Genomic DNA, 50,197 nt, shown 5'->3' with positions numbered 1-50,197 from the left:
GATCTGCTGCGGTTACCGCACCGGCGAACTCACGAGCCTCAGGCATGCAGACAGCGTTGCACCACCCAACGTGATCACGTACAGGAATCGTTCGATCGCTTACCGAGATCTAGCTATGTAGTACTAGGACGCCTAATGTCCGACTTGTTCTGTTCGTCCTCATTTGCTGGTCAGCGGGCCGTGCCCTGGTTCACCGTCGTCGCGGTGACCGTGCCGTCCTCGCCCTTCGTCCCGCGGACGGTTACGGTCGCGCCCGTGTCGAGGTCCCGCAGTTCGCCGTCCTTGGTGATGCGGACCTTGGTCGTCCTGCCGGTCCGGACCCTCACGGTCTGGCCGGACGAGGTTCGGAGGTAGAGGGTGTTGCCGACGATCTTGGTTATGGTTCCGGCGGTCATTCCGCCGCCCGGCGGGCCGTTGCCCTGTCCCGGGGCTCGGGCTTCTGGGGCGCCGCCGCCTTCGGCTCCGCCGGTCGGCGAAGGGGAGCCGGACGACGACCATTTCTGGGCCTGCACTCCGCCCAAGAAGCCCGCGACCAGGATGATCCCGGCGGCAAGGTAGAGCGTCGGCCGCGACCGCCCGGTCGGACGCGCCGCCAGTGAGGCGTCGAGGTCGTCGTCGAACGGTGAATTGGCCAGCAGTTCCGCGTCCGGCATGGCGGGTGGTCCGTCTCCGCGAGAGTGGCTCACGGTTCTCCTTTGCTGGTCAGTCATGGCGGAGTGCCTCGATCGGACGGAGCCTGGCCGCGCGCCCGGCGGGGTAGCCGCCGAAGAACAGGCCGATCGCCACGGAGACGCCCAGGGCGAGGACGATCGACGACGGCACCAGGACGGGTTCGACGCCGGCGATCGGGAAGAGGCTGCCGACGACGCCCACGAGGACGCCGAGGAGCCCGCCGATGAGGCTGAGGACGGTGGCCTCCGCGACGAACTGGCCGAGGATCGCGCCGCGCGGCGCGCCGATGGCCTTGCGGATGCCGATCTCGCGGGTCCGCTCGGTGACGGTGACCAGCATGATGTTGGTGATGCCGATACCGCCGACGAGCAGGCTGATCGCCGCGACCGCGCCGAGCAGGACGGTGAACGTGCGGCTCGACTCGCTCACCGCCGACTGGACGCTGGCCTGGCTCGACACGGTGAAGTCGGTGGTGCCGTGGCGCTGTCCCAGGATCCCGGTGATCTCGGCTTGGGCGGTGTCGACGGCGTCGCTGTCCTGTGCCTGGACGATGATCTGGTCGAGGCCGCCGTATCCGGTGAGGGTCTCCTGGACGGCCGGGAGGGGTGCGACGGCGATGCTGTCCGGGTCGGAGAACGACGACGAGGACGACCCCGTCGCCTTCAGGACGCCGGCGATCGTGAACCGGATCCCGCCGACGTCGATCTTCTTGCCGAGCGGGTCGGCCCGTCCGAACAGGTCGGACGCGACGGTGCTGCCGATCACCACGGTCTTGCGCGCGGCCGTCACGTCCCCCTGAGTGAACAGGGCACCGGACGCGATGGTCTTGTTCGCCGCGCCGAAGTAGGACGGGGACGTGCCGACGAACTGGCTGATGGTCGCGCTCGTCCCCTCGTACCCGGCGGTAACCGACTGGCTCGTCACGACCGGCGAGGCGCTCTTGACCGAGGACGCCTGGAGGAGGGCCTGAGCATCGTCCGTGGTGAGGTCGTGGGCCTGGGTTCGGGGGCCGGTGCTCTGGTCGGCGCCGGCCGGCCCGCGGAACCCGCCGCCACCGCCGGTCGTGGACGGGGAGACGGTCAGCGAGTCGGCGCCGAGCCGCTGGATGCTCTTCTTGATCTGCTCGGACGAGCCGTTCCCGACCGCGACCAGCAGGATCACCGCGGCGACGCCGATCAGGATGCCCAGCGTGGTGAGGAAGCTGCGCAGCTTGTTGGCGGAGAGTCCGCGCAACGCGAACCGCAGGATGTCGAAGACGCTCAACGCGCGCCCTCCGTCGTCCACGAGACGTTGGGCGGCGGGCCGGTGACGGGGGCGCGGCGGACGTCCTCGACGATCCGGCCGTCCACCAGCCGGACGACGCGTTTGGCGTGCGCGGCGACGTCGTCCTCGTGCGTGATCACGATGATGGTGCGGCCGGCGAGGGCGAGCCGGTCGAAGACGCCGAGGACGTCGGCGGTGGATCCGCTGTCGAGCGCGCCGGTCGGCTCGTCGGCGAGCAGCAGCGCCGGCGCGGTGACGAGGGCGCGGGCCACGGCGACGCGCTGCTGCTGGCCGCCGGACAGTTCGTTCGGCTCGTGCCGGGTCCGGTCGGCGAGCCCGACCTCGCGGAGCGCGGCGAGGGCGCGGCGCCGCCGGTCGGCGCCCTTGATCCCGCCGTACGCGAGGGGCAGTTCGACGTTGGCCTGCGCGCTCATCCTCGGGATGAGGTTGAAGGACTGGAAGACGAACCCGATCCGCCGGTTGCGCAGGATCGCGAGGCTCCGCTCGTCCAGGCCGGCGACGTCGATGCCGTCGAGGAGGTAGCGGCCGGCGTTCGGCGCGTCCAGGCAGCCGATGATGTTCATCAGGGTCGATTTGCCGGAGCCGGACGCACCCATGATCGCCACGAAGTCGCCGCGTTCCACGGTCAACGTGACGCCCTGCAGAGCGTGGACGGCCGTTTCGCCCGTCCCATACACCTTGGTGACGTCGCGGAGGTCGAGCACCGGGGCCGGGCGGCGGGCCCGCGCCTGGACGGTCATCGGCGGCCTCCCCCGCCCGGCGCCCCACCGCCGCCGGGCGGACCACCGCCTGCGCCGCCGCCGGGGAAGCCTTGACGGCCGCTGGTACCGGACGTCCCAGGAGTGCTCGTGGACGTGACGACGACCTGGTCACCCTCCTCCAGACCCGATGTGATCTCGGTGCCCTGGTCGCCCTTGACTCCGACCTCGACCGTGACGGTGCTCTGCTTGCCGTTCCGGACGACCGTGACGGTGCTCTGCCCGCCGGCCGTCCTGACCGCCGCGCTCGGCACATAAAGGACGTCCTCCGCCTTCGCGACGGTGATCTCGACCGTGGCGGTCTGGCCGAGCCGGACCCCGGACGGGACGTCGCCGAGCGAGATCGTAGCGGGGAATTTCACGACATTGTCGGTGGTCGTCGGCGCCATCCCGATCGCGGTGATCTTGCCGGTGGCGGTCTTGCCGGTGAGCGCGTCGAACGAGACGGCCGCCGACTGGCCGACCTTCAGCTTGGTCGTGTCCGCCTCGGTGAAGTTCCCCTGGATCTGGAGGTTCGCAGTGTCGGCGATCTCCATGAAGCCGGAGCTCGACGAGGACGAAGACGAGGACGACGAGCCAGCCGGCGAAGACCCGCCCGAGCCGGAATCCGATCCCGAACTGGAACTCGAACCGCCGGAGCCGCCGGAGCTGCCGCCCACCGTCCCGTTGACGGCGGTGATCGTCCCGGCGAACGGGGCCTTCAGGACGGTCCCCTGGTAGGTGCGCAAAGCGGAGTTATAGGAGTTCTTCGCCTGCAGATAGCCGGCGTAGCCCTTCTCGGACGACGTGTCGCCCTTGGCGGCCACGGCCAGGTTCGCCTTGGCGAGGTTGACGCTCGCCAGCGCGTCGGTCTGGTCGAGCCGGGCGAGGACGTCGCCCTTCGAGACCTTCTCCCCCGCCTTGGCGTAGATCTTCGTGACCGTGCCGGAGGCGCCGAACGACAGGGAGCGGCTCTTGGCGCTCTCGACCGAGCCGGACGCCGACACCGACGACTCCACGGTCCCGCGCGCCACGCGGGTGACCCGGGTGGACGCGGCGGCGTCGTCACCTCCGTCGCCGAGGGTGAGGTACGCGGTGCCGGCACCCGCGACAAGCAGCACGCCGAGCGCGCCGTTGATGAGGAGCGTCCGGCGTTGAAACGGCCGATTCATGCGGATGAGGTTCTTGCTCGCGCATGTGGCTCGGGTGAGGCGAGAGTGAGAATCAAATGAGAGCGACGCAGGGGCGGCGGGTCGCGACGGGACGTACCGCAGAGCGCATGGCACGAGACGCGCAGCGGCGCTGGGATCTTGCGGGCGGGACGAGATTTCGCTGCCTGGCGACAACCTGCGGCGCCGTTCTTGTCACTGAACTCTACACCGCCAGATGGAACATCATGCGATGGTGTGATGCCTGTCGCTTTAGCGCCGTATGCCTTGAACATCCCCCGATTCCTACGCGACCGTAGGTTACGCAAGCGTAAGTTAACGCCATCGGGGAGGCAACGTGATCACCGCGACGCGGCGTCCGAGCGCGGGCCGGCGGATCGTGCAGGCGGCCCGGCTCCTCACGACACCGCTCCTGCCGGAGGACTACCTCGGCCTGGTCAACCCGCTGTGGTCGGCCACCGACCTGCGCGGACGCGTCGAGGCCGTCCGCCATGAGGCACCGGCCACGGCGACCCTCGTGATCAAGCCGGGCCGGACGTGGCCGGGGCACCGTCCGGGCCAATGGATCAGGGTCGGCGTGGACGTCGGCGGCGTCCGGCACTGGCGGACGTTCTCCCTGTCGTCCCCGCCCCGGCGGGACGGACGGATCACCATCACCGTCAAGGCGGCCCGCGACGGCTTCGTCTCCGCGCACCTCGTCAACGAGATCCGTCCCGGAACGATCGTCCGCCTGGCCCCGGCCGAGGGCGACTTCACGCTCCCGTCGCCCGTCCCCGGGAAACTCCTGTTCATCACGGCCGGCAGCGGGATCACGCCGGTGATGGCCATGCTCCGCCACCTCACCAACCCGGCGAACACGGCCGACGTCCACACTGGTGGCGGTTCGCCGGGCACCGCATCGCCGAGCTGGGGGACGATCTCGACGTCCGGATGCGCCGCGGAGTACGCGGCCGACGACCGCACGACCTGCAACGCGATTCCTGGCGGCATGCCCGACATCGTGGTCGTGCACTCGGACCGGACGGCCGGGGATGTGATCTTCGGGGCGGAACTGCGCAAGCTGGCCGGGGTGCGGCTGCACGAGCGGCACACGTCCACCGGTGGCCGATGCAAGCCGTCCGACCTGCCGGACATATGCCCCGACTGGGCGGAACGCGACGCATGGGCCTGCGGCCCCGGCGAGATGCTGGACGACCTCACCGCGTTCTGGCGCGCCGAAGGAGCCGAGGAGAAGCTGCGCGTCGAGCGTTTCCGGACCGTCCTGCAAGGCGGCGGCGAGGGCGGGCGCGTCACGTTCACCAGGAGCGGCGTCGAGGTGGACGCCGACGGGAGCACGCCGCTCCTGGTGGCCGGGGAGAACGCCGGCGCGCTGCTGCCGAGCGGCTGCCGGATGGGCATCTGCTACGGCTGCGTCGGCCGGTTGTGCTCCGGGCAGGTCCGTGACCTGCGCACCGGCAGGGTGCACGGCGAGGAGGGCGAGATCGTCCAGACGTGCGTCTCGGCCGCCGCCGGCCCCGTGGAAATCGAACTCTGAGGGGGACCCCCATGACCGACCATCTGACGACCGCGGACTACGACACGATCGCCGCCGAGCTGGACGCGCTGCGCGAGGAGATCATGTCCGGTCTCGGCGAGCGCGACGCTTCCTACATCCACCGGGTGATCCGCTGGCAGCGCGGCCTGGAGATCGCCGGCCGGGCGCTGCTGATGGCGTCCTCGCTGCCGCCCGCCTGGGTCGCCGGGACCGCGACGCTCACCGTCGCGAAGATCCTGGAGAACATGGAGATCGGGCACAACGTCATGCACGGCCAGTGGGACTGGATGCGCGACCCGAAGATCCACTCGACGAGCTGGGAGTGGGACAACGTGTCCCCCGCCGAGCAGTGGAAGCACTCGCACAACTTCGTCCATCACACGTTCACGAACGTCCTCGGCAAGGACAACGACGTCGGCTACGGCATCCTGCGCGTCGCGCCCGAGCAGCCGTGGAGCCCCGCCCACCTCCCGCAGCCGCTCTACAACCTCCTCCTCGCGATGTTCTTCGAGTACGGGGTGGCGCTGCACGACCTGGAGATCGACAAGATCCGGGCGGGGACGGCCGACATGGTGGTCACCAAGGACAAGCTGCGCCAGATCGGCCGCAAGATCCGCCGCCAGTGGGGCAAGGACTACCTCGCGTTCCCGCTGCTCAGCGGCCCGCAGTTCGCCTCCACGCTGGCCGCGAACTTCACCGCCAACGTCGCCCGCAACGTCTGGGCCCACATGATCATCTTCTGCGGGCACTTCCCCGGCGACGTCGAGGTGTTCGAAGAGGAGCGCCTCGACGGCGAGACGAAGGGCGAGTGGTACGTCCGGCAGCTGTGCGGCTCGGCGAACATCTCAGGCGGAGCGCTGTTCCACCTGATGACCGGCAACCTCAGCCACCAGATCGAGCACCACCTGTTCCCGGACATGCCGAGCAACCGGTACGCGGAGATCGCCCCGCGCATCCGGGAACTGTGCGACAAGTACGACCTCCCGTACCACACGGGCTCCCTCTCCAAGCAGGTCACGAGCACCTGGAAAAAGATCGTCCGCTACGCCCTCCCAACCCGCCAGCCCAAGGGCCGGCAGGCACCGTCCGGTACGCGGTAACCCGCAACCAGGCGGGGATCTCCCGGCACGCCGCCCGTCAGCCGAGGGCTTGAGCGACCGGGAGGTAGAGGCGGGACGGGTCGTTCGCGATGGGGGCGCCGTACTCCATGATCGTGGTGGTGAACGCGGGACGCAGGCCGCGTTCCTCCGCCCAGGCGATCAACTCCGGGTGCCGGTGGTCGATGTCGACCCGTACCGGCCCTTCGGGGACGACCTCGTCCACCAATGCAAGCGCGGTCTCGGCGTCCTGCGCGATGACGGGACCAACGATGACCCGGTCGTCGTTCCTCCACGCCCCGCCGTAGCCCACAACACCACGCTCATCCCGGACGACCCGTAGCGTCTCGCAGAAGAACGGCAGGCCCTCGACCACCTGCGACCGGTCGGCACCGAACACCTCGGTATCGAGCGCGTGGACGGCAGGCATGTCCACCGCCTCTATTGGCACGGACACACCCCGCCTGGACGGCCCGTCCGACACACCCTTATAGGTCGTGCACAGCCCCACGGCCTTGAACCCAAGACGCTCGTACAGCGGACGCCCATACTCCGTAGCGGTCAGACACAGACTAGCCGTGGCCGCGTTCTCCATGACGTGGCGCATCAACCGTCCGCCAAGACCACGCCGCTCATACCGCTTGGCGACCAGCACCATGCTGATGGCCGCGACGTCCTCGCCGTATGGGGTCGACACCACCGTCCCGGCGAGTTCCCCGTTTTCGTCGTCGACGCCGTAGACGTCCCCCACCGAGAACAGGAACCGCCACTTGCGGTCTTCCCGCCCCCACTCACGATCCCCGGCGAGCCGCTGACAAGCAGCAAGGTCATCAATCCCCAGCAACCGGACAACCCCGTCCACCACTCCCATGTCCGGGACGCTAGATCGCCCCCACCGACCCCCACAACCGAATTACGCGCGCCAGGTCACCACGTCGCCCGGTGTCTGCCCCGGTAGACCGGCCGCCGGGCGCCGCGTGCACCGCAGCGAACACGGTCACAGCGCCACCCCGGCTCCCGCTCAACTGCTGTTCCAGTTCACCGAACGAGCACGCTGTCACGCGCAACTGCACGGTCGAGGCGTCAGCCGTTCACCTGACGACTCGTCTTGGCGACCTCGGCGGGGACGTGGCCGACGGCCGCATCGAAAAGGAGGCGGCCCGCCGTGCCGACCGGCTTGCTTCCAGGGCTGTCCTTCTGCTGGAGGACGCCCACGTAGGGCCCGGCGTGCTGTTTCCACAGGACGACGGCCTTCACGTCCGTCCACGGAACGGAGAACGTCGTGGCGAGGAGGACCAGGCCCCCGACACCGAGCATCCGCGCGTCAGGACCGCGGCCCCGAGCAGCAACGCCACGTTCTTCAGCGTTGGGCCGTAGCGGACCTCGTACACCTCGCCGGGCTCCATCCCGATCACCTCCGCACGCCGAGCGTGGGGTGATCACAGTCCCGGGCCAAGGGGCGGCCGTCCGGTCAGTACACGTTGACGCCGAAGGCGGCCAGGACCTTCGTGACCGGCTGGAAGAAGGATGAGCCACCGGTGCTGCAGTTGCCGATGCCGCCGCCGATCCCCAGGCCGATCGCGATGCCGCCCGAGAAGTACGGGGCTCCCGGGGTGTCGCCGGGTTCCACGCAGATGTTCGTCCTGGCCAGGCCGGTGATCGTCCCCTCCGGGAAGCGGACGGTCTGGTTGATCGCCGTCACCGTGCCGCAGCGCACGCCGGTGGCAGGGCCGCTGCGGCAGACGCTCTGCCCGACGACGGGGCTGCCGGCGCCCGTGATGTCCTGGGAACCGGGGTAGCGGCGCACGCTACCGGGCCGCTCCACGTGCGGGTCGACATATCGGACGAGTCCGACGAGGTTCGTGACCGCGACGACCGTGCCGAGTTCCACGGTCAGGGCCGGGTCGGCGTACAGGGTCAGGCCCGCTTTCGCGCAGCCGCCCGCGGTGAGGAAGTAATAGGTGCCGTGCCGCTGCACGTTGAAGCCGAGCGTGCAGCGGACGCCACCGGGAGCGTAGATCGGCTGCCCGCCCTCGCCGCCGGGTGGGGCGGTGCCCGCGGAAGCAGCGGGTGCGAGAGCGGCCAGAACCACGGCGACCATGGCCATCGTGAGAATGCGGCGTAACACGGAACCTCCTGTGGGAGCCCAGGACGGCGACTCCCCGGAATGGTGCGTAAGAACGGACGTCCGGGCAAGGGGACGACAGTGCCAAGGTTGGCGGCGGTCTTATATCCACAATCACGATGACGCCAGGTCGTAAGGCGGGACGGCACGCCGTTGGCGGGCCACGGTGACCAGATGACCCGGCCTTGGAATGGCCGCGACCTGACGGATGTTCTCCAAGCCGCCGCATGGGACGGACGAGAACCGGGACCGGTGAGAATTCGGTAATGAGCGATGCTCGGGGAGAAGCGGGACCGCTCGCCGGACGGACGGCGTGGGCGCGGCGGCTGCGGACACCGCTGCGGGAGTTCATGCGCACCGAGACCGGCGGCGCCGTGTTCCTGCTGGCCGCGACGCTCGCCGCGCTCGCCTGGGCGAACGTGGACGCGTCCTCGTACGAGGGGTTCTGGGGGACGCAGGGGTCGGTCCGGGTCGGCGACGCGGGCATCACGCGGGATCTGCGCGACTGGGTCAACGGCGGCCTGATGACGCTGTTCTTCTTCGTCGTCGGGCTGGAGGCGCGCCGCGAGTTCGACATGGGCGAGTTGCGCGACCGGCGGCGGGTCGCGCTGCCGCTGGCCGCCGGGCTCGGCGGGATGCTCGTGCCGGTCGCCATCTACCTGGCGGTGAACGCGGGGCGTCCGACCGCGCACGGCTGGGGCATCGCGATGTCGACGGACACGGCGTTCGCGCTCGGCGTCCTCGCGCTGGTCGGCCGCAGCTTCCCGGCCCGGCTCCGCGCGTACCTGCTCACCGCCACCGTCGTGGACGACGTCATAGCGCTCGCGGTGATCGGGATCTACTACAGCGAGGACGTCTCGACCCCGGCGCTGCTGACGGCCCTCGGGATCTTCGCGGTGATCGTCCTGATCCGCGCCGCCGGCATCCGGCAGTTCGCCGTCTACCTGCTGCTGGGCGTGGCCACGTGGGCGGCGCTGGAGTCGTCCGGCGTGGAGCCGGTGGTCGTCGGCCTGGCCATGGGCCTGCTCACCTACGCGCACCCCGCCGCCCGCACCGACCTGGAACGCGCGACGGAGGGCTTCCGCCTCTTCCGCGAACAGCCCACACCCGAATACGCGCGCTCGGCCCAGACCCGGGTGGCCTCGGCGATCTCGCCGAACGAGCGGCTGCAACTGCTGTTCCACCCGTGGACGAGCTACGTGATCGTCCCGCTGTTCGCACTCGCCAACGCCGGGATCAGCATCAGCGGCGACTTTCTGGGCCGCGCGTTCACCTCGCCGGTCACGCTGGGCATCCTGATCGGCTACGTCGTCGGCAAGCCGATCGGGCTCCTCGGCTCATCGTGGCTGGTCACGTGGCTCAGCCGGGGTCGGCTGAGGCCGCCCGTCGGCTGGGCCGCGGTCGGGGCCGGCGGCACGATCGCGGGCATCGGCTTCACCGTGGCGCTGCTGATCGCGACGCTGACGTTCACCGGCTCGCGGCTCGAAGAGGCGAAGATCGGCATCCTGTCCGCCGCGCTGTGCGCCACGATCGTCACCTGGACGGTCGTCCGCGTGACCAAGCTCCTGCCGCCGCTGCGGCGGCTACGCGCCCTGCTGGGGACGGCGGAGACCATCATCGACCTGGCCGCACCGGTCGATCCCGAACGCGACCACGTCCGCGGCCCGGCCCGCGCGCCCGTCACCGTGGTCGAGTACGGCGACTTCGAATGCCCGTACTGCGGGCAGGCCGAGAACGTCATCCGGCAACTGCTCGCCGGGTTCGGGGACGTCCGGTATGTGTGGCGACACCTCCCGCTCACCGACGTCCACCCGCAGGCGCAGCTGGCGGCGTACGCGGCGGAGGCCGCGGCCGAGCAGGGCGCCTTCTGGGAGATGCACGACCTGCTCCTGGAACACCAGGACGAGCTGCAGCCCAAGGACCTCGTCCGCTATGCCGCCGAGATCGGCCTCGACGTCGACCGCTTCCGCACCGACCTGCGCGCGAACCTGGGCGCCGACCGGATCGCCGAGGACCTCGACTCCGCCGACCTGAGCGGCGTCTCCGGCACCCCGACGTTCTTCGTCAACGGCCGCCGCCACCTCGGCGCCTACGACATCACCGACCTCACCGCCGCCGTCAAGAGCGCCCGCAAGACCGCCGCCCTACGCCCCTGACCTCACTCCTCGTCCGGGTTGTACATCGCGTCGTGCTGCTGGCGCGGGGAGCAGACCGAGGCGGACGGACAGGAGCAGCGGCGGGAACCCACCTTCACCGTCACGCGGTCGCCCGGAACGTTGTAGCCGATCACCTGGCCCTCGCCCTCGGGGGTGGAGACGCGCGAGCCCAGCCGCGGCGCCTTCTCCTTGAACTCCATGTAGAGCGGGTGCTCGTACTTGAGGCAGCACATCAGGCGGCCGCAGGCGCCGGCGATGCGGAGGGGGTTGACGGGGAGGTCCTGCTCCTTCGCCATGCGGACGGAGACGGGTTCGAAGTCCTTGAGGAAGGTGGCGCAGCACAGGTCGCGGCCGCAGGGGCCGATGCCGCCCTGGAGGCGGGCCTCGTCGCGGGGGCCGACCTGGCGGAGCTCGACGCGGGCCTTGATGCCGCGGGCCAGGTCGCGGACGAGGGCGCGGAAGTCGACGCGGTGCGGGGCGGTGAAGTAGATCTTGAAGACGTTGTCGGTGTCGAGGAAGTCGACGCCGATGACCTTCATGGGCAGGCCGTGCTTGCGGATGAGGCGCTTGGCGATCGAGCGGCCCTCGGCGCGGCGGCGGCGGTTGGCCTCGTCTCGGGCGAGGTGCTCGTCGGTGGCGGGGCCCGCGCATTCGGGGAGGCCGTCGATGTCGTCCGACACCCACTGCGGGGCCCACACGCACTCGGCGACCTCGGGGCCCGAGTCGGTCGGGACGAGGACCTTGTCACCGACCTTCGGGGTGTGCGGTCCCGGGTCGAGGTAGTAGAGCCGGCCGTAACGGGTGAAGCTGACGGCCATCACCATGCCCACGGTTTCGCTCCGTTCGCCCGGTTTCGTGCGACCCACGTTAGTCGTCCGGGCGCGTGCGTCACCAGGTGGCGTCGGCGAGGTCCTTTCCGGGGACGGGCGGCAGGCCGTTCGTGTAGAGGTCGCCGGCCGTTGCCAGGACGGTTCCGCCGGTGTGGGCCGTGTCCAGGTCGGTCAGTGGGCCCGTCACCTTCTGCTGCCACAGGACCTTCCCGGGCTTGCCGGTGAGGGTGAAGGTCTGGAGGGTCAGCTGGGACTTGGCGACCGTACCGACGACCGCCTGCTTGCCGTCGTGCGTTAGGACGGCGTTAGAGCTGCCCTTGGGCAGCGTCATGACGGCCTTGCTCAGCTTGAGGTCACCGGCGGCGCCGTTGGTCTCGACGGTGCGGAGTTGGTGCTTGGCGGAGCCGACCGGGCTCCAGACGAAGGAGAGCTTCGCGCCGGACCAGGAGAGGCTGTCGACGCGGCCGGGGGCCTTGGTCGTCCACGTCTTGTGGGCGCCGGTGCTGAGGGTCAGGACGTCCAGGCGTCCGCGCTTGCCCTTGTAGGTGACGTAGGCGAGGTGGTCGCCGGAGACGGCGATGTCCGACCAGGAGTTGGAGACGCCGGGGACGGTCGCCTTCGGGATGTCCTTCAGGTCCTGCGGGCGTCCGTCGTCGCCCAGGTGGAGGCGCTGGAAGGTGACCTTGCGGTCGCCGTAGGACGCGACGATGTACGAGCCGTCCTTCGCGGCGGCGACGCGGTGGAAGCGGCGACCCTGCGGCGGAGCGACCGGCAGCCCCACGTCCGCGCCGGTGTGCACGTCGCGGACGACCAGCGCCGCGCCCTCGGCGGTGATCCCGACGACGAACCGCGGGTCGGTCTGCTCCGCCTTCGCGGCCGGCTTGGCCTCGTGCTCCTCCTTCGCGGCGCGCTGGTGGCGGTGCACCACGTCCACGCTGCCGGCGACGAACAGCGCCGCGGCCGCGGCCACGGTGAGCGGGATCAGGCTCTTCCATGAGCCCAGCCGTGTCCCCCGGTCCTCGCGCCTGCCCTCGTCCATGGGTCCGCCCCGCACCTGCCTCTCCGCTCCTGGGTTACCGCGTCGTTTCTATCTCATCTACATGCCTACAAAAACCCATGAAGCGGGAGTTACCACATCGACGCCTAGTCGCAAGCGTCACAGCGTGGCGGTGCGGGGCGGCGGGAGCGGGAGTCACAGTGCGACGGCGCAGGCGCGGCGCACCTCCTCGACGGTAGCGGGCGCGTCCAGCCGGAACAGGCCGTCCAGCCTCCGTTCCAGCCGGGACGCGCGGACGGCCGCCTTCACCGCCAGGAACACGCTGGTGGCGAGGACGAGCGGCGGCTCCCCGACCTCCTTGGCGGACATCAGGTCGTGCGGGTTCTCCGGCACGGACGCCGCCCGGTCGCGCGGGAACAGGTACGTGTTCAGCTCCAGCGGGATCGTGGTGACGGCGGGCGGCTTGTACCGCCAGGTGTTGACGGTGTTGAGGCGGCCGGCCTCGTCCCCGGCCGGCTCCCGCACGAGCCGCTCGGTCAGCACGTAGCCGATGCCCTGCACGAAGGCGCCCTCGACCTGGCCGACGTCGAGCGCCGGGTTGATGCTCCAGCCGATGTCGTACACCAGGTCGGAGCTGAGGATCTCCGTCTCGCCGGTGAGGACGTCGATCTCCACGACCGAGCAGGCGGCGGAGTAGGTGAAGCCGGTGAAGGAGTCGACGCCGCCGCCGGGGGCCGCGTGCGGGTCCACCTTGATGCCGGGCAGTCCGGGCTGGCCGCCCTTCTTGAACGTCAGCGCGGGGATCGGGTCCTCGCCGCCGTGGATCGGCGCGGTGAACGAGACGACGAGGCTGACCCGCTGCTGGTAGGCGAGCTGGACGAGGTTCTGCCAGATGAGCCGTCCGTTGACCTTCGCGGCCCAGCCGTCCTTGCCGTGGTTCCAGTAGTCGATGCCCTGCTTGCGGCACCAGTCCTCGCCGTTGTCCTTCAGCATCCGCTGCCCGAAGTCGGCGAGGCGGCTCCGCATCTGCTCGCAGACCTGCTTGACGGCCTCGCCGTTGTAGGCGGTGCCGGTGGACGCGCCCGAACTCGTCGGGTTCGGGATCACGCTCGTCCGTGGCCGCTCGATGTGGATCAGGTCGAACGGCACGTTCAGGACGTACGACGCGATCTGTTCGATCTTCGTCATCATTCCCTGGCCCATGTCGACGCCGCCCTGGTGGACGACGATGCTGCCGTCCCCGGAGTGGATCGCCAGGTGCGCGACGGCCTGTTCGAGCTGCGTGAAGTTGTATCCGGAGCCGTACTTGACGGGCACCATGGCGATGCCGCGCTTCCGCCACGTGTTGGCCTTGTTGTAGTCCTCCACAACTTTTCGCTTGTCGGCGTACTTCGAGACGTCCTTCAGGTAGTCCCAGACCTCGCGCATGTAGCAGTAGGTGAGTGCCTGGCCGAACGGCGTGACGTCTCCGCGCTCGTACATGTTCTTCTCGCGCACGTCCTCGGCGGTCATGCCGACCGCGTACGCGGCGTCGTCGATCGCGTTCTCCACGATGACCTTGCCCTGGACGTCGCCGAACGCGCGGAACGCCGTGTTCGGCGCGGTGTTGGTGCGGCACACGTCGATCTGGTTCTCGAAGTTGCGCACCCGGTAGGCGTTGTCGGCGCGGAGCTGGATGCAGTTCGACACGATGAACGAGCAATCGTAGAACGCCCCGCCGTCGCCCCACATGCGGGTCTGGGAACCGCGGATGAGGCCCTTGTCGCCGGACCGCTTCGTGCCGGTGTCGATCGCGATCTGGTACTGGCCGTAGTACGGGTGCCGCTTGCCGATGAGGGCGGTGTCCTCGTCGCGCGGCAGGACAAGCCTGATCGGACGGCCGGTCGCGTACGCGGCGACGACCGCCGGCCCGGTGACGAAGCGGGCGGGTTCGGTCTTGCCGCCGTACCCGCCGCCGAGCTGCCGCACGTCCACCTCGATGCGGTTGTGCTCGACGCCGATCGCCATCGCGGACGTCTGGTGCATCTCCATCGGGCTCTGCGAGGACGGACGGACCGTCCAGCGGTCGCCGTCGGCCGGTTCGACGACGCACGCGTGCGTCTCCATGTAGAAGTGGGCCTGGCCGCCGGTGAGCTGGCCGCTCTCGACGATGACGCAGGGCGCGCCGTCTACCTCGCCGTCCCGCTTGACGATGTTCGCGTCGAACGGCCGCTTGTCTTTGGCGGTCCAGGTGAACTCGCTGCCGGGACGGGTCACCTTCCAGATGTGCGACACGTACGGCGCGGCGGACGGACAGTCGGGAAACACGCTGCCGATGGACACGGCGTCCTGAAGCGACAGCACGGCCTTGTTCCAGGGCGGCTTGTTCCACTCCGCCGGCCACGTCACTTCGCTGTAGGTGACGCAGTTGCGGGTCACGTACTCGGCGATCTCGATGGCGGCCTGCTCATTGTCGGCGAGGACGAGCGCGATGGCCTGGCCCGCGTACTCGACCCGGCCGTCGGCGAACAGCGGCTGGTCGCCGCCCATGCCTTGCAGGTTGATGCCCTTCGCCGGGACGTCCTTGCAGGTGATGAGCCGTTCGAAGGAGGCGAACCGGTCGCTCAGATGCTCGCTGACCGCGTCCACGCCCGTTCCGCCGGGCTCGCCGGGGACGGTGAGGGTGAAGTCGGCGAGCGCGCGGCGGCTCTGCACGAACGCCGCCTGGAGCGTCGTCGGCGGCACCGGGATCTCGTGCGTGTAGTGGACCTGCCCGGCCGCCTGGAACAGCGCCATCAGCTTGATGTAGGGCTGCGAGACCGGCTTCTTCCAGTCCTGGATCTTGTAGTGCTGGCGGCCGTCGCTGACGCCGCGGTGCCCCCAGGTGATCTCGGCGGCGCTGCGGTCCTTCGCCGGCACCTTGCCCGGCGAGCGCTGCTCCAGGGCCTGCACGATCGCCTTGTAGAGGAAGGACTCCGCGAGTTCGATCCGGTACTCGTCCGTGATGCCCTCGTACGGGACGCCCTTCATGCGGTCGTGCCAGGAGGTGAGCTCGGCGCGCGTCTCCTTCCGGAGGGTGCCGGCGAGCGCCTGGAAGGCTTCGAGGGACAGCGGACGGCCGGTCATGGCGTCCTCCGTCTTCTTGGGACGCCACGGGTAGGGCGCGATCCCGCCGAAGACGAGCGCGGCCTTGCCGACCTTCAGATCGGCGCCCAGGGTCAGGCTCGTGGTGGCGTTCACGAGCGAGTGCGCGTTGACCTCCCTGAAGGCGACCTTCTGTGCGAGCACGATCTCGTCGTCTGCGCCGAAGGGCAGGCGGTACGCCAGGATGACCAGGTCGCGTGAGCGTTTCGGGTCTTCCTTGACCCATTTCGTCAGGTCTGCCGGGGTCATCCACTCCGACTTGCCGGTGGACGCGCGCCACACCTCGATGGTCGCTCCCGTCGCGGTGAGCGCGGTGAAGAGGTCGGACGGGAACGGGTCGCCCGTCCGGATGTGGTCGAGCACCAGCATCGTGTTGCCGCCGAGGGACGCCGCGTTCCGGACGATCGTCCCGGCGGTGCGGCGCGCCATGAACTCCAGCGCGCCGAGCCGGGTCGTCTCGCCGGCGTGGCGGCGGTCGCGCTGCTCCCTGAGGATGCCGATGAGGTCGCGGTAGGAGCGGCCGGCGCCGACGTCCACCCCGTCCTGGGTGACCTTGACGTCGTTCAGGCCGGGGATGTGGCGGATGTCGACGAGCAGTTCGGCCGCTTTGACCTCGTCCGGGTACACACCGAACGAGGTGTTCCCGTGGACGAGCCGCAGTTTCCGGCCCTGCCCGCCCGTCATGATCGACTGGAGTTCGGCGAGCGTGGCGGGGGTGATCCAGGCTTTGTCGCCGCCGGTCGTCGTGACGTCGGACGGGGTCACGGTGCGGGCCGCGTCCGGGAACGGGACCACCGCCTTGCCGGCCGGGGCCTCCACCCGCCCGTCGACGATGCACGGCATGCGGGCGGCCTCGTCCTCGTCGGTCCAGTCGGACGCGAACGTCTTCATGCCGGTGAGGATCGCCCGGTAGCCGGTACAGCGGCACAGATTCCCGTCGAACACCTCCTCGACGCGGGCCTTGGTGGGGTTCGGCTCGTCCTGAAGGAGCGCGGTCATGTTCATGACGAAGCCGGGGGTGCAGTAGCCGCACTGGGTTCCGTTGTTCGCCGCGAGCCGGTACGCGACCGGGTTGATCCGCTCGGCCTCGGTATCGGGGTCCGCGGCCGGCGCGTTCCCGGCCTCGTACGCCGCCACCTGCGCCGTGGACTCCTCGTGCGCCGCCGCGGCGGCCTCCGCGGCCGCGGCGACGGCGGCCGGTTCGGTGAGCCCCGGGGTGACCCCGCGGGAGAAGGACGGCTGGTGCGCCAGGTGCGGCGGCGCCTTCCGGCCCGCCCCGCCGGTGCCCTCGATCGTCGTGACCGCCAGGCCGTCGAGGGCGCAGACCGGACGCAGGCACGAGTTGATCGCGCGATGCTCGGCTGCCTCCGCCTTCTCGTCCCAGCGCGACAGGATGACCGTGCAGGCGCCGCAGCCTCCCTGGCCGCAGCCCTTCTTGGCGCCGGTCAGCGCGACGTCCGGCGAGCGCAGGTAGTCGATCAGCAGCAGGTCGGGGGACGGGTCGTCCAGGACCACGCGCTCGCCGTTGAGATAGAACGTCACGCTGCCGGTCACGAACCGCCCCCTGTGCCTTCGGTTGAGATGTCCTCAACACGAAGCGTAACTCTTTGCCGCCGGATAGTTACAGAGAGTGTTTTCTTACTCAGCCGAGAGCGGCGCGTGCGGCGTCGATGAGGGACGCCCGGTAGGAGCCGCCGAACAGGGCCACGTGGACGAGCAGCGGGTGCAACTGGTGCAGCGGGACGCGGGAGCGCCAGCCGTCCGCCAGGGGCGCCGCATTGTCGTAGGCGGCCAGTACGGTTTCCAAGTGCGGGGTCCCGAAGAGGGCCATCATCGCCAGGTCGGTCTCGCGGTGCCCGCCGTGTGCGGCCGGATCGATGAGGAGGGCACGGCCGTCCGTCCACTGGACGTTGCCCGACCACAGATCACCGTGGATGCGGGACGGCGGCTCGGGTGGCCCGGCCAGGTCCTCGATGTCCGCCATGACGCGCTCGACGAGACCGACGTCGTCGGACGACAGGTGTCGCGCGCCGAGGCGGAGGAACGGTTCGAGGCGGCGCTCGGCGTACCAGCGCGGCCAGTCGCGGTCGTCCGGCGTGTTGTCGAGCGGGAGGTCGGCGATGAAGCCGTCCCAGGGCGCGCCGTAGGCGTCCGGGCGGTTGCCGGTGTGCAGGGCGGCCAGCTCGCGTCCGAAGCGCTCGGCGGCCTCCCGCGTCGGGGAGGAGGACGGCAGCCACGGCAGGACGAGCATGTGATCGTCAGCGGCGACCACGTCCGGGACGGGCGTCCCAGGCCCCGCCTCGCCCAGCCAGCGCAGGCCCGCTGCCTCGGCGGCGAACACTCCCGCCTGGTCGGCGGCCGCCTTCACGAACACCTCGCGGCCATCGGCCAGGGACGCCCGGTGCAGCGTCCAGGAGTGGCTGGAACCGAGGTCGCTCACGTTGGCGACCCCGGTCCCGAGCAGCCGCTCCAGCCGGTCGCGCACTCAGCGCTCCTTGAGCGCGGCGCGGATCTCCTCCAGGAGGCCGGGCACCGCCGCCTCCACCTGCTCAAGGACGAGGTCGAAGTCGGCGCGCCCGCCGTAGTACGGGTCGGGGACGTCGAGGTCGCCGCCCGCGTCCGGGTCGAACTCGCGCAGCAGCCTGATCTTGCCGCGCGCCGCCTCGTCCGGCGCCATCGAGCGCAGCGCCCGCAGGTGCCCCTCGTCCAGCGCCAGGATCAGGTCGTACCGGTCGAACCAGGAGTCATCGAACTGCCGCGCGATATGCCCCGACCGGTAACCGGCCCGTTGCAGCGTCGCGATCGTCCGCTCGTCCGCCTCGTCGCCCACATGCCAGCCGCCGGTGCCCGAGCTGTCGACCTCGACGTCCAGGCCCTCTTCTTCGACGTGGTGGCGCAGGACCCATTCGGCCATCGGAGAGCGGCAGATGTTGCCGGTGCAGACGAACGTGACGCGGTACGACATGACCCCATCATGCCCGAGGTCAGCGTCCTTCAACGATGACCTTGTCCACCCCGGGCGTCCCCGTCATCGCCTTCGTCACCGGCCCCGTGTCCGCGCCGGGAGCCAGGCTGCCCCTGAAGGACTCCGGAATGTCGCCGGCCTCGACCGACCGGCGGAACTGGTCGTCGTCCTCGAAGCGGCTCTTGAAGCGCTCATACGCCTGCTGCTTGTTCTCGAACTCGACCTGGCGGACCGACCTGAGCCCCTCCAGGTGCTGCTTGATCGCCCGCTTCTGCGCATCGGTCGCGTCCTTGTGGTCGCAGACCTCGTTCGCGGACGTCTCCACGCACAGGAACACCGAGATCGTCGGCACCGAAGCGCCGGACGACGGCTGGGCCAGCGGGCCGGTCGCGCCGTCGGACCGGAACGCGCCGCCCACCACCGCTCCCCCCACGACCACGGCGGCGGACGCCGCGACGGCGGCCATCGCCATCGCGGGACGCGGAACCCTCCGGCGCCGTCCGGCGAACCCCGGTTCCGGCATGGTCTCGGGGCGGATGGTGTCGCCCACGGTCTGCAGCGCGTCCCTGAGACGCTCTTCGGTCGTGTTCACTGCTCACTCCCCAGCATCCGGCCCAGCGCGGCGAGCGCCCGGGACGTGGTCGACTTGACGGTTCCGATGCCGATCCCCATGGCGTCGGCGATCTCCTCGACGGAGAGGTCGCAGAAGAAGCGCAGCACCAGCGCCTCCCGCTGCCGGGCCGGGAGCCGGTGCAGCGCCTGGCCTGAACAATGAGTGACCATTGTCAAGGTGTCGCGCGGGCACACCCACCGGGATAGACCGCTGTGGCGGCGGGCACGGTTCATCTCCAGCGGAATCGCGTCTTTCCCTGCGACACCGCGATGCGGTCCAGTAACCTCTCGGTGTCCGTCCGTGAGCTCGGAAGGCACGAACCGGTTTGCCGGGGACACGGTTTAGAGAGCGTCGATCGAACGGATGCCGCTGGGCTCAGTCCAGCGTGGGGCTCAGTCAACGGTCCCGCACCACGCAGGTGGTGGATGCGACTTCTGCGCGGCGGCCAGCCGCGATTGAAGAGCGCAGGTCGGTGGAGACGATCGAGCTACAGTACTGAGTTCGCCCGTTAACGGCCGATAAGTTGACCATCCATGTCCCAGGGGTATTGGTTGCTTCGGGGGCGAAACTCCCGGGAACAGAAACACGGCCTCGGCACGCCGATCGGCGTGCCGAGGCCGGACGCGCTGATCAGACGCGGCCGAGGGGGTGAATCATGATGGTGTCCACGCCGGGTGCGCTCTCCAGTTCCGTCTTCAGGGCCTGGGCGGTTCCGATGTCCGCGACCCGCACGCGCAGCGAGTCGGGGATGTCGCCTGGATGCGCTCCTTCGAGCATGTCCTTGCGGTCCGCGAAGAGCTTCTTGAAGCGCTCGTAGGCCTGTTCCTTCGATTCATACCTGATGCGGCGCACCCCGGCCATTTCCTCCAGGCGGCGCCTGACCTCGTCCTTCTCCCCGGCCGCCGCGTCCGAGGCGCGGCACTTGGGCATGCTCGACGAGCGGACGCAGAAGAACACCGACACGTCGCGTTCCTTGCCGGTGGACGCAGCGGGCTTGGCGGCCTCGTCCCACATCATGACGAAGCCGCCGGCAACCGTCCCCACCATCAGCAGGACCGCCGCCGCGGCGGCGATGACCACGACCGGACGTGCGCGCCGCCGTTGCCTCGATGCCGGAGCGTTATCCGGACGGGGTCCCTCGGGCTCGCTCACCGTTCTTCCTCCTGCCTCGTCGATCATCTACGCGACAACAGAACACGACCCCCGGCTTGATGCCGGGGGTCGCGTCCTGGGGTGGGTCGAGCGGAGCGGATCAGCGGTGGCTGACGGCGTTCAGCGCGTCCACGATGCCGTTCCCGAAGAAGCCGTTCTGCTCCTTCGAGCCCTCACAGGTCTGCGTCGAGGTGTGCTTGCCCGTCGAGGTGTACCAGACGTACTCCATGGTCCGCGGGCTCGGGCATTCCTTCTCGGTCGCCGTGCCGCGCAGCACGCGCTCCACGAAGTTCGGGCTGAGGGTGATGCCGCCGTGCCGGCGGTCCCGGTGCCCGTACTTGCTGATGATGAGCGCGGCGACGCCCACCGCGTGCGGCGACGCCATCGAGGTGCCCTGGATCGACTGGTAGTAGGCGCAGTCGTCGCCCTTGCAGCTGCGGATGATGTACGGCACGTTCGGCGTGCCGTCCGCGTTCAGCTCCCCGCGCGCCTTCGCGAGCCGCTCGGGGTAGGCGGCCCAGATGCCGGCCTTGTCGTCCGGACGCTGGTCGGCCGTGTCGACCTTGTCGCCGCCGGGCGCCGCCACCGCGACGTACCCGTTGCCGAAGCTGCTGTAGTACGACTTGCGGGTGGACGGCCCGGTCGCCGAGATCGGGATGACGTGCTCGCCCTCGGACGGCATCGACACGCAGCTCGCCGGGATCGTCCGGTCGTGCGGGGCCTCACCCGGCATGGACGGGAAGTCGGGGCTGCTGGTGTCCTCGTTCGTCTTCGTGTAGTCGACGAAGTCGTTGCCGGCCGCGGAGATCAGCGTGACGCCGCGCCGGTGCGCGAAGTCGAGGGCGCGCTGCGTCGCCTTGATGATCGTCCGCTGTTCGAGCTGGTCCTCGGGGCTGTCGGCCGGGTTGTTGCCGCAGTTCCACAGCCACGGGTCCACGTAGTAAGACATGTTGACCACGTCGATGCCGTGCTTGGCCGCGTAGGTGAGGCCGTCCACGGTCGGCTGCAGGAAGAAGTAGCCGGAGTCCTGGCCGACGCGCAGGTTCACGATCGACACGTTCGGCGCGACGCCCGCCATGCCGAGCCCGTTGCGGGGCGAGGCGATCGTGGACGCGACGTGCGTGCCGTGGTCGTTGTCGTCCCAGTCGACGGGGTCGACGCACGACTTGAACTCGCAGGGGCCGTCGACCTCGTTGCCGTTGGCGTCCGTCGGGATGTCGTGGGTGAAGTTGCGGCTGAGCTTGCGGTTGAAGTTCGGCTTGATGTCCGGGTGGCTGCCGTCCACGCCGGTGTCGAGGATGCCGACCAGCACGCGCTTGTCGCCCGGCTCCTTCTTGTACGAGCCGTCCGCCGTCGCGTGGATCTGCTTCATGTCCCACTGCAGGTCGGCGAGCGGCTCCTCGTTCTTGGACGGGGCGCCCTTGAGCGACACCGTGCTCTTGGTGCCGGTCATCCGCTCGACCTTCGCCGCGGCCTTCTTCTTCGTCTTCGGCGCCTCGCCGATGACGCGGTTGTGCGCGACGCCCTCCAGCGCCCGCTCCTTCATCACCGCGTGGATGAACTCGGGGTTGTCCGAACGGACGGTCGCCACGCCCACATCGCGGTTCTCGTGGACGATCTTGCCGCCGGCCGCGCGGACCGCGTGGTGCGCCCAGCCGAGAGGCACGCGCTCCTTGTAGAGGACGACGTACTCCGAAACCTCACCCTTGTCCGGTTTCGGTTCCGCTGACGCTGGCACCGCGAGTGCCGCCATGGTGGCGACGGCACACGCGGCGGAAATCAAGGCTCGCCGCAAAGCTGACCTCCTGGCCGTGGGGGAGCTAGCTAGCCCGGGATCGGGGGTAAACCAGGCGAAGGTACGCGTGCGGCTGTTGAGAGTTGCGAACGTTAAAGTAACAAAAAGGTAGATCTCTTGTAAGCGCCCCATCAACCGGTGCGAAGCGCCAGCGTGAGCGCCTCGACGGCCAGCAGCGGATTGACGTTCGCCTCCAGCCGCTCCCGGCACGCCATGATCGCGTCGAGCCGCTTGAGGGTGTCCTCGGGCCGCCCGTTCTGCGCCGCCGTCCGCAACTCCGGGCCCAGGTCGACGTTCACCAACTCGCTGCCCGCCCCCAACTGGAGCGTCAGCACGTCCCGGTAGTAGGACGCGAGGTCGAGCAGCGTCCGGTCGAGCGCGTCCCGCTTCACACGGGTCGCACGTGACTTCTGGCGATCCGCCAGGTCCTTGATGGCGCCCGCCGTCCCGCGCGGCATACGGCCCTTCTCACTCTCGCCCAGCGCCTTGCGCAGAGCCGACGTCTCCTCCTCGTCCAGCTTCTCGGTCTGCGTCTTCGCCTCGGCGTCCGCAGCCTTCACGATGGCCTCCGCCGCCGCGACGGCCGGGCCCACGGACGTCAGCCGGCGAGGCACCGCCATGACCGAGGCACGCCTGTTGCGCGCCTCGGGCTCCGTCGCGAGCCGCCGCGCCTGCCCGACGTGCCCCTGCGCCATCCGGGCGGCTATCTCGGCCATCTCACGGTCGACACCGTCCCGCTGGACGAGAACGTCCGCGACCGCCGCGACCGGCGGCGTGCGGAGGGTCACCACCCGGCAGCGCGACTTGATCGTCACCAGCAGATCCTCCGGCGACGGCGTGCACAGCAGCCAGAGCGTCCTTGGCGGCGGTTCCTCGATCGCCTTCAGCAGCACGTTCGCCGCCGGCTCCGTCGCTCGATGGGCGTCCTCGAACAACGTGATCTGCCAGCGTCCGCCGCTCGGCCTCGCCGACGCGCGCAGGACCAGCCGCCGGGCGTCGGCCGCGCTGAACGACAGGCCCGCGGGCCGGATGAGCGCCAGGTCGGCATGCGTTCCCTGGAAGATCTGGTGGCAGGACGGGCAGTGCCCGCACCCGCGCGGCGTCTCCGTGCACTGCAGCGCCGCCGCGAACGCCCGCGCCGCAGCGGACCGTCCGGCCCCGGGAGGCCCGGTGAACAGCCACGCGTGCGCCAGACCGCTCGTCCCCTCCGCAGCGGACGACAGCTGCTCGACAACGGGCTCCTGCCCGACCAGGTCGTCCCACACGCTCATGCCGAAAGGCTAACCGGATCCGCGCACACCGCGAGACGCACTCCGGCCACCGCACGCTCTACCAGCTGACCACCCGCCTGCCGGAGGAACCGCCGGGACATCCGCGCCGCATCCCATCCGCAACACCTCCGGCACGGCCGGGGCGTCCACACGGCGCCCCGCCCACTGCACGGTCGACACAGCCGGGGGCATCCGTGCGGCATCGCATTCGCTGTACGTCCGGGACGATCAGGACATCCCGTGCGGCCTTGCGTTCGCTGCACGGCTGGCGCGGCCGGGCATACGGCTTGCCGTCGCGGACGGTCAGAAGTCGCGGATGGCGGGGAAGGTGCTGGTGGCGTCCTCCGTGCCGGCTGGGACGGGGTCGGGGAGGATCTCGTGGATGCGGTACTGGATCTCGCGGCTCAGTTCGGTCTGCGGACGGCTGGCGTCCAGGATCAGGTAGCGGTCCGGGTCTGCCTCGGCGAGGGCGCGGAAGCCGGCGCGGACGCGTTCGTGGAAGTCCTGCGGCTCGGACTCGATGCGGTCGGCGGGGGCGGGCAGCCGGCGCAGTCCGGCCTCCGGCGGGATCTCCAGCAGGACGGTCAGGTCCGGGACGAGGCCGCCGGTGGCCCAGGCGTTGACGCGGGCGATGTCCTCGACCGCCTGCTCCCGGCCGAAGCCCTGGTAGGCGAGGGACGAGTCGACGTACCGGTCGGTGACGACGATCGCGCCGCGCTCCATCGCGGGCCTGATCACGTTGGCGATGTGGTCGGCGCGGTCGGCCGCGTACAGCAGGGTCTCGGCGCGGTCGGACAGCCCCGTCGTGTCGCGGTCGAGCAGCATCGCCCGCAGCCGCATGCCGATCTTGGTGGCGCCGGGCTCGTGCGTGGTGACGACGTCGTAGCCGTGGTCGCGGAGCCAGATCGCGGCGAGCCGCGCCTGCGTGGTCTTGCCCGCGCCCTCGCCGCCCTCGAACGCGATGAACACGCCGCGTTCCCGGTGGACGGGCTGCTGGGGCGCGGCGGCGACCTGCTCCGGCGGCGTGTAGATCTCGCCGTGCAGCGCGGCCCGTAGGTCGGGGACGAGCGGGATGCCGCGCCGGTCGTCCAGCCGCCGGTAGGCCAGCAGCCCGGCGATCAGCGTGACGACGGCCGCGATGAGCAGGCCCGCGCTGGAGCCGGTGAAGTCGTAGACGCTGTCGCCGAGGTCGAGCCGGTTCGAGCCGAGCGCCCCGGCGATCAGCGGGACGGCGATGAACGCGACCAGCGCGGCGACGAGCGCGACGGCGCGCAGGTAGGCGGCCGGGCGGGCGTCGTCCTGCGCGTCGGGGTCGGTCACGGCGGCCTTGGCCGTCGACCAGGCGGCCCCGGCGAACACGCCGAGGAACGCCGTCATGAACACGACGACGACCAGGTTCTGGACGAGGGCGAGCACGACCAGCGCGAGCGCGGCGGCGATCACGGCGAGGCCGAGGAGCCGGCGGCGGCTGAACGGGACGAGGGCGCGAGGCCCGAGGAACACCCCGAAGCCGAGCCCGAACGCCAGCCCGGCGAGGACCGTCCCGTAGCCCGCGTCGCCGCCGCCCAGGTCGCCGGTGTGGACGCGGGCGACGGAGATGACCGCGCCCGCCGTGAGGGACGCCCCGGCGATCGCGAGGCCGACACCGCGCGCGGCGGCCGTCCCCGGGCCCTGGAAGAGCAGCTTCAGCGGGGCGGGGGCCGCCGGCATCCCCACGGCCGGGATCTCCCGGCTGATGGCGATCGCGGCGGTCGAGACCAGGAAGACCCCGGCCGTCACGTAGAGGGCGAGGTCGGCGCGGGAGTCGCGGCCGAGCGTCCCGTCCGCGATGAGGGCGAGGATCGCGAACAGCACGGCGGCGACCGGGGCCGGGCCGTAGATCACGCGGGTCGCGGTGCGGGCGGCGCGCGGCGACTCCTCCTCCGGGAGCAGCGCGGCCAGGGACGCGCGCGCCGCCGCCACCCAGAGCAGGCTCAGGCAGGAGACGAGGAACGCGGCGGCGAGCGTCCAGGCGAGCACGCCGACGAGCGGCACCGTCACGACGATCACCAGCCGCAGCACGTCCGCGACCATCAGCATGAGGCGGCGGTCGACGCGGGCGGCGAGCAGGCCGGCGAGCGGCGCGAGCAGCACCACCGGCAACAGCATCAGCACCAGCGTGCCGCCGACCGCCTGCGCGCGCGCGGACACGTCGTCTTCGCGTGTCAGCATCGCGACCATCGCGGTCAGTGCGGGGACACTGAGCCACTGCGCGAGGCCCGCGAACGACAGCGCGGTCCGGAGCCGCCGGAACGGCCCGCTCCGTGAATGCGACGAAGGTGACGAAACGCCCGGCGGCTGTGACGCTGCGGGGTGCGGCCGAGGTGCGCCCGTTCTGGTCATGTCGGTCAGGGTATCGGCGTGGATGTCCCTAGGAGCCGGACTTCGCGGAGGTTCGGCGGCGGGTCGTCGTCTTCTTCTTCCCGCCACCCGCGGCCACCTTCTCGCGACGCTCCGCGAGCAGCTCCGCGGCCCGCTGGATCGTGATCGACTCGACCTCGTCGCCCTTGCGGAGGCTCGCGTTCGTCTCGCCGTCGGTGACGTACGGGCCGAACCGCCCCTCCTTCACCACCACGGGCTTCTCGCTCGCCGGGTCCTTGCCCAGCTCGCGCAGCGGCGCGGCGGCCGCGGCCCGGCGGCCGCGCTGCTTGGGCTGCGCGAACAGCTCCTTCGCCTGCTCCAGCGTGACGGTGAACAGCTCGTCCTCGGAGCCGAGCGAGCGGCTGTCGGTGCCCCGCTTGATGTACGGGCCGAACCGGCCGTTCTGCGCGGTCACCGGCTCGCCGTCCAGCTCGCCGAGGGTGCGCGGCAGCGACAGCAGCTTCAGCGCGTCGTCCAGCGTGATCGTGTCGAGCGACATCGACTTGAACAGCGACCCGGTGCGCGGCTTGGGGGCGTCCGCCTTCTTCGTCCGCTTCTTCCCCTCGGCGGGCGGGGCCGCCTCCGGCAGGATCTCGGTGACGTACGGGCCGAACCGCCCCGACTTCGCGACGATCGTGTGCCCGGTCGCCGGGTCGGTGCCGAGCTCCCGGTCGCCGGACGGCTGCGCGAACAGCTCCTCCGCCTTCTCGCCGGTCAGCTCGTCCGGCGCGATGTCGTCGGGGATGTTGACCTTGTCGCCGTCCCGGTCGAGGTAGGAGCCGTAGCGCCCGACGCGGACCAGGATGTCGGTGCCCTTGATCGGGAACGAGCTGATCCCCTTGGCGTCGATGTCGCTGATGTCGCCGACCAGCTCCCGCAGGCCCTCCTCCCCGGTGTCGCCGTAGTAGAACCGGTTCAGCCACGGGACGCGCTCGGCGTCGCCGCGCGCGATCTCGTCGAGACCGTCCTCCATGTGCGCGGTGAAGTCGTAGTCGACCAGGTTGCCGAAGTGCTGCTCCAGCAGGTTGGTCACGGCGAACGCCAGGAACGACGGGACCAGCGCCGTGCCCTTCTTGAACACGTACTCGCGCGCCAGGATCGTCCCGATGATCGAGGCGTACGTCGACGGCCGCCCGATCTCCCGCTCCTCCAGCTCCTTGACCAGGCTGGCCTCGGTGTAGCGGGCCGGCGGGCGGGTGGAGTGGCCCTCGGCGTCCACCGAGTTCGCGGTCAGCGGATCGCCCTCGGCCAGGTTCGGCAGGCGCCGCTCCTGGTCGTCGCGGTCGGTGGACGGGTCGTCCGCGCTCTCCACGTACGCCTTGAGGAAGCCGTAGAACGTGATCGTCTTACCGGTCGCACCGAACTCGGCCCGCTCGTTCTGCGTCGACAGGCCGGTCACGCGGATCGACACCGACTGGCCGGCGGCGTCCTTCATCTGGGACGCGATCGTCCGCTTCCAGATCAGCTCGTACAGCCGGAACTGGTCACCGCTCAGCCCGGTCTCGGCCGGCGTCCGGAAGGTGTCGCCCGCCGGGCGGATCGCCTCGTGCGCCTCCTGCGCGTTCTTGACCTTGGACGCGTAGACGCGCGGCTTGTCCGGGACGTACTGGCCGCCGAACAGCGCCGCCGCCTGCCTGCGCGCCGCCGTGATCGCCGTCTCCGACAGCGTGATCGAGTCGGTTCGCATGTAGGTGATGAAGCCGTTCTCGTACAGCTTCTGCGCGACCGACATCGTGTACTTCGCGGAGAAGTTCAGCTTGCGGCTGGCCTCCTGCTGGAGGGTCGTCGTCCGAAAGGGAGGGTACGGGCGCCGCGTGTACGGCTTCTGCTCAACGGACTTGACCTCGTATGGCCGGTCCCTCAGCCGCTCGGCCAGCGCGCGGGCCGCGGGCTCGTCCAGGTGCAGCGCGTCCCGGGTCTTCAGGGTGCCGTCGGACGCGAAGTCGCGGCCCTGCGCGACGCGCTTGCCGTCCACGCTGACGAGCCCGGCCTTGAAGACCTTCGGCTCCTCGTTCTTACCGGTGTCGAACTGTCCCGCGATGTCCCAGTAGTGGGCGGGGACGAACGCGATCCGCTCCCGCTCCCGCTCGACCACCAGGCGCGTCGCCACCGACTGCACCCGGCCCGCCGACAGCTTCGGCATGACCTTCTTCCACAGGACGGGGCTGACCTCGTACCCGTAGAGGCGGTCCAGGACGCGGCGCGTCTCCTGCGCGTTCACCAGCGGCATGTTCAGCTCGCGCGGATTCGCGGCGGCGCGCTGGATCGCGTCCTTGGTGATCTCGTTGAACACCATCCGGTGCACGGGGACCTTCGGCTTCAGCACCTCCCGGAGGTGCCAGGCGATCGCCTCGCCCTCCCGGTCCTCGTCCGTCGCGAGATACAGCTCGTCCGCCTCGGCGAGCAGCTTCTTCAGCTTCTGGACCTGCTGCCGCTTGTCGGTGTTCACCACGTAGAGCGGCTCGAACTCGCGCTCCACGTTCACGCCGAGCTTCGCCCACGGCTCGCCCTTGTACTTGGCCGGCACCTCCGAGGCGCTCCCCGGGAGATCCCGGATATGGCCGATACTGGACTCCACGATGTAGCCACGGCCCAGGTACCCCGCGATCGTCTTCGCCTTCGCGGGCGATTCGACGATCACCAGGCGCGTACCCGCGCCATTGCCGTTCGCGGTGCCGTTCTTGGCTGGCACAGTCGCTCCAACCTCGCTGTCTCGATCCTCTTACACAGGCTCTTTCTTACCGGCTTCGTACAACGTCGCAGGACGGCGCGTTCATGCCCGCGCACCCCTCGACCATCGTCCCGCCCCCGCAGGGGACGGGATTCTCACCGCCCCGCGCCCCAGACAGGATGACATGCCGCCGCACGCCCCGCGGACCGGGACGCCACGGTACGGTGCCGGACGCACGGTAGACCAAGTAATAATGGTCACGATGGCGGAGTACACCTACCTCGTCCTGTCACTGCCCCGCGGCACCACGCGTGATACCGCCCGGCAGATCATGACCGAGCACGCGGAGCGAGGCGGCTGGGAAATCGATCGGTTGCGCCTCTACCCGGACGGCCGCCGCCGTATTCAGCTTCGCCGCAAGGTCATCCGCGCCGTCCGCACGTTCTGACCGTTCCCGGGCCGGAGCGTAGCCCCCCGCTGACCCACCGTCGCCCGGCTTCGCCCGCCCCGGACCGCGCCTCCCGGGACGGGCGAAGGTCTTGTGCGGCCGCTAGCGGCGCCCGCCCATCCGGACCCGCCGCGCCAGCGCCAGCGCCCCGGCCACGACCCCGAGCACCCCGCTCGCGGCCAGCGCCCACAGCGACCCGCCGTCCGACACGACCTCCTCGGCCGCGACGTTCCGCACGGGCCCGATCTCGCCCGTCACCGGGACGACCTCGTGACCCGCGACCGGCGTGGCGGGCACCGCCACACCGCGCAGCGAGTCGACCGCCTGCCGACCGATCGCCTTGCGCACCACGGACCCGTCCGGCAGCGCCCGCGTGTCGAGCACCGAAACCGCCACCGGCGCCCCGTCGTCACCGCGCCGCACCAGCCCGAACGCGGCCTTCCGCTCCCTCACACCACGCGCCTTGGCCAGGTCCCCCAACACCACCGGGCCGCCCACCTTGGGCAGCGCGCCGTTCGTCGAGAGGACGTTGACCATCGGCAGGCTGCCCATGCCGGGCAGTACACCCTGGGCGCGGCGACCATTCGCCACCGGCAAACCCGCCACCTCGGGCCCCGCCTGCGGCAGCGCGTTGTTCCCGAGCACGCCGTCCGCAGCCGGAACACCGCCCCGCACACGCCGACCGTCCAGCGCGGGCAGCACACCCACCGTCTGGACCCCGTCCAGGACATCGCCCGGGACGCTCGAGACGGGGAGATCGCCCTGCCCGCGGCGACCATTGGCCACCGGCATCTCGGGCACGCCACCCGCCTGCGGCAGACCGCCCACCTCGGGCAGCGCGTTGTCCGCGAGCACGCCGTCCGCGGTGGGCACGCCCTGAGCGTGCCGGGCATTCGACGCCGGCACGGTCCTGGGGAGCGGTGCGGCGGTGGTGCCGGGGAGGCCGTTCCCCAGCAGGGCTGGGGTTCCCGCGAGGACGCCGTTCGTGGTGGGAACGTCGGGTGTCCGTGGGACGGACGTGGGGGAGGTGGTGCGGGAGTAGGGGTGGTAGCCGCCGTAGCCGGGGCCGTCCTCGCACAGGGCGGAGGCGATGCCGATGACGGCGGCGGCGTTGCCGCAGGCGTCGGCGGGGGTTTGGACCGGGGCGTTCGCCTGGTTGCCGCTGCCTGCGCCGTGGTCGCCGGACGTCTGCGCGCCGGAGCCGTGGGAGCCCTCGACGAGCGTCTGGCCGTTGCAGCTCGCCGCCGACACGCCCACGACGGCCGCGGCGTCGCCGCAGACCTCGACGGGGATGGAGATCGGCGCGTTCCCCTGGTTGCCGGCGATGATCCCGCCGATCCCGGACGTGTGCTGGTCGCCGCCGGAGCTGCTGCGCGCGTGGGCGCCGCCCTCGCAGAACGACCACGCCTGGCCGGCGAGAGCCGCGGCGTCGCCGCAGGCGGTCACCGGGGCGCTGATCGGGGCATTCGCCTGGTTACCGGCGATGATCCCGAAGGCGCCGTCGGTGAGCTGCCCTCCGGTGCGGTGGCCGCCGTTGCGGACGGACGCGCCGCCCTCGCAGGACGCCGTGCCGTTGACCGCGTTGCCGCAGAGGTCCACGGGGACGCTGATCGGGACGTTGCCCTGGTTTCCGGAGCCGACGCCGAAGATGCCGGACGTTTCCTGCCCGGAACCGGTGATCCCGCCGTTCTTGACGAGGGAGCCGCCCTCGCAGCCGGCCACCGCGTCACCGGCGAGCGCGACGGCGTTGCCGCACACGTTGACCGGGGCGGAGATCGGCGCGTTGACCTGGTTGCCGGCGATGACGCCGCCCGTCCCGTCGGTCAGCTGGCCGCCCTTGCCGGCGTCGTTGACCTTGGCGCCGCCTTCGCAGCCGGCGTCCGCCTGCCCGAGGACGCCGACCGCGTTGCCGCAGACGTGCACCGGCAGGGAGATGGGGGCGTTGACCTGGTTTCCGGACGCGATGCCGTGCGCGCCGGACGTTTCCTGCCCGCTCCCGCCGCGCTTGTGGATCTTGACGCCGCCGTGGGACGTGGCGTGGCCGGTGCCGAGCAGGGCCGCGCCGTTGCCGCTCACGTCGACCGGCGCGGAGATCGGCGCGTCGATCTGGTTGCCGCTCAGGACGCCGGCGTCGCCGTTCGTGACGTCGGCGAAGGCGTTGGACGGGATGGCGGTGACACCGAGAGCGACAAAGCCCGCGGCGAGCACCGCGGCACGAGATGTGCCTTTTGCCCGCGTTCGCATGATGCTCCGTTCGGGGAGGTGGTGGAGACGCACGTGTCCCGTGGGTCTCATGGGGGATGACATGCCGCGCCGGGGGGCACGGCGAGTGACCGGACCGGCGCGCCCGAGCCGCACGGGCACGCGTCCGGAGCCTGTGATCGGGAGCTAGTCCGGCGCGAACGACGGCTCGTCCGCGGCGGTGCGGACGAGCGGAGGAACCGCGCCGAGGACGCGCGCGAGCGACGCGTGCGGCGGGGCCGGAGCCCAGGTGGCGGTGGTCGGGAAGCCTGCCGTCACGCCGTTGGCGGCGAGGCCGCCGCCGTCCGAATGGTCGCCATGCCGCTGAGGTGCGGGCGGCGAGGGATGCCGGACAACGTCGCGCGTCTCATGCCGGACGGTGGCCGACCGCGTCCCGGAAACTTTGGAAAACCGTGCCGGAAAGGCCTTGGAAACGCGCGGGGGGCTGGAGTGGCGGGCCCGCGGAGACTCAGGTGTCGGCGCCGTTTCCTCCGGGCCGGCCGACTTCTCCCGAGACGGCGGCGGCGCCACGTTCTGAGGCACCTTCTCCACCGCGCGCGGCGCTTTGGCCGCCACTGCCTGCACAACACGGTGCACCGGCTGTCGCTGGTGGATGGTCGCGACCGCCTCGCCCAGCACGGGCGTCTGCGCGACGGCCTGTGCGGGAGAAGGCAGCTCATCGGCATGTGCCGACTGCGCCGCGCAGCCGAGGAGCCAGCCCGCGATCAGCAGCCCGGCGAGGACGAGCAGCCGCTGGACGGCCCGCTCGGCGGCAACGCGGCGCAGGACGGAGACCGTCCCGACCCGCACCGCGTCACATGCCACCGAACAACCTCCGTTGCGACCAGAGCGTCCTCAACGAAAGGTAACGGTACCACCACGGAGCGCATTGGGGAGCGCAAATTCAGGAGCGATCGAGGAATTTGTCGAGGACCCTGGCGCCGAAACGCAGCCCGTCCACCGGAACACGCTCGTCCACCCCGTGGAACATTCCGGAAAAGTCCAACTCTGGGGGCAATTTGAGCGGCGCGAAGCCGAAGCAGCGCATTCCCAGCCGGGCGAACGACTTGGCGTCCGTCCCGCCGCTCAGGCAGTACGGCACCGGCAGCGCGCCCGGGTCCTCCGAGGTCAGCGCCGCCTCCATCGCCGCGACGAGAGCCCCCTCGTAGTCCGTCTCCACCGCGTGGTCGTGGTGGACGAAATCGCGCTGGACATCCGGGCCGAGAAGTTCGTCCACAACCGCGAAGAACTCCTCCTCATATCCGGGCAAAAACCGTCCATCCACCTGAGCCGTGGCGCTCTGCGGAATCACATTCGTCTTGTACCCGGCGTCCAGCCGCGTCGGATTGAGCGTGTTGCGGAGCGTCGCCCCGATCATCCGCGCCAGCGGCCCGATCTCCGCAAGGCACTTTTCCGGATGTTCCGGATCAAATTCCACCCCGTACGCCATGCACGCCCGCTCCAGGAAGGCCCGCACCGACTTCGTCAGCCGCACCGGAAACTCGTGCGACCCCAGCCTCTCAACGGCCCCCGCCAGCGCGGTGACCGCATTGTCCGGATGCACCATCGACCCGTGCCCGGCCGTCCCCTTGGCGGTCAGGTTCATCCACGCGATGCCCTTCTCCGCCGTCTCGATCAGGTACATGCGCCGGTCCCCGGGCACCGTCAGGCTGAACCCGCCGACCTCCCCCACGGCCTCGGTGCACCCCTCGAACAGCTCCGGATGCTCCTGCACCAGCCACTGCGCACCCCACTTGCCCCCGGCCTCCTCATCGGCCAGGAACGCGAGCACGACATCTCTCGGCGGCTTGCGCCCCTCCCGCAGCCGCTGCCGCACCACCGCGAGGATCATCGCGTCCATGTCCTTCATGTCCACGGCGCCGCGTCCCCAGACGCACCCGTCCGCGATCTCGCCGCCGAACGGGTCCCGCGTCCAGTCCTCCTTGCGCGCCGGCACGACATCGAGATGGCCGTGCAGCAGCAGCGCGTCCCGTCCCGGATCCTCGCCCTCGATCCGCGCCACGAGACTGGCCCGTCCCGGATGCGACTCGAAGATCCGCGACTCCAGCCCGACCTCGTCGAGCTTCTCCGCGACGTACTCCGCCGCCGCCCGCTCCCCCGGCCCCGAATGGTCGCCGGGGTTGCTGGTGTCGATCCGGATGAGCTCCTGGCAGAGCCGGACGACCTCGTCCTCAGCGGTCGGCTGCCGAACCACAGTGATCACCTCACGTCTCGCGTCCCGTCCCATGGTGCCCCGGCGATCGACTTCGCCGCGACTCGTCTCCTTTGGTACAGTGAAGCCCGCCGCAGCCGCGCTGCGGCCTGCGACCAGGTCCGGGTGGCGGAATAGGCAGACGCGCTAGCTTGAGGTGCTAGTGCCCTTTACGGGGCATGGGGGTTCAAGTCCCCCCTCGGACACGTACCGTTTCCCCAAATTCGGGGCGTTGGACGTTACGACGCGATCCGGGTCGAGGTTAGCCTCGACCCGGATTTCTTGTTTGTCCGGGTGGTAGACGAGCCTGACGCCGAGTGCCTGGTAGACGGCCTGGCGGGCCTCCGGACTCGCGTCCTTGAGCATTCGGACGAGATCACCCAGTGCGGCGATCAGTGCGTCGATCTGCTGAGCAGTCAAGATTTGGTGTCTCTGGGCACCGGCCGTGCGGAGTTCGGCCTGTGCGGCGACGAGCTGGGCCTCGGTCTCGGCCATCCACTGGGTGATCGTCACCGGGTTGGCTCCGGCCTCAAGCGCGGCGCGGTGGCGCGCGAGTTTGGTCTCGCAGTCGGCGATCTGGGCCTTGGCTCGTATTGCGGCGGTGTTGGTCGGCGGCTCCTGAGCGCCTTGGATATCGGCGATCGTCTGCCTGATGCGGTGCGGTGCCAGGACCTTGGCGAGCCAGGGGTCGACGAGCGCGGTGACCTGGTGTTCGCGGACGAAGACGTTGCGCGGGTGCTTGACCCTGTTGGCCAGCGCGTACTCCTCGGGGTAGCGGCACCGGAAGTAGACGTACTCCTTGTAGGTGTGGGCCTGCATCTTGCGGTCGCACAGCCCGCAGTACATGACGCCGCGGAGCGAGTAGGCGCGCTTGGTACGAGCGCGGGCCTTGGTGCCGCCGGTCTGGCAGCGGCGGGCGGCGAGCTTGCCTTCGATGCGGTCGAAGATGTTCTTGTCGATGATGACCGGGTGGACGACCTTGGCGGAGTAGACCCACTGGTCGCGGTCGTTCCAGCGGAGTTTGGTGATGTGGCCGAGGGAGACGTCGTTGACGTCGATGAGAACCTCGTCTTTGCGCTGCCGGTTCCAGACTTGATGGCCCGTGTAGCGCGGGTTCGTCAGGATGGTCTTCACCGCGCTCTTGGCCCAGGCCAGTCCCTCCCGGTGCTGGTTGCGCGCCCGGTCGTGAGCCGACGGGCAGGGGATGCCGTCGCGCGTCAATCCTTCGGCGATGGCGAACAGTCCCTTCTCGGGTGAGCCATCGAGGCCGAGGTACTCGCAGTAGATGCGCTGGACGACCGGTGCCGCATCGGGGTCGATGTCCAGCTTGAACAGGCGCTTACCGTCGGCCGCCTTCCCTGGGTGTGGGTGCGGCCCACCGTCCACGAGTCTGTAGCCGTAAGGAGGACGGCCGCCGAGGTAGCGGCCTTCGGTGGCGGCGATGGCGGCCATGCTGCTGCGGACTCGAGTCCGGACGCGGTTGCGCTCCCCCTTGGACAGGCCTCCGAACATGGACATGATCATGTCGTGGGCTTCGTTGGCGGGGTCGATAGCCCCGCCGATCTCCGGAACCCACAACGGGACGCCGTAGTGGTCGAACAAGGGGAAGGTCAGACCGTACTGCCCTCCGTAGAAGGCGCGGTGTGGCTCCCCGATGACGACCGCGTCAAAGCCCCGGTTCGGGTTCTTCAGCGCATCCAGCAGCCGACTGGCCTCCGGACGGCGTACCCAGGGGATCGAGCGAGAGCGATCGACGTCGAAGTACTCGACGACGATGCGCCCGCCGTTGCTCTCGATCAACGTCTCCGCGCGCCGGAGCTGCCATGCCTTGGATGCGGTCGGGTCCTGCTTGTCCTCGGTGGACACCCGCCCGTAGAAGGCGAACCGCAGGGGCATCGGCGCCCCGGAACGTTGCTGGATCATCGGCCGGTCTCCTCGTCGCTGTGATCGGCGGTGCGGCGAGCACTGACTTCGAGCATGAGACTCAGAAGCGCGCGAGCCGCGTAGGGCGTGAGGCGTGGCGGCTCGGCCGGTGCGACGAGTCGCAACCGGCCAGGCTCCGCGCTTGCCGCTTCCCCGTTGTCCGGCTGGGTGCCGGATGACGGACGGTCCGCCCCGGTGGCGGGCCGGGGGTCATCAACGCTCGACTCGGCGGCCGAGTTCAAGTCCGAACTTGGCGGACGGCGATGGACGCGACGGGACGAGTGACGAGGCGATCTCCTTCGTGTTGCCGGCGAGCGATCACCTGTACGTGAAGGCGTGCGCGGGTGACTGGTCGTGGAATCGGGCTGGTTCGTGGTCATGCGCCGGGCCGCCTGGATCGGCAGGCGCCCGTTCCCCCTCTCACCTATAAAGCACCGCCGAGACCCCTGTTTTTGGCCGCCTCGACCCGTCAAGAATTGATCAAGGTTCGCGGACTTCACACGAAAGAACCACAGGCCTTCCAACCTCCTCCTTTACGGACATAGAACTCATAGTCCGACAGAAGAAAACTCCCCCTTAAAAACATCGCGAAGACGACTGTTGGCCGCGTCCAATCTGCGCCCCAGAGCGGTCCAGTTACTTAGCGAAGGGCCGATAGGCGGCCGACGACCTGCACGCGGCTTCATCCGGGAAGGCAAGCTAACGCGCGCACACCAGCAAGGACAACAAAGGCGCACGCACATCAAGGCCAAGGAGGGTCAAAACCAACGCACGGTAGCCATAATTCAGCCAGCGTGACCTTGGACATTTTATTCGATCAAGTCTCAGTAATTTCTCTCGACCTCGGGGCGAATTTCGCGCTCCACACCGGTGCTTTATGGGTGCGAGAATCCACGACTCCCTCGCGGCACTGTCCACATCGGCTGCATTTCTGGAGGAGATCCATCTGAACGTGCCCGACGCACCCGAACAGCACCAGCCCGCCAACTCGCTCGTCCAGTGGCTGGAAGACCACGTCCACCTGCTCCCCGAGTTGCCCACGCTGCTGCTCGGCCTGCTCGCCCGGCACGGCCCGGAGATCATCGGCGTAGTCCTCGCCGTCTGGGTCACCGTCACCAGCGCCCGCGTTGCGGTCACCCGGTGGCGCAACCGGTACCACTCGCGCACCACACGGCTGGTCGAGATCGCGGTGCCCCCGAACGTTGAGGCCGACAGCGCCGCGGCATGGTGGAAGCATCAGGCCGGGCAACTCGGCCCCAAATGGAAGCGCTGGGTCTTCGGGCAACCGCATCTGGTGTTCGAGTACGTGGCCGACGAGCACGGCATCCGCTTCCAGGTGTGGGTGCCGGGCACCATCGCGGCGGACGTGATCGAGAAGTCCGTTCAGGCGGCCTGGCCGGGTGCCACCATCACCACCCGGCCCACCACACCACCAATCCCGATTGAGGCCCAGGCTGCCGGAGGGCGACTGACGCTGGGCAACAAGGAAGACCTTCCGCTCGCCATCGACCACAAGGCCGACCCGCTACGGCCGCTGCTCGGCGCGATGGCGGGACTCCCGAAAGGTGACTACGCGGCCGTGCAGATCCTGGCCCGCCCCTGCACCGGCCGCCGCGCCGGGCGGGCCATCCGGACCGTCGCCCAACTTCGAGGTGGCCGTTCCAGAAGCGTGCAGGGCGCGTTCTTCGACTTCATCACGCCCGGCGCCGACCTCAACCACGGCCATCTCACCTCCAGCGAGATCGCTCAGTTGTATCCCGAGCGTGCCCAGCAGGTGAAGGCAATCCTGGCCAAGGCGAGCAAGCCGCGGTTCGAGGTGGAGATCAGGTACGCCAAAGGCACCACCCGGAACGGGGTCCGGCTCGACAAGGCAGGCACCACCGCAGGGCTCCTCGCCGAGCTGAACGCTCAGCGCAAGGTGCGCGGCATGCTCCACAACGGCGCAAACGAGATCTACAGGTCCTTCGCTCTGTTCGCCTCCGGGTACCAGCACCTGGAGACCCGGCGCCTGCTGGCAACGGGCCGGCGGATGGCGAGTCGCCATCTCGGGCGGGGCTACCTGCTGAACGTGGACGAGTTGGCCGCGCTCGCCCATCTCCCGTACGACCTGGACGCGCCGGGGGTCATCCGTGCCGGAGCCCGTTCGTCATTCCCTTCTCCGGCCGTGCCCTCCGCCCGCATGCCCGGCCAAGCAGTGCGGATCCTTGGAGACAGCGACGCAGGGACGCCGCGCCCGGTCGCTGTCACCGTCGCGGACGCCCGCCAACACATGCACGTCCTTGGCCAAACCGGCACCGGCAAGTCGACCTTCCTGGCCGGTCAGATTCTCGCCGACGCCCATGCCGGACGCGGCGCGCTCGTCATCGACCCGAAAGGAGACCTGATCGCCGACCTGCTGGAACGGCTGCCCGAGCGTGCCATCGGCAAGACGGTGGTTTTCGACCCCGACCAGCCTGGGCGGCCCCCTTGTGTCAACGTTCTCGCAGGGCATGATCGAGACTTCGCGGTCGAGGCCATCGTGACGACCTTCCGGCGCTGCTTCGCCGCCCACTGGGGACCGCGCATGGACGATCTGCTCCGCTCGGCCTGCCTGACCTTGGCCAAGGTGTACGGGCCGCACGCCAGTCTCGCCGATGTTCCGACCCTGCTCACCGATCCGGCCTACCGCGCCCGCACCGTCGCCAGACTCGGTCACGATGCCCTCCTACAGGGATTCTGGAGCGACTACAACGAACTCTCACCCGGCGGACGCGCCGCTCTGATCGGTCCGATCATGAACAAGCTCCGGGCCGTCCTCATGCGTCCCTTCGTCCGTGACGCACTGTCGGGCTCGGCCTCCACCGTCGACCTGGGCGAGATCCTCAACAGCGGAGGGCTAATCCTCGCTCGCGCCGCCAAGGGAATGCTCGGCGAGGACGCCTCGCGCCTACTGGGGTCGCTGCTGCTGGCGCACACCTGGCAGGCCATCACACCCCGCGCCCACCTGCCCGAACACGCTCGCCGCGACGCCGTCGCCTATATCGACGAGGCGCACAACTTCCTCAACCTGCCGGGCTCCGTCTCGGACATCCTCGCCGAGGCCCGCGCCTACCGGCTCTCGTTGGTGATCGCACACCAGCACCTGTCGCAGCTTCCCCGCGACCTGCGCGACGCCGTGTCCGCCGACGCACGCAACAAGATGTACTTCGCGATCTCACCCGAAGACGCCCGCGCCCTGGTCGAACACACCGGGCCCACGGTCGCCCAACACGACCTGTGCCACCTGGGCAAGTACCAGGCCGCCGCCCGCACCATGCACAACGACGCACCGATGGCAGCGTTCACACTGCGGACCCGTCCCTTGCCCCCGCCCATTCCGGGCCGTGCCGAGGCCGTCAGGCAAGCCTCGCGGGAGGCGTACACACCCGCCGACAACGGCGCCATGGCGCCCACGGCCCGACCACGGGCACTCGTCGAACCGTCCCTTGACGCCTTCGATGCTCCCGACGACGTGAGCCTGAACGCGCCCGAGGCGAACCATGACCGGGAGGTCGAGGAGTGACCAAGCCGACAAAGCCCGCCCATCGGCTCCGCGAGCGCGAGCCTCACCCGCCGCGCGTGACGGCCGCACTGATCGCCGACCTGGCGCACCGGCTCACTACCCGGGACCGTGCTCTCCTCGGGCTGCTCTGGGAACACCGCGTCCTGACCAGCGACCAGATCACCGCCCTGTTCTTCCGGACGTCCGAACGCACCCACCAGCGGCTTCGCCAACTCCACGAGTTGCACACGCTGTCGTCGTTCCGGCCGTGGATCCCGAACGGGACGGCCGCCAAACACTGGGTTCTCGGTCCCGCAGGCGCCCACGTGCTGGCCGTAGAGCAGGGCGTCAGTCTGCGGGAGCTGGGCTACCGGCATGAGACCGTCATGGGCATCGCCGTCTCACCACGGCTCGGCCACCAAGTCGGCGTCAACGACTTCTTCGTTCGCCTCCGCGCCTACGCCCGCAACCGAGACGCCGGTACGCGCCTGGTCCAGTGGCTCCCGGAACGCCGATGCATCTCACAATGGGGCGACCACGCCCGCCCGGACGCCTTCGGCCGATGGAGCGAACCTCGAAGGCACTGCTCGCCGGCCGAGGTCGCCTTCTTCCTCGAACACGACACGGGTACCGAACGCCTCGCCCGCGTCGCCGCCAAACTCAACGGCTACACCGCGCTCGCCCGCGAGACGGGATCGACCACGCCCGTCCTGTTCTGGCTGCCCAGCGCCGCCCGTGAGGCGAACCTGCGCAGGCTCCTCGGCGTCCCGGGAGTCCCGGTCGCCACCGCCGTCCACACGCCCACCACCTCGGGTGAAGGCCCCGCCGGGGCCGTCTGGCTACCTGCCGGGATCACCGGTCCCCGTCAACGCCTGGCCACGCTGGCCGACGCGTGGGAATTCACCATGTGACCGCCACCGCCCGTCCGTAGCGGCCCGGACGTGGGGCGGCCACCACCGCCCCATGGTCGCCCCTACGCGCCGCATCACGGCCGCCCGGTCCCATGTGCCACCACGCCGCCGTCCGGCCCGCCAACGGTCACCACGGCGGCGCGCGCCGCCGTGGTGGGCACCGCACCACCGGACGACGAGACACCCATAGGAGCAAGACAACGGTGGCGTTCACCCGTGACCGGGGGAACGCCACCGTCGCCTACCCCCCGCCAGGCGCAACCGCCCGGCGGGCACGTCAGGCGGTCACGTCACCGGACTCGCCCCCGCCGTCGGCCACGGGGGCGGCGGACCGGTAGCGGACCGGCTTCTCCGACGTCATGACCGCCTCACCGCGCTCGGCCATAGTGGCCAGGGCGTTGGCGACCGCCCCGGACGACCGCTCCAGTACCCGTCCGATCTCACCGGGCGTGAAGTCGGTGTCCGGGTGGGCGGACAGGTGGGCGATCACCTCGGGGCGCAGGGGGCGCGGCGTCGCCCGGTGCCCTCCGTTCCGGTTGCCGTTGCCGCTACCGGCGGGCATCCCCGTGCTGCGGACGGTGGTCTTGGTGGCGCGGCGAACCTCGGCGGTGGCCGCGTACACCCGGTCCAGTCCGGCGGTCATGGCGTCGTCGTCCTCAGCGGCCACCGCCGCGTAGGCGGTCGTGGCCGCCGTGATCAGGTCCGACAGGGCCCGCCGGGTGGCCTCGGCCGTCTGACGCCGCGCCAGTTCGGCCACCGCTTGCGCCCGCCGGGCCTCCTCGTCGGCGATCGCCTTCTGCAGGTCGGCCTCAGCGACCGCCCGTCGGTCGGCCTCGTCCTGCATGATCTTCATCGCCGCTGCGATCGTGTCAGCCGACACACCCGCCGTGGCCTCGGCGGCGGTGCCGTCCGACGAGGCGACGGGGACCGGCGCCCAAGTGTCGGTGTTGGCGCCCTTCGCGCCGGGCGTCCGCGTGACGTGACCCGCCGCCACGAGTGCCGTGAGGGCGTCCTTCACCACCGCCCGCGTCAGACCGGTCGCGGTGGCCAGGACGGGGACGGTCACACCGGGGGTAGCGGCCACCGCGCCGAACACGGCCGCACCGTCCCCGCTGACGTCCGTAGGGACGGCAGGGGTAGTCGGGGCGGTCGGGGCGGTGACAGGGGCCGTAGCGGGAACCTGGGCGTCGGTCGCGGTGGCGTTGACGGTGATGGTGTTCGCTGCCATTTCATGGCTCCTTTTCGATGACGCCCGGCAACATTCCCGCTACCGGGTTTCCGTGGCGTGCTTTTCTGTTGCAACACCACCGTCACTCGATATAGCGCCGACCTCAAGACGACCGGCCAACAAATTACGTCACCAAAACGGCTGGAGAGGCTTGCCTAACATTCACAACCGGCGAAATATTTACCGATCGGGCACGACGAATGACTTGACTGAAACCCCTCGGCGACGCCGTTCGGCTGCCTAAAAGGGGGTCACCTTCAGCGTCCGGGCCGTGTTCGACGGGTGAGTCTGGACGGGTCATTCCGGGCAGACTCACGTAGCGCAACCTCAGTGGTAGCCATCGCGCCGCGCTCGGTGCACGAGAGGGGTCGGCCTTCAACTGGCCGGCACGTGGAGACTCCGGCACGCGAAATAGGTAGGCCAAGGGTCAGCCTCAAACCGCAGCCACCCACCACCACACGCGCGCAACTACTACTGGTCGTCTGTAGGGACGAGTCGGGAGCGCTTCACACTGCACGGAAGCGACCCAACCTGCACTTACGCCTAAGCTCGGGGCTTCTCTTCATAACGTGAAGGTCCAGGAGAAGGGGCAAATGAAGGTCCAGCAGAAGGGGCCAGAAGCTCTCTGCCGTTGACGATCTTGCCACCCAGATAGAACGGCGGCCCGTCTCTGCCCGAAGCCGGGCAGAGACGGAGCCGCCTCACGCGAGCTGACTATCCTTGGCGCGAGGGTCCAGCCTGATAGCTGCAGGCTGGACCCTCCCTATGACACCAGGTGGACCGATGCCTGCGGGTCGGCCTCCAGCTTGCGGTTGAGGTCGATGTCGACCCAGACGGTGTGTCCGAGGGTGCTGCTGCCGTGCATGCCGAACATGAGCGCGAGCTCGTACAGCATCCGAAGTCCCCGGCCTCCCTCGCTGTAGGAGCCGCCGTACCCCTCCGGCAGAACGGTCGGGATTCCGTGGCCTCCCATGTCGGTGACGGCGACGTAGACCGGGTTCTCGCAGACGATCTCGAGCCCGAACCAGCCGTCACCGCCCTCCCCGGAGCGCGTGTGCCGGACCGCGTTCGCGGCCAGTTCGCCGACGGCCAGCGCGACGATGTCCACGCAGGGCATGCCCACGAACAGAGCCTCGGCGAACGCCCTTGCCGCCCGGACCTGATCGGCACGTCCCGCGTACACCCGACGCCAGCGCATCCTTCCCGACGACCACAGCCATTCGTCGGCCGTCGAGCCGACCAGTTTCGTGTTTTCCATCTCGTTTTCCTCCTTTGTTCGCCGTCCGCCGCCGAGGATCGGCGCGCATGTCACGGACGGCCGGACAGCAATTGACGCTCGCCTCGGCAGCCAAGGTCAAGTCCGGATTCTTCTTCCAAAAACTACGCCGGTTCGGTGTCGCAAAAATCCCCATGGGTTTCGTCCGGCCTGCACAAAACTCCCCGCGAGGACGCCGGCGCCATTAGGCTCCTTCGCACGCACTCGTCACGACCGGGGGGACTGTGGAAGCTCAGGAGATCGAGGTCAAGTACCGCGTGATCGAGCAGGACGCGCTGCTTCACGCCTTGACCGATCAGGGAGTCTCGCTGTGCACGCCAATCCTCCAAGAGGATCAGGCGTACGCACCGACGTGGTGGGACTACGGCAAGCCCAAGACCGGTGTCCCGTTCGGACGTCTCCGGACCGTGCAGGGCCAGCACCTGTTCACTGTGAAGACCCCGCAGGACAACGAGATGGCTTGCCTGGAGGCCGAGACGATCGTGGCCGACGCCGAGCAGATGCACGACGCGCTACTGCAGATGGGGTTCCGTCCAACGGTCCGGATCGTTAAGGAGCGTCGGACTGGGCGGGCGGGGCGGTGGTCGTTGTGCGTGGACCAGGTCGAGGGCATAGGACCGTTCCTGGAGATCGAAGCAGTGACGACCGCCGACGAGTCGGGCCTGGCCATTCAGGCACAGCTGGACGCATGGGCGAACAACCTGGGGGTCAAGCTGGAGAGGGTGACCGACACCTACGACTCGCTCGTCCGGCTTGCACAGCATCACAGCGCTTGAACCAGCTCAGAACAGCGCGCCGCTGGTGGCCGGGTCAGCTGTGGGCAACAAGTTGGGGACGACGTCCAGGGTCACGGTGAGCGCCGCATGGTCGGTGAGCTTGCTGTCACGGGTCTCGTGAAGGTACCGGCAGTCGGTGACCCTGTCGGCGAGGGCCGGCCCGGCGTGGAAGTAGTCGTAGCGGTAGCCGTCGCCGGTCCTGCCGATCCAGGAGTGCGCCTGTTCGCCGGGGTACAGGCTCGCGTACGTGTCGACATAGCCGGTCGCCTCCAGCGTCTCCAGGAGCCCGTACTCGAACGGCAGGAAGCCGCGGTGCCTGGGCTCATGGTCACGGCCGATGACGTTGTAGTCACCTCCTATGAGGGCATTGGCCGCCAACTCCTGCGGCAAGGACGCCAGGGCCGTCTGGAAGGAGGTGATGAATTGCTGCTTGCGGGTGGTCTTGCTCTGGCTTCGGTCCCGGCTGGGCACGTAGACGGCGACGGCGAAGACCCGTGGCTCGCAGTCCAGGAGGCAGGCGGCGGTCCGTCCGGGAACTGTGACACCGTCGAGCTTCGCCGACGACTCCTCCAGAACTTTGACGCAGCTGACGATGGCCGCGCCCCGCTCGCCTTCGTCCGGGGTCCTGATGACGGTGTGTCCGGCCTCGCGGAAACGTTCGAGCAGGTAGGCCGTACCGGGCCCCGCGCTGGTCTCGGTGAGCAGCAGCACCTGTTCGGGGCGAGCGGCCAGCCAGTCCAGCATGGCTTCGGCACGTGGACGGGCCGCCGCGCCGAGGTTGACGGTCAGGACCGAGAGCACGACGAGGGGTTCCTTTCCCAGAGGTTCAACAGTTCGATGCGGCCGAGCATGGCCTTCACTACTTCATCGGGCGCCAGGCCACGGCAGTCGATACGCGCCTGCCGCCAGCGTCGCCGTCCCAGAAACGCGTACGCCTTGCGGTAGAGCGCCAACTCACGGCTGGGCGAGCCGGCCTGCTCAAGCCTGCTGAGAACCTGGCGCTCCTTCAAGCGGGCGGCGATGACCGCGGGATCCTCCTCAAGGTAGAGGGTGAGGAACGGGTGTGGCACGAAGGCGTTGTAACGCCAGATCTCCGCCAGAGGCAGCCCGTCTAGGCGTTGCAGAACCAGCGAGGAGGGCAGGTAGCGGTCGCTGATGACGACTTTTCCGGCGGCCAGCGCGGGTTCGATCTCGTCTGCCACATGGGCGGCGCGGTCGGCCGCGACCGCAAGTGCCAGAGCCCGGCCCGACAGTTCCGCCTCGGTCTGCCGGATCAGGGCTCCCAGGCGGGAGCAACTCGGCTCGGTGGTCAGGTGAACCGAGTGTCCGCGCATGGCCAGCCGCGTGGCCAGCAGACGCGCGCTGGTCGACTTTCCGACCCCGTTGGGCCCCTCGATCGCTATGAAGATTCCGGTCACGTCGGCCGCCGTCCTATCTGCAGCAGCGGCTTGCCGTCAGTCTGCGGGCACTGCTCGACGTCTACCTCGCCGATGCGTTGCCCGCGCGAGACCACCGCAGCCGGACAGCCCTTTCCGCACGTGCCGTTCAGCGTGCACGAACGGCAAGTGTCGTTGTGTCCCATCGCGAGGCGCCCGGCCAGGTCGTAGCCGTCCAGTGCCTCGGTGACGTCGTCCACCAGGATGTTTCCGACCAGGAACTCGGTGTCGGCGTACTTGGACTGCGGCGTTCGGGCGGCGAAGACCAGGTAGGGACAGACCGCAGTGGCACCGTCGGCGAAGACGTAGATCAGCTTTCCGGCGTCACAGCCAGCGAGGGGTTTGTCCTCGTTGGGGAAGCGGATGTGGACCAGTTCCACGCCCTGTCCATCGAAGCGCCTGGTAGCCGCCTCGATGGCGCGCATCGTTTCGTCGGGGGCGGCCAGCCGACCCTGCGACTTGACCCCGCGTCCGAACGATGACAGCGGGTTCATCAGCACGTACTTGGCCCCGATCTCGACCGCGAACGCGCACAGGTCAGCGAACTCTTCCGGGTCGGTGAGCACGTTCGGAGTCGACAGCAGCCCTTGCAGCAGGCCGGCCGCAGCGAGCTTGCGGGTGGTCTCCACCGTCACCTCGAAGGAGGCGACATTGCCGCGGAACTTGCCGTGCGAGGTGGGCCGGAAGCCGTCGAGGCTGACGTTGACGTGTACATCGCCCAGGGCGACCAGCTCCGCGATCTGCTCGTCGGTGACGCGGGTGGCGTTGGTGCAGACACCCACCGGCAAGCCCGTCTCGATGACCGCCCGGCAGATCGGCAGCAGCTCGGGGTGGACGAACGGTTCCCCACCGGTCAGCGTGATGCGCTCGACCCGCGCGGCTCGCAGCCGGGGCAGCACCTTGCCGGTGAAGTCGGCCAGCGAGATGTCACCGCCCACCGCCGTCGAGGACACGAAGCAGTGCGCGCAGTGCAGGTTGCAGCGTTCGGTGATCTGCACGAGCGCCTTGCGCTCCCCCTCGCCCACCGACGTCCGGAAGTAGCAGGAGCTGGCATGGGTGTCGAGAATTAAGGACCGTCTCACTCTGGGGCCTCCTGCCCGTCCAAGGTGCTGAAACATCTCCGAGCCCGGCCGTCTCGGATGGCCGCCGGGCCCGCCCAACCAGGCCGTCCAGATCTCACACGTCTTTCCGCTGATCAGCGGAAGAACTGCAGGCGGGAAGACTCCGTGTTCCGTCCTCTGCCTCAGCCAGGTCAGTGCGAAGCTGCTCGACCTTCCCGCGGGCTACCGCCAACGTCTCTTCGACCGTGCCTCTGAAAAACCGCCCGGTCAGCGCTTCACGGATCGCTTCCTCGACCAGCGCTCCGCAGACTTCGAGCGGCACGCACCCGCCAGGCTTCACCGCCATGGCCGGCCCAGCGCCCGCAGGATCTCCTCGGACAGTTGCTCCGGGCCGCCCGCCTCGATCAGCCTGCCGACTCCCGGCATGTACGCCCACCAACGCCGCGTATACGACCCCCACCAACACTGCACCCAGGGAAATCGTTCGCGCAGCCCCTGGGCAGCACGCTGCATCGAAACAGTCGAGTGGGCGGGTGATCTGTCGCCGTAGTTGGGGAGCGAAAGTCCGTAATGCCCGTCCGCCACTCTTAGGGCCCGTTCGTCATCTTTCATCGGGAACGGCTCCTAAAGGTGGCGGTCAGTGATCGAAGCGCCGATAACGCAGTGCGTTCGCTCGGCTACCTGATCGTCACGTTCGGCAGACAATCGGGGAAGGCGCTACCACTACCCCGACTAGGAACGAGAGCCCGCCCATTCCAAACAGGACTCTCCGCCGCTCAGAGGCGATGCGTAGCCTAGATTCCATGAACGAGCCGCTCGGTTTCTGGTCGACTCCGGCCGTGAGTCAGGCCCTCGCCACCTGCGACGTGCCGACCCTGATGGACGAGATCCGGAAGGCGAGAGGCTGGAGCCAGACCGACCTCGCTGACGCGGTCGGCTACACACAGAGCTGGGCATCCAAGGTGCTCCGCGGGGAGACCTCGCTCACGCTCGCTCAGGTCCGCATCATCATCCGCCGACTCGGCATCCCCCCAGAACTCCTCCGGTTCGGCGATCACCAGATAGACGAGGAAGATCCCACGAATCGCAGGCAATTCGGCAAGCTCGCCGCCTTGGCCCTCTTGCCGTCACCCCGTACCGCGCTCACCACCGGTGAGAACACGGCCGCCGACCTGACGGCCATCACCGGCTCGCAGCGCCGGTTGGACGCGTCCTTCTGCTCCCGCGACCTCATCGATGGCGTCCGCTCGCACCTGGAGCTGGCCGTCCGAGCCCACCGCTCCGCAGGCCCACACGCCCCCGTCGTCGCCGCCGCCGTCAGCGAAGCCGCCGGTTTCGCGGCCTGGCTGTCGATGGACATGCTCGACCTCGGCAGCGCCCGTACCTACTACCGCCAGGCGATCACCGCGGCGAAGCTCGCCAAGAACGACGTGCTCGCCGTCTACATGACCGGGAGCCTCGCCGCCTTCGAGATCGACGCCGCCGACGACCCGCTACTCGGCCTCGCCATGATCGCCAAAGCCCGCGAGACATTGCCACTCTCCGCCGGAAGCACACCCACCGCCTGGCTGGCCTCCCTCGAAGCGCTCGCGCACGCCTCCAACCCCCACCCGGACGAGCACGCCACAACTCAGGCACTCAGGACCGCCGAGCACGCCATCGCCCGCACCGACGGCCCACCGCCCTGGCCTTGGGTCTACCCCTTCGACCTGGCCAAGCTCGCACGCATCCGAGCCTCCGTCGCTGTCCGCCTAGGCCAACCCTCCGAAGCAGCCCGCGCATTCGCCGAGTCGCTTCCGACCGCCCAACCGGCACCCAAACAGGCCGCGCTGACCACCCTGGAAGTAGCGACCGCAGCCTGCCAACGCGGGGAAACCGACGAGGCGTTCACCCTCGCCCTCGACGCCCTCAACACCGGCATCACCTACAGCTCCGAACGCATCATCAGACAAGCCCGCCAGTTCCGCTACAGCAACGCCCCCACGACCACGCCCACCGTCGCCCGCTTCGACGACCGCCTCAGATCAACCCTGCTCTAGGAGAACCCGTTGCGCATCGCCATCTCCGGCCACCGCTCGCTACCACCCCCGACCGAAGCCCTGGTAGCCGAAGCGCTCGACGAGGCCCTCTCCCCGATCACCGCAGACCTCACTGGCCTGACCTGCCTCGCCGACGGCGCCGACACCTTGTTCGCCCGAGCCGTCCTCGCCCACGGCGGCCAGATCGAGGTCATCGTCCCCGCAGAGCAGTACCTCGCCGGCCTACCCGAAGAGCACCACACCGAGTACCGCAAACTCCTCGCCCAAGCCACCCAGGTACACCGCATGGCCTTCACCGAATCCACCAGCGAAGCCCACATGGCCGCCAGCCAACACATGCTGACCCTCGCCGACGAACTCTGGGCCGTCTGGGACGGCCAACCCGCACGCGGCTACGGCGGCACGGCCGACGTAGTCCAAGCCGCCCAAGCCCTCCAGAAGCACATCGGCGTCATCTGGCCCACTGGCGCAACAAGAGGCTGACCTCGCGCTTCGACAGCCATGATAGATCAGCAGATTAGCGATCGTATCCGGTCTCGCCCAATCTACACTTGCTCCCGGGACGAGCGGTGCACGAGCACCGTTTCTGGCACACTATGAAGGTGTATAGGGCTGGTTCAGATTGTTCACCGTTGACTGACGGCGCCGACGCGGGCAGTGCGGACGCCAGAGTTGCGGCGTCCGCAGAGTCCTTGGGCGCTGACCTGCACACGATCGTCGCTGAGCTGGTCCGGTGGTGTACCCAGCAGAAGGCAGAACCTCTTCCTGAGCACGCGGTACCTGGAACCACAGATCGGCAGCGGGCGCTACTAGCAGCTTTGGGCGGAGTCGCAGGAGGACTGGCTGATCGTAGCGCTAGCGCTGCCAACCGTGGCCGGATGAGCATTTTCCCCCTAGAAGTGGACAGGTGGTGCTCCAGCATTGCCCGCCCGCCAGATAGGCTCTTGTCTCAACTCTGTCAGGTGCTTGAAGGCGATATCGATCCACTTGCATTGACTTATGAGAGAATTGTTGCAGGGCCAAACCGGCGACGCCTGGGAACATTCTTCACGCCGCCTTCCGTTTTGACTTATATGCGTCAGATCGTTCACGGACGCTTGCCCAAAAAGCCAGCGACCGTCGCTGACCCTGGAGCAGGGGTGGGCGCTTTTACCTCTGCTTCCCTACGATGGTGGCCACGAGCCGAAGTTCATGCCGTAGATGTCAACCTGGTCACGTTGGGACTTTTGGCGACCCGCTCCAATTTCGCAATCAAAAGTGCAAGGCGCAGCACCACCGGTCGACTGCAAGTCCGCCAGGACGATTTCTTGCAGTGGCTGAATACGGACTGGAATGACTTGCGCGGGCCACGCCTCATCTTCGGAAACCCACCCTTTACGCGCCATCAGCAACTGACTCGAACTCAAAAGGTAGCAGCACAGACGAGCGGAGGAAGACTGGCGCCAGGAAAACGCGCAGGTCTGTCTACCGACTTTCTCGCCGCTAGCTTGAATCGGCTTGACTCCGAGGATTCCTTGTGTCTTCTATTGCCTGCCAACTGGCTCGAGGCCGATTATGCACGGACTGTACGCGAGTATCTATGGACGCTAACTAAACGGCTTGTCGAACTCCATCTCTTCCCGGACGACATGCAGGTGTTTCCGGGTACACAGGTCGCGGCTATGGTCATCTTCGTCGGACCAGAAAAGAATCGTCGACAGCCGTTGATTCTACATCGAATCTCCGGAAGCACGAGAATAGGCTTCTCCTCCTCAGAGCAAGAGAAGGTGATCCGCCAAGGGACAACACCGCCGACCTTCCAACCACCAGATTTGCGGCAGCCTATGAGGCGCAATCGGTCCACTCTCTCCACAACGGAAGCCCTGGCGCGGGTCGCGATCATTCGTCGAGGTGTCGCAACTGGAGCGAATACTTTCTTCCTGAAGACAAATCGCGAAGTGGAACCACTGCCTTCTCATTGCTATGTGCGAGCGATCAGCCGTTTGCGTGAGGTCCCAGGCGATGCTCTCAGTTTAGAAGTGCACCAGCAGATAGCCAAGGCTGACCTCCGATGCTGGCTGTTGCAGATAACCGAAAGCGATGCCCAGGATCCAGAGGTAAGTCGTGTCATTGCCGAAGGCGTAAGGCAAGGTATTCACGAACGATATCTCTGCAAGGTTCGCAATCCTTGGTACGCGGTAGAGCAAATTCCTCCACCCGATCTATTGATCGGCCCCATGGGTAAGCAGCAATTCCGGGTCGTAACTAATGGGGCCGGTGCCATCCCGACCAACACTTTGTATGGGCTGCGAATGCGCCAAGGTGTACCGAGCAGCGTCGGCCAGCGGCTTGGGGAGTGGCTAGCAGGCGAGGCTGGGCAGCAGTCAATGCGTGCAATCGCACGTCGCCACGGGGACGGGCTACTGAAGCTAGTGCCGTAGCAGGCAACGTTCGCCCTGTTGTGATGTGACACGCCGTCTTGAGGCTGTGCCCGGCGCCGTGTGGCCGTCACCCTGTCCGGGTGGCAGAACGAGTACGTGTACGCGAGATCGACGA

The 50,197-nt window shown here is 69.2% G+C and carries 36 protein-coding genes, 1 tRNA gene and 2 pseudogenes; 11 read left to right on the top strand and 28 right to left on the bottom strand.

Going from position 1 to position 50,197, the window contains the following annotated elements; genetic code table 11:
* Positions 1-170: 170 nt before the first annotated feature.
* The 4 genes from HUX53_RS30630 to HUX53_RS30615 are packed head-to-tail and all read right to left on the bottom strand — an operon-like array spanning position 171 to position 3,865.
* Positions 171-653, bottom strand: a complete 483-nt coding sequence (locus tag HUX53_RS30630; RefSeq protein ID WP_176406695.1) for a DUF5666 domain-containing protein — start codon at positions 651-653, stop codon at positions 171-173.
* 49 nt (positions 654-702) lie between these two features.
* Positions 703-1,935 (bottom strand): ABC transporter permease, encoded by a 1,233-nt coding sequence (locus HUX53_RS30625; RefSeq protein ID WP_176406694.1) that lies wholly within the window; start codon positions 1,933-1,935, stop codon positions 703-705.
* Positions 1,932-2,696: an ABC transporter ATP-binding protein gene (locus tag HUX53_RS30620; RefSeq protein ID WP_217920112.1), complete on the bottom strand. Its 765-nt coding sequence runs from the start codon at positions 2,694-2,696 to the stop codon at positions 1,932-1,934. The genes HUX53_RS30625 and HUX53_RS30620 overlap by 4 nt, the downstream gene beginning before the upstream one ends.
* Positions 2,693-3,865 (bottom strand): efflux RND transporter periplasmic adaptor subunit, encoded by a 1,173-nt coding sequence (locus HUX53_RS30615; RefSeq protein ID WP_176406693.1) that lies wholly within the window; start codon positions 3,863-3,865, stop codon positions 2,693-2,695. The genes HUX53_RS30620 and HUX53_RS30615 overlap by 4 nt, the downstream gene beginning before the upstream one ends.
* Before the next feature lie 334 nt (positions 3,866-4,199).
* On the opposite strand from HUX53_RS30615, the gene HUX53_RS41775 reads away from it, so the two are divergent.
* Both HUX53_RS41775 and HUX53_RS30605 read left to right on the top strand, forming a co-directional pair.
* Positions 4,200-5,396, top strand: coding sequence for a ferredoxin reductase (locus tag HUX53_RS41775; RefSeq protein WP_309237510.1), 1,197 nt, complete (start codon positions 4,200-4,202; stop codon positions 5,394-5,396).
* Positions 5,397-5,407: 11 nt separating this feature from the next.
* The gene (locus HUX53_RS30605) at positions 5,408-6,496 is read left to right on the top strand and encodes an acyl-CoA desaturase (RefSeq protein WP_176406692.1); all 1,089 of its coding nucleotides are present in this window, start codon (positions 5,408-5,410) and stop codon (positions 6,494-6,496) included.
* A gap of 37 nt (positions 6,497-6,533) precedes the next feature.
* Here the strand turns inward: HUX53_RS30605 and HUX53_RS30600 are convergent, their stop codons facing one another.
* From HUX53_RS30600 to HUX53_RS30590, 3 genes are all read right to left on the bottom strand, one after another.
* A complete protein-coding gene (locus HUX53_RS30600) occupies positions 6,534-7,364 on the bottom strand; it encodes a GNAT family N-acetyltransferase (RefSeq protein WP_176406691.1) in 831 nt (276 codons plus the stop codon).
* A gap of 212 nt (positions 7,365-7,576) precedes the next feature.
* Positions 7,577-7,810 carry a hypothetical protein gene (locus tag HUX53_RS30595; RefSeq protein WP_176406690.1) on the bottom strand — a complete coding sequence of 78 codons (234 nt, stop codon included), beginning with the start codon at positions 7,808-7,810 and terminating at the stop codon, positions 7,577-7,579.
* 154 nt (positions 7,811-7,964) lie between these two features.
* Positions 7,965-8,621 carry a S1 family peptidase gene (locus tag HUX53_RS30590; RefSeq protein WP_176406689.1) on the bottom strand — a complete coding sequence of 219 codons (657 nt, stop codon included), beginning with the start codon at positions 8,619-8,621 and terminating at the stop codon, positions 7,965-7,967.
* 263 nt (positions 8,622-8,884) lie between these two features.
* Between HUX53_RS30590 and nhaA the strand changes: the two genes are divergently transcribed.
* Positions 8,885-10,774 carry a Na+/H+ antiporter NhaA gene (gene nhaA / locus HUX53_RS30585; protein ID WP_176406688.1) on the top strand — a complete coding sequence of 630 codons (1,890 nt, stop codon included), beginning with the start codon at positions 8,885-8,887 and terminating at the stop codon, positions 10,772-10,774.
* A gap of 2 nt (positions 10,775-10,776) precedes the next feature.
* Here the strand turns inward: nhaA and HUX53_RS30580 are convergent, their stop codons facing one another.
* The 12 genes and pseudogenes from HUX53_RS30580 to topA all read right to left on the bottom strand — a co-directional run bounded on the left by HUX53_RS30580 (position 10,777) and on the right by topA (position 28,612).
* On the bottom strand, positions 10,777-11,598 hold the full coding sequence (locus HUX53_RS30580; RefSeq protein WP_176406699.1) for a regulatory iron-sulfur-containing complex subunit RicT: 822 nt from the start codon (positions 11,596-11,598) through the stop codon (positions 10,777-10,779).
* Between the two features lie 64 nt (positions 11,599-11,662).
* The gene (locus tag HUX53_RS30575) at positions 11,663-12,658 is read right to left on the bottom strand and encodes a hypothetical protein (protein WP_309237509.1); all 996 of its coding nucleotides are present in this window, start codon (positions 12,656-12,658) and stop codon (positions 11,663-11,665) included.
* Positions 12,659-12,796: 138 nt separating this feature from the next.
* Positions 12,797-17,278, bottom strand: coding sequence for a molybdopterin cofactor-binding domain-containing protein (locus tag HUX53_RS42725; RefSeq protein ID WP_176406687.1), 4,482 nt, complete (start codon positions 17,276-17,278; stop codon positions 12,797-12,799).
* Between the two features lie 88 nt (positions 17,279-17,366).
* Complete coding sequence (locus HUX53_RS30565) at positions 17,367-18,209, bottom strand: fructosamine kinase family protein (protein WP_176406686.1); 843 nt, start codon at positions 18,207-18,209, stop codon at positions 17,367-17,369.
* Positions 18,210-18,689 (bottom strand): low molecular weight protein-tyrosine-phosphatase, encoded by a 480-nt coding sequence (locus HUX53_RS30560; RefSeq protein WP_176406685.1) that lies wholly within the window; start codon positions 18,687-18,689, stop codon positions 18,210-18,212. It abuts the gene before it with no gap.
* Between the two features lie 19 nt (positions 18,690-18,708).
* Positions 18,709-19,281 (bottom strand): permease-like cell division protein FtsX, encoded by a 573-nt coding sequence (locus HUX53_RS30555; RefSeq protein ID WP_176406684.1) that lies wholly within the window; start codon positions 19,279-19,281, stop codon positions 18,709-18,711.
* Positions 19,278-19,448 (bottom strand): annotated as a pseudogene (locus tag HUX53_RS30550) (sigma factor-like helix-turn-helix DNA-binding protein); the annotation flags it as partial. The gene HUX53_RS30555 and the pseudogene HUX53_RS30550, both read right to left, overlap by 4 nt.
* A 484-nt stretch (positions 19,449-19,932) precedes the next feature.
* Entirely contained in the window at positions 19,933-20,454 is a 522-nt protein-coding gene (locus tag HUX53_RS30545) for a permease-like cell division protein FtsX (protein ID WP_176406682.1), read from the bottom strand.
* A 100-nt stretch (positions 20,455-20,554) separates the two neighbouring features.
* A complete protein-coding gene (locus tag HUX53_RS30540; RefSeq protein ID WP_309237508.1) occupies positions 20,555-22,192 on the bottom strand; it encodes a S8 family serine peptidase in 1,638 nt (545 codons plus the stop codon).
* Between the two features lie 188 nt (positions 22,193-22,380).
* A complete protein-coding gene (locus tag HUX53_RS30535) occupies positions 22,381-23,520 on the bottom strand; it encodes a DNA polymerase III subunit delta' (RefSeq protein ID WP_176406680.1) in 1,140 nt (379 codons plus the stop codon).
* Positions 23,521-23,823: 303 nt separating this feature from the next.
* A complete protein-coding gene (gene tmk, locus HUX53_RS30530) occupies positions 23,824-25,731 on the bottom strand; it encodes a dTMP kinase (RefSeq protein WP_255205797.1) in 1,908 nt (635 codons plus the stop codon).
* Positions 25,732-25,930: 199 nt separating this feature from the next.
* Positions 25,931-28,612, bottom strand: coding sequence for a type I DNA topoisomerase (gene topA / locus HUX53_RS30525; protein ID WP_309237507.1), 2,682 nt, complete (start codon positions 28,610-28,612; stop codon positions 25,931-25,933).
* A 241-nt stretch (positions 28,613-28,853) separates the two neighbouring features.
* Between topA and HUX53_RS30520 the strand changes: the two genes are divergently transcribed.
* Positions 28,854-29,039 (top strand): DUF5703 family protein, encoded by a 186-nt coding sequence (locus HUX53_RS30520; RefSeq protein ID WP_176406678.1) that lies wholly within the window; start codon positions 28,854-28,856, stop codon positions 29,037-29,039.
* 102 nt (positions 29,040-29,141) lie between these two features.
* Here HUX53_RS30520 and HUX53_RS30515 read toward each other — a convergent pair whose 3' ends face one another.
* The 3 genes from HUX53_RS30515 to HUX53_RS30505 form a co-directional block, all read right to left on the bottom strand.
* A complete protein-coding gene (locus tag HUX53_RS30515; RefSeq protein WP_176406677.1) occupies positions 29,142-31,247 on the bottom strand; it encodes a chaplin family protein in 2,106 nt (701 codons plus the stop codon).
* A 180-nt stretch (positions 31,248-31,427) separates the two neighbouring features.
* On the bottom strand, positions 31,428-32,105 hold the full coding sequence (locus HUX53_RS30510; RefSeq protein WP_176406676.1) for a hypothetical protein: 678 nt from the start codon (positions 32,103-32,105) through the stop codon (positions 31,428-31,430).
* Positions 32,106-32,184: 79 nt separating this feature from the next.
* Entirely contained in the window at positions 32,185-33,528 is a 1,344-nt protein-coding gene (locus HUX53_RS30505; protein WP_176406675.1) for a M20/M25/M40 family metallo-hydrolase, read from the bottom strand.
* Positions 33,529-33,612: 84 nt separating this feature from the next.
* On the opposite strand from HUX53_RS30505, the gene HUX53_RS30500 reads away from it, so the two are divergent.
* Positions 33,613-33,698 (top strand) — tRNA-Leu (locus HUX53_RS30500).
* A gap of 547 nt (positions 33,699-34,245) precedes the next feature.
* On the opposite strand, the pseudogene HUX53_RS43180 reads toward HUX53_RS30500, so the two are convergent.
* A pseudogene (locus tag HUX53_RS43180) lies at positions 34,246-35,388 on the bottom strand (recombinase family protein); the annotation flags it as partial.
* Positions 35,389-36,367: 979 nt separating this feature from the next.
* Between HUX53_RS43180 and HUX53_RS42720 the strand changes: the two are divergent.
* Both HUX53_RS42720 and HUX53_RS30485 read left to right on the top strand, forming a co-directional pair.
* Positions 36,368-38,956, top strand: a complete 2,589-nt coding sequence (locus tag HUX53_RS42720) for a type IV secretion system DNA-binding domain-containing protein (RefSeq protein WP_176406674.1) — start codon at positions 36,368-36,370, stop codon at positions 38,954-38,956.
* Positions 38,953-39,846, top strand: coding sequence for a replication-relaxation family protein (locus HUX53_RS30485; RefSeq protein WP_176406673.1), 894 nt, complete (start codon positions 38,953-38,955; stop codon positions 39,844-39,846). The genes HUX53_RS42720 and HUX53_RS30485 overlap by 4 nt, the downstream gene beginning before the upstream one ends.
* Before the next feature lie 277 nt (positions 39,847-40,123).
* Here HUX53_RS30485 and HUX53_RS30480 read toward each other — a convergent pair whose 3' ends face one another.
* Positions 40,124-41,074, bottom strand: coding sequence for a MarR family transcriptional regulator (locus tag HUX53_RS30480; protein ID WP_176406672.1), 951 nt, complete (start codon positions 41,072-41,074; stop codon positions 40,124-40,126).
* 763 nt (positions 41,075-41,837) lie between these two features.
* Complete coding sequence (locus HUX53_RS30475; protein WP_176406671.1) at positions 41,838-42,332, bottom strand: ATP-binding protein; 495 nt, start codon at positions 42,330-42,332, stop codon at positions 41,838-41,840.
* Positions 42,333-42,574: 242 nt separating this feature from the next.
* Here HUX53_RS30475 and HUX53_RS30470 point away from each other — a divergent pair, with 242 nt between their 5' ends.
* Positions 42,575-43,126: a class IV adenylate cyclase gene (locus HUX53_RS30470; protein ID WP_176406670.1), complete on the top strand. Its 552-nt coding sequence runs from the start codon at positions 42,575-42,577 to the stop codon at positions 43,124-43,126.
* 6 nt (positions 43,127-43,132) lie between these two features.
* On the opposite strand, the gene HUX53_RS30465 is transcribed toward HUX53_RS30470, so the two are convergent.
* Genes HUX53_RS30465 through HUX53_RS30455 form a run of 3 tightly spaced genes read right to left on the bottom strand, consistent with a single transcriptional unit; the run spans position 43,133 to position 45,587 of the window.
* Entirely contained in the window at positions 43,133-43,927 is a 795-nt protein-coding gene (locus HUX53_RS30465; RefSeq protein ID WP_176406669.1) for a hypothetical protein, read from the bottom strand.
* Complete coding sequence (gene tmk / locus HUX53_RS30460) at positions 43,912-44,544, bottom strand: dTMP kinase (protein WP_176406668.1); 633 nt, start codon at positions 44,542-44,544, stop codon at positions 43,912-43,914. The genes HUX53_RS30465 and tmk (HUX53_RS30460) overlap by 16 nt, the downstream gene beginning before the upstream one ends.
* Entirely contained in the window at positions 44,541-45,587 is a 1,047-nt protein-coding gene (locus HUX53_RS30455) for a radical SAM protein (RefSeq protein ID WP_217920110.1), read from the bottom strand. The genes tmk (HUX53_RS30460) and HUX53_RS30455 overlap by 4 nt, the downstream gene beginning before the upstream one ends.
* 839 nt (positions 45,588-46,426) lie before the next feature.
* Between HUX53_RS30455 and HUX53_RS30450 the strand changes: the two genes are divergently transcribed.
* The 3 genes from HUX53_RS30450 (at position 46,427) to HUX53_RS30440 (ending at position 50,082) form a co-directional block, all read left to right on the top strand.
* Entirely contained in the window at positions 46,427-47,662 is a 1,236-nt protein-coding gene (locus HUX53_RS30450; RefSeq protein WP_176406667.1) for a helix-turn-helix domain-containing protein, read from the top strand.
* 9 nt (positions 47,663-47,671) lie between these two features.
* The gene (locus tag HUX53_RS30445; RefSeq protein ID WP_176406666.1) at positions 47,672-48,145 is read left to right on the top strand and encodes a hypothetical protein; all 474 of its coding nucleotides are present in this window, start codon (positions 47,672-47,674) and stop codon (positions 48,143-48,145) included.
* Between the two features lie 479 nt (positions 48,146-48,624).
* Positions 48,625-50,082, top strand: coding sequence for an N-6 DNA methylase (locus HUX53_RS30440; RefSeq protein WP_176406665.1), 1,458 nt, complete (start codon positions 48,625-48,627; stop codon positions 50,080-50,082).
* Positions 50,083-50,197 lie beyond the last annotated feature (115 nt).

This window comes from Actinomadura sp. BRA 177 (assembly GCF_013372625.1).
Taxonomy (GTDB): Bacteria; Actinomycetota; Actinomycetes; order Streptosporangiales; family Streptosporangiaceae; genus Spirillospora.
The sequence above is the reverse complement of the archived record's forward strand: the minus strand, read 5'-3'. Positions and strand labels throughout refer to the sequence as shown.

Excerpts from the sequence above, each read along its gene's own strand:
- HUX53_RS30630 (WP_176406695.1), bottom strand. The coding sequence starts at position 653 with ATGCCGGACGCGGAACTGCTGGCCAATTCACCGTTCGACGACGACCTC.
- HUX53_RS30620 (WP_217920112.1), bottom strand. The coding sequence starts at position 2,696 with ATGACCGTCCAGGCGCGGGCCCGCCGCCCGGCCCCGGTGCTCGACCTC.
- HUX53_RS30615 (WP_176406693.1), bottom strand. The coding sequence starts at position 3,865 with ATGAATCGGCCGTTTCAACGCCGGACGCTCCTCATCAACGGCGCGCTC.
- HUX53_RS30605 (WP_176406692.1), top strand. The coding sequence starts at position 5,408 with ATGACCGACCATCTGACGACCGCGGACTACGACACGATCGCCGCCGAG.
- HUX53_RS30600 (WP_176406691.1), bottom strand. The coding sequence starts at position 7,364 with ATGGGAGTGGTGGACGGGGTTGTCCGGTTGCTGGGGATTGATGACCTT.
- HUX53_RS30595 (WP_176406690.1), bottom strand. The coding sequence starts at position 7,810 with ATGCTCGGTGTCGGGGGCCTGGTCCTCCTCGCCACGACGTTCTCCGTT.
- nhaA (WP_176406688.1), top strand. The coding sequence starts at position 8,885 with ATGAGCGATGCTCGGGGAGAAGCGGGACCGCTCGCCGGACGGACGGCG.
- HUX53_RS30580 (WP_176406699.1), bottom strand. The coding sequence starts at position 11,598 with ATGGTGATGGCCGTCAGCTTCACCCGTTACGGCCGGCTCTACTACCTC.
- HUX53_RS30560 (WP_176406685.1), bottom strand. The coding sequence starts at position 18,689 with ATGTCGTACCGCGTCACGTTCGTCTGCACCGGCAACATCTGCCGCTCT.
- HUX53_RS30535 (WP_176406680.1), bottom strand. The coding sequence starts at position 23,520 with ATGAGCGTGTGGGACGACCTGGTCGGGCAGGAGCCCGTTGTCGAGCAG.
- tmk (WP_255205797.1), bottom strand. The coding sequence starts at position 25,731 with ATGCTGACACGCGAAGACGACGTGTCCGCGCGCGCGCAGGCGGTCGGC.
- HUX53_RS30520 (WP_176406678.1), top strand. The coding sequence starts at position 28,854 with ATGGCGGAGTACACCTACCTCGTCCTGTCACTGCCCCGCGGCACCACG.
- HUX53_RS30505 (WP_176406675.1), bottom strand. The coding sequence starts at position 33,528 with ATGGGACGGGACGCGAGACGTGAGGTGATCACTGTGGTTCGGCAGCCG.
- HUX53_RS30480 (WP_176406672.1), bottom strand. The coding sequence starts at position 41,074 with ATGGCAGCGAACACCATCACCGTCAACGCCACCGCGACCGACGCCCAG.
- HUX53_RS30475 (WP_176406671.1), bottom strand. The coding sequence starts at position 42,332 with ATGGAAAACACGAAACTGGTCGGCTCGACGGCCGACGAATGGCTGTGG.
- HUX53_RS30450 (WP_176406667.1), top strand. The coding sequence starts at position 46,427 with ATGAACGAGCCGCTCGGTTTCTGGTCGACTCCGGCCGTGAGTCAGGCC.